This window comes from Alkalihalobacillus sp. BA299 (genome assembly GCF_017745675.1).
In the GTDB taxonomy this organism is placed as follows: Bacteria; Bacillota; Bacilli; order Bacillales; family Bacillaceae_F; genus Alkalihalobacterium.
The window spans coordinates 1-57,671 of record NZ_JAFLJM010000021.1 but is presented as its reverse complement, the minus strand read 5'-3'; the positions used below and the strand labels follow the sequence as shown (position 1 = coordinate 57,671).

Below are 57,671 nucleotides of genomic sequence, written 5' to 3'. Positions count from 1 at the left end.
GGCTAATTTTTCATCTACATCAAAGCATTTACTTCAATCTTATATTCGGTTATATAACGAAAAAGTTAATGATAAAGAAGAGAAATTGCCTTCAGTACACTTAAATATTGTAGCTATACCATTTGAGGGCGTTATTAAAGAGGAATTGAAGAAAGTTGCAAAAATTCAAAATGTAACTCTTAGATTTTACCCTTTAAATGGAGATATATCAAACAATGATACGTTCATTCATCTTACTGAAATATTGGATGATGTAGAAAGTGGTAGTGGTTCTGTTCAAATAAATACACCGGATAATAAGAATAAAGTTGCTGAAATATTAGATGATACTAAGGGTTTGGTTAAACCGTCAATAAGAGTAAAATATAAAGATGGATCAAGGAAAACTCTTAAAGATGACTCTTTTACTGAAGAAATGGATATATCTCTAGATGATGATGAATCATTTGATGAAAACATTGATAACATCGCTGGAAAGGTTATAAATAAACAAGAATTTAATGAAATTAGTGAAGGAAATAAAAGAATATATGATAAGTTTTTTGGAGCCATTGAAAAATTGTATTATAAATACCTAAGTAAATAGGTGATATAATGAGCACAGATAAAAGTGATAATTTTAGCAAAAATACTAGGAGTTTGCTAACAGACATAAACACATCCTCGTATAAATTATTTAAAAGGAGTCTAAGGTTAGTTCTACCTTCTCAGAAAAGAACAATATTTTTATTGATATTTGGAATTATAGCCTTTCTTTTTTTAAAGTTTTATTTTATGGAAAATATTAATGCAATAGAAAGTTATAGAGACTTCGTTAAAGAAGTAAATGAGATTGTTATACCTACATTTGCAGTAATAATTACAGGTTATGCGATATTTCAGGCTTTGGTCAACGGAGAGACATTGATTACACTTATTTCAATGGATTCAAAGGAAAGAAGTAGGTTTGCGGAATATAATTACTACTTTTTAGGTTTGAGTTTGTTATATTTAATATTGATTATCTTTAACTTATTAGCGCTATTAATTTTTAAAAATATGTCCAAGGAATGGCATCTACAATTTTTATCGAATAAATTAAATGAAGGTATAACATCATTTTTAATAGCAGTGTATGTTACTTTTGTAATACACTCTTTAATTGAACTAAAAAGTTTTATTTATAATCTCTTTCAATGTTTTAACATTAATGCAGCTCATACTGCTATTAATCATATAAAGGGACAGAAAAATAATAACTCTGAATAATTAGGAATTCTAATTTATTGTCCATTACATTCATCAAACTAAGGCCATTGAAGTTAACTTCAATGGCAATATTATTATTTCGCATAACGAATTAATACTTAAGTAAAGTATATGAGTATTTACTAAGAAAAAAGAAGGGGTTATCAATTTATTAAGAAAAGCATGTGAGGAAAAATATGTTATAAACAGTTTTTTGACTACCTTATTTACCAATGATTTAATATAGTTGAAGTTTAATTGATTACAGCCACAAGAATGTACCATCTCTGCCATGTTTTTTACCAGCACTTGCCACGAAATTTACCACTTGATGTCAACATGTTTACCAATAGAAGAACGTCAACGATTTTAAGTGAAAAAGCCTAATCCTCCTTATCTTTAGCGAGGAATTAGGCTTTGGTCTTCCTCGATCGCGCCAATTGTGGAATATCAATTTCTATTGAATAGTATCGTTGTACTGTGAAACAAAAGATTTTATTAGTTGATCTTCTTCAACATAAGCCCCCGTTTGTTCAATAACAGATTTCCTCACTATTCCAACTTATTTATGTGGCAAGAAGAAAAACTCCAAAAATAATTAACGATAAACCCATTAAAATTAAAATAACTTTCATTAACCAATATGGAATAAACTTGAGTATAAAAGATAGTAAAAATAGTACGATTGTTTCCACTATCCCAGCATTGTACACGGCAGTATTGTCTATATATTCTGCTTTTTTATGTTTCTCTTTAGTAAATTTAAACCCAAAAATTATTAGGAAAGCACCTAATATTAAAATGATTACTATTCCTACATACATCCATATCATTTTTCCACCTACCTCAAAATCCTATTTTTAATAGTTATTCTACTTCATCAAAAAATAAATTCTTGTTCAACTATGCCTTTGTTAAACAATCGCTTCCGATAGTTGAAGATGAAACTTATTTTGAACTTAATAATTCTCCACCCTTTGTTTCATAAAGTTTCAATGACTTACCCGTTTCGGTTCGCGGATAATATTCAACTTCACAATAGTAGCTGCCTTCCTCTGCCCCTTGATAATTTTCAGGAAACATAATGTTATGGTTTTCAAATTCCACAGAAGTATGTCCTCCCCTTGCACTTTCAAATACCCAAACTTCACAGTTCCCTTTATATTGTTCCGTTTTATTAGCCAACACGTTTGGCAAATCCAACAAAAAGTGAACGAATAGAGCCCCAGATAGAAGAATAAAAAAGACTAAGGCAAGAATATTCTTGATTTCTATCTTATATGAATCTCCACTTTTCTTTTTCAGTTTGTATAAATACCAAAGATAAGCTGACATCCCCACAAGCATTATGAATGACAAGATCAATAAAAAGAAATACTCCGTCAATGTTCCTCAATTCCTTTTTTAGAGTTTCTTTTTATACGTTTCCCGAACCAATGATGTTTCAATCGACGCCTTGCCAAATTAACCCATCAATAGGGTTTCAATCCTTGTTCAACTAACCTGCCTCGTTACTTTAAGTACAATATTTCACAAAGTCAATTACATTTTAACATAAATACCCAATTAAAAAATCATAGGTTATTCAAACCGCACTTTATTAGTTGCACAGTATTTAGTCAAATACGAAGAGACGATCACTTTGAATGTAATCGTCTCTTTGACACTTATTCAATTACCAGTATCGTTGTACTGTGTAGCAAATGATTTTGTTTTGTTAGTTGATCTTATTCAACATAAGCACCCATTTAAGAACAATAGAAACAGGAGCAACCCTAATATAGTTGCTCGGCTAATTCATTGCTTAATATTATTAAGATATTATTTACTGAATTGGGTAATGTATGGTAATTCATTATTGTCTTTTTCATATAGATTTTTCATGTCTGTAATTTCTTTCATAACTAATTGGGCAACTTTTGAGTAATTCATTAGAACCAACTCATCCACTTTCATTATCGGTCCAATCACAACTTTTATTGGATGTCGTAACCCTTTTTCTTTTTCTACTCCAACTAGTGCAATTGGTAAAATAGGCGATTCACTCTTATATGCAAAAAAACCTACTCCTCTTTTCGGCTTAGTTTTCTTACTATTTTTACACCTCGTACCTTCAGGAAAAATTCCTAATACTTTTTCTTCTTTTAGTACCGATAGCGAATGTCTGACAGCACGAATAACTATGCCCGTTTTCCGATTGACAGGAATGGCGTGAACCTTTTTAAAAAACCAATTGGTTATCGGAAATTTAAATAGCTCTTGTTTAGCTAAAAAGTGAACCTTTCTGTTTAACAAACACATTAAAATAATAGGATCATAATTGCTGACATGATTAGAAGCAATTATGAGCGAACCTTTCTTCGGAACGTTTTCTAATCCAATTACCTTAATATTAAATTTTACCCGTATATAAAGTTTTACAATCATCCTTAAAACCAGAAAAAGCATCGGCTATCTTCACCTTTATATTTATTTAACCTAAAACTTTTAATCAAAAAGTTAAAAGCCCCACAACCTTTTCGTATCTAATGGAATATAAATTTCATCTCCACTAATTTGACGATGAATGAGAGGATTTTTAAAAAGCTCTTCCATATTATATTTTTCTTGTTTACGTTTTACTTCGGTTGGTACAAAAACTGTATAATTCGTAACCATTATAACCTCCTTAAAAATGTTAATTTTTTTACTTGATATAATCCTAATTTTTTACAGTTATTATTCATTAATTTTAAAATTAATTGTGAATAAATATTCAAGCATTTACAAACAACATTAAAGTGCTTATTACATAAAAGGATCTTGTATAGCTGAGGTGAAGAATTTTGAGATTTCTTTATATACTATTTTTCACTTTTCTAATTAGTGCATTTATACTCCCTTCTTCTGGACATGCCATAGATGAAAGTATGCCATATATACATGTTGATTTATGGAAAAACGAACTTTATCTATTGAATGGACATAAGGTAGTAAAGTCGTTTTCTATTTCACCTGGAACGGATCATAAACAAACACCCATAGGACATTTTAAAGTCATTTATAAAGCTAAAAACTGGGGAGGTGGCTTTGGAACAAGGTGGTTAGGTCTAAATGTTCCTTGGGGCGATTTTGGAATACACGGAACAAATAAGCCTTGGTTAGTTGGTACAAAGGTTAGTAGTGGTTGCATACGAATGAAAAATTCGGATGTTGAAGAATTATATGAATTAGTACCAGTAGGAACACCCGTTCATATTAATGGACCCATCATGGGAAGCGGAGATGCAGAATATAAAAGATTAAGCAAAAATTCAAAAGGCGTTCTTGTCTATCTTGTTCAAATGAGATTAAAAGCTGCTGGATACTATGATGAGGATGTTAATGGAATATTTGATTCAAAAACAGAACGAGCAGTAAAAGAGTTTCAAAAAGATGAGGGAATACCAATTACAGGAGGGATTAGTAAAAGAGATTATATTCACTTAGGGTTATTAGAATAACTTCCCTTAACTATTTGGTTCGAATAAAAAAATGGATGAGATAACCTCGGATAATAACCCATAATTGAACGAAAATAGTTATAGTTAAATCGGTTTCTTTTGTTTTAACTTTTAACTAATTAAAAAAGGGGGCTTTATAGTGATAAATTGGTTAACGAATACTTTTCGTGTCGGCAGAAGAACTCAACAACTTGTAGATATCTTTGGCATGAGACGAAACAATAATCTTTTAAGGTGGGTTAGAACTTACACTTGACCGTAATCTAACCTAGAGCTAGAGGTGCTCATTGGGGCGATAAGTGGCTGTTACACTTTTTCTGATTGGTGGGGGCGTTCATGATTATAGAAGTCAATAAAATGATGAATCTCTCTTCTTGCTTCTCTTGGAGTTTCGTAGTCTTTTAAATAGATTTCTTCATACTTGATTGTTCGCCAGAATCGCTCAATCATGATGTTATCAAGTGCTCGACCTTTCCCATCCAAGCTTGATCGGTTGAGACCGAGTAATTCAGCCTGAGTGGTAATAGGCTACATGTAACTTTTGATTTTACAGAATGAGAAAACGTCCAAAAAGGAATATAAAACCCAGGGTTGAACTTTAAAGCATTAAAAAAACTATTTGAAGGTCTGGTGAAAGGATGTTAGAAGTTCAACATTCTATAAGTCAATTACAAAAACCAAAGGGAAAATCTCTCATTTATATTCGAGGGCAAAATTTTTTTTTCTGGGCAAGCTATTGCATTATTTTATCTTATCTTCCTTTGTATTTTCATGAGAGAGGATTAAATACAAAGAAAATAGGTTTTATATTGGCAGTTGGTCCATTTGTATCCATATTTGGACAACCTTTTTGGGGTATTGTCGCTGATCGTCTAAATTCTATTAGACGAACGATTCTATTGTTAGCGGTATGTAGTACGGCATTATGCATAGGGGTGTATATGGTAAATGGCTTCTATACAACCTTTATTTACTTAAAAATGTTAAATTTCTTTTGTTTTTAATATTCGTTCTCATTATCTCAATCCCACATCAATTAAATCTAAATTTACTAACGATTTATCTGCTACATTAGGTGCATCTAAGCAGATCATTGGACTCGCATGGATGACTGCAACGGCTTTGGAAGGACTTGTGTTTTTAACGTTTGGTAAAATATTAGATCGATATAAACCGTTACCATTATTGGTGGCTGCATCTTTTTTATATATGGTATATATTATTAAGGTAGGAAAGATGGGCTCTTAATATTATTGGTAAATATTGTTTATCAACTGGTGTTCTATGGGCGTTTGCAGCAGTATTCTTCTATGCTCTTACTTCAATCACAGGAAAGGGAATTCAAATGCTTAGTCCATTGTTAACAACTGTTATTCAAACAAGTCTAGGTGTTTTATTATTGATTCCATTAGTGGACTGGTCAAACTTTGTGAATCTTACCTTTGAAAATTGGTAATATATTTATTATAGGATTTATTCATACAGGATTTGTGTTTTACTTATTTTTCAGCAGTTTACGTGAATTAAAGGCTCAAATAATTACTATTTTAGTCTTTGTTGATCCGATTATCGTAATCTTACTGGATGTGACTATTTTGAACTACCGTCCTGATGCCTATCAGCTTCTTGGAACTTTTCTAGTGTTTGTGGGGATTAGTTATTCTCCAAAAAAAGTAAGAAGTTTAGAGAAGGCGTAAGTCTGTTTACTTAAACTAGTAATGCGCTTCAAGAAATAAAAATAATTTTCAATAAAAAGTATGAAAAATAATCAAACTTTTTTATAAAAATCATACGTGTGTTCTAAAAAAAGAAATCCATTTTGCTCAAACTTTATTTTAAATCTACAAGGTAACAAAAAATATGTATCCTAAACAAAAAAGTTGTATCTTAGACAAAAGAGATGTATCTTAATTAAATATAATTTACATTAAGGGTGAATAGCATTAATTTGTTATTTACCCTTTTTGCAAATATTAACTATGAATCGTTTTCATTATAAACTACCTGTTTTAATAAAGATCGTTATTTATAAAAAAGTCTGATCGTTTTTAATAAAGTTTAATCAAAAATCCTGTGTCAATATGCAGGATTTTTTTCTTGTTCAGTAATCAGGCGCTATTATTGAACGCTGTGCTGGACTTGATGTCCATCAAGAAACTGTTATAGCTTGTGTTATGTATGGTCCGTTAGAAAAAAAACCTAAACAAGAAATTCAAACTTTCGACGACGAAAAAGAGTTCAAAAATAACGAAAGGAACTAAGGGATTGAAGCCTGTACTTTGTCAAGCAGCGTGGGCTGCAAGTATGACAAAAGTAACTCGCCTTGCCTCTTTCTTTTATCGAGTTCAAAAGCGAAGAGGATAGAGAAAAGCAACCATGGCAACTGCTCCATCTTATCCTGCGAATTATTTATCATACGCTAAAAGAAAAGATTTTGTATGAGGAACTAGGAGATCAGTATTTACCTAAACAGCCTTATAAAAACTAAATTATTTAGTGGGAAAATAGAGACTCAAGGGTTTATAGTAACCCCTAAGCCAGCTGATAAAACAGCATAAAATTTAGTCTAGATTAAAAAAATTTTAAACAAAAATTTACATACGGGGGTCCTTTTTTGCTTTTTTGACGACATTTTCGTTATAAGGAATGCAGAGTAAAAGACAATTTCCAGGTTTTTAAGAACAAAACCCAATCTAAGTTGTGCTCAAACCGGTCAGGTAGATGTGGTGCCTGCCATCTAAAAGATTGGATGGCTGAGTGTAAGGCATTTGATAAGAGTATAATTCATTGTGTTCGTTAAGAAGGGGACGAGGGACCTGTCCCTTGTCTTACAAGAAAACAAAAGTTATTAAAAAAGTCTAACAAATTTAAAAGAAACCGTTTACAAGAAATATGTATTCGTGGTATTCTTTGTGTACGTTGTATACAAGTTAGTGGAGAGGTGAGAGCAATTAGTTTTCCAATCGATCGATTACCTTCCTCATCAAAGGGGGAAGAGATAGCTAGTCTTTTAAGATTTGAAATTATATCGGGTAAGTTAAAGCCTGGTGAGACCATCTCTGAAAATTCTGTAGCAAAGACATACGATTCTAGTAGATCGCCTGCAAGAGAAGCATTACGTATTCTGCAGAATGAGGGTCTTATTAGTTTAGAGAGAATGGGTGCTGTCATCATTGGTTTATCTGAAAAAGATATGGAAGAAATTAATGATGTTCGATTTTTTCTTGAAAGCTTTTGTATGAAAGAATGTGCGAAAAATGCCAATGACTCTTTATATGCTTTTTTGAAATATACATTGGAAAAAATGCATATTTCTGCTATTCAAAGTGATTTTATCGAGCTTTCTGTCCAGGATATTGCTTTTCACGAAGCAATTATTGAAGCAAGTAATCATAAACGATTTTTACACGTCTGGAAAGGGATAAAAAATCTAGTCATTACAGCACTCCTTATTGCAACAGAAAAAAGAATTGCAATGGAAAAAGATCAAATCGACTTTCTTGTTAAAGAACATCTAGACATTGTAGAAGCAATGAAAAATAATGATCATGAAAAAATCGAAGAAGCATTGAAAGTACACTTTGAGGATACAAGAAAAACAGTCATTGCTAGTATTTTCACTAATAAGTCAACAACAAATGTTTAGGAAGGAGGTTGGAAATGAAAGCAGGTCTATACCAAGGAGCTAAACAACTAGAAGTTGCTGAGGTTCCTTTACCATCTATTAAAAATAGGGAGGCATTAGTAAAGGTCTCTTATGCTGGAATTTGTGGTACCGACATGATGATTTATTCAGGGCTGCACCCTAGAGCAGCTGCTCCTTTAATCATGGGACATGAGTTTTCAGGGAGCATTACACAAATTGGTCCTGATGAGAAATTAAAAGTAGGTGATCGTGTAGCAATTAACCCATTAATTCATTGCGGGAAGTGTGTTACATGTCGATCGGGCCAACAACATATTTGTGATAATCTAAAATATTTGGGAATTGACACAAATGGTGGTTTTGCTAGTCTAGTAAGCGTCCCAATCGAAAATTTGTATCCGTTACCAGAGTCAACAAGTGACGAAGATGCCGCATTATTGGAGCCACTAGCCGTTGCGATTCACACGGTTCGACGTTCAAAGCTAAAGGTTGGCGATACAGTTGTCATTTTAGGTGCTGGTCCAATTGGACTTCTAATTGGAATTATCGCTCAAAAAGCCGGAGCAGCGAAAGTTATCATCTCAGATGTGAGTGAATATCGCTTGAACTTAGCGGAGAAATACGGGTTTCATGCAGTCAATGCTTTGAAAAATGACATCGTAGAAGTGGCGAAAGAATCTACCTTTGGTGTAGGGGCAGATGTAGTCTTTGAAGTAGCTGGAAATCAAATGACAGCTAACCAGATGATCGATGCAATTAGATCTCAAGGTGAAATTGTAGTTGTAAGCGTTTATAAAAAACCTCCAGAGATCAACTTAGCCAAAATGCATTTTAGAGAGATCTCGATGAATACTACGCGTTGTTTTACAACGGAAGATTTCCAAAAAGCGATCACGATGATGGGTGCCGGTGAGGTTGATGTTTCTGCTTTAATCTCACATAAACTCTCATTAGATGAATTTGAAAAAGGGTTTCAACTTATGGAGGATCTAACTTCAGACTCTATGAAAATATTATTTTATTCTTAAGAGGAGGACGAAATTTTGAGTTTATCATTTAATTTGAAAGATCAAGTAGCAGTGGTTACAGGTGGAACAAGAGGGATTGGGAAATCAATTGCGATTGGGCTTGCTGAGCAAGGAGCAAATATTGCACTTTTACAACGTTCGGATAACGAAGAAACGAAGCAAGAGATTGAGAAATTAGGCGTTAAGTGTGAAATTTTCGAATGTGATTTAAATGATTTAGACCGTGTAAGAAATGTCATCCCTGAAGTAAAAGCAAAGATGGGTTCAGTGGATATTCTTGTTAATAATGCAGGAATTCAGCGCAGACACCCAGCTGTTGAATTCCCCGAAAGCGATTGGGATGAAGTGCTCAACATAAATCTGAAAGTAGTATGGATCCTTTGCCAAGAAGCTGGAAAAATCATGACAGCTCAGAAGAGTGGAAAAATCATTAATATTGCTTCACTAGTATCTTTCCAAGGCGGAATTACTGTACCTGCTTATACAGCTGCTAAAGGGGCAGTTGGGCAATTGACAAAAGCTCTTGCGAATGAATGGTCCTCACAAGGGGTAAATGTAAACGCTATCGTTCCGGGTTATATTGCTACTGACATGAATACGGCTCTTATCAATGACCCGGTTAGAAGCAGACAAATCTTAGAAAGAATTCCTGCTGGTAGATGGGGAAGTCCAGATGACTTTAAAGGTGCGGCTGTTTTCTTAGCTTCATCCGCAGCGAATTATGTACACGGACACCTCCTTGCTGTTGATGGTGGTTGGCTAGGAAGATAAGTAGAAGTTCAATTTGTTCATAAAAGGAAGTGTAAGAATGAGAAACCTTAAAATTGAAGATGTTGAAGTATTTCTAACCTCTCCAAATAACATTGATTTAGTAGTCGTTAGAATTAAGACGAATAAAGAAGGTTTATATGGATTAGGTTGCGCAACCTTTACACAACGAATCTACGCGGTAAAACAGGCTATTGAGAATTACCTAAAACCATTTCTAATTGGAAAAGACCCTGCCAATATTGAAGATATTTGGCAAAGTGCGAATGTAAATGCTTACTGGCGAAATGGACCTGTGATGAATAATGCTCTCTCTGGAATAGATATGGCTCTATGGGATATCAAGGGGAAGGTTGCCGATCTACCAGTGTATGATTTACTGGGAGGAAAATCAAGAGATGGGATTGCCCTCTACCGTCATGCAGATGGAGCTACAGTAGAAGAAGTAGAAGAAAGTGTAAGAGCTATTATGAGTGAAGGCTTCCAGTATGCGAGATGCCAAATGGGCATGTATGGAGGAGCTGGAACAGAAGACATTGGGTTAATCTCAATGAAAATGAAAAAGGCTCAAGATATGGTCGGAAAAAGGTCTCCTGAGAATCGTAGACCTGGTCAATACTTTGATCCTGACGCGTATGCAAAAACGATTGAAAGTCTCTTTCAGCATTTACGTGAGTCACTTGGAAATAGTGTGGAGTTAATCCATGACATCCATGAGCGTGTAACTCCGATAGAAGCTATAAGACTTGCCAAAAAGCTTGAGAAGTATGATTTGTTCTTCTTAGAAGATCCATTTTCTCCTGAGAACACAGAATGGTTAAAAATGCTAAGAGAACAAGTTTCAACGCCGATCGCGATGGGAGAGTTATTTAGTCATCCGAATGACTGGAAGAGCCTGATAGCTAACCAGCAGATTGATTACATCCGAGCTCATGTTAGTGCAATTGGTGGGATCACACCAGCGAGAAAACTGGCTTCATTCGGTGAATTATACGGTGTAAGAACGGCTTGGCATGGACCGGGTGATCTTTCCCCAATCGGAACTGCAGCTAATATTCACTTAGATTTCACGGCAACAAACTTTGGGATTCAAGAATGGACTCCGATGAATGATGCATTGAAAGAGGTATTTCCAGGTGGACCATTCGTGAAGGATGGGTACGCAAATGTAACCGATCAGCCTGGGTTAGGAATTGATTTTATTGAAGAGGAAGCAATGAAGTATCCGCCTCATGGACGTTTGCCGGAATGGACTCTTGCCAGAACTCCAGATGGTACTTCAGTAAAGCCTTAATTACTAACAACTGAAAAGATATGTGCGGAATTCAGCTATTTACTTCTGGCTTAATCCCACAATATCAACTCGTTTTGTATGCGCTACCAAAACTGTTTGATCTCATGAAGATATATGACGAAGTTTAATAGGTTAGATAAAAGGGAGGAATTTTGAATGAATAATATTTTTAAAGTTAGTTGTCTCTTTTTCTTATTCTTAGCTCTTGTAGGTTGTAATAGCGCGACGAACCAAACGGAAGAGGGAAACTCAGGGGAAGAAGGAATCACGAATCAAGAAACGTATGAGATTTCAATAGGCCATGTTTTAGATGAAGGTCACTCTTTACACAAAACGTTTGAAGCGTTCAAGGAGTATGTAGAAACGGAAAGTAACGAGCAAATCACCGTTGATATTTTTCCAAACGGACAAATGGGAAGTGATAGAGAGTTAATTGAGGGTGTTCAAGTAGGAACAGTAACAATGGCTGGACCATCGACTGCGCCTGTAACTGCTTTCGTTCCTGAGCTTTCAATCTTTGACTTACCATTCTTGTTTGAAAGTAGAGAACAAGCATATGAAGTATTGGATAGTGAACTCGGAACAGAACTATTAAATTCAATCGATCAAGCTGATTTTAAAGGTCTTGGATGGTGGGAAAGTGGCTTCCGTAATTTAACGAACAGCCAAAAGCCGGTAGAAACACCAGAAGATTTAAAGGGATTAAAAATACGTACAATGGAAAATGAAATGCATGTAGCTGCTTGGAAACAAATGGGGGCTAATCCAACTCCAATGGCTTGGGGAGAAGTGTTCGTTTCTTTACAACAAGGGGCATTAGATGGTCAAGAAAATCCATTAGGAATTATTCATTCCCAAAAGGTCTATGAAGTTCAGGATTACTTAACTGTAACTGGCCATATCTACAGTCCAATTGCTGTATTAATGAATCAAGATTTTTATAATAGTCTCCCAGATGATCTGAAAGTTATTGTAGATGAAGGTATCAAACAAGCAACAGAGCTGAATCGTCAACTTGTAACAGAAGAAGATGAAACAAAGTTAAAGGAATTAAAAGAAGTAGGCATGGAAGTAACAGAGTTAACAAGTGAACAAAAAAGTGCATTTAAAGAAGCAGCACTTCCTATTTACGATCAATATAAAGAAAAGATTGGACCGGAGCTAGTAGAGTCCATATTAGAAGCAGTTAACTAATTTTAATGGGGAGAGAGATCTTTTTTAGAGATTCCTCTCTCTCTCAAACTAAATCTTTTTACTGAGGGGATTTTATGCATAAGTTGGGTAAAGTTTATCTAGGGATAACAGACAAGATGAATAAACTTATTTCAATACTATTGGCGCTTTTTCTTATCGTGATGGTTTTGGTGATTTTCAGTCAAGTATTTGCTCGATTTATTCTTGAAGATTCTATTACTTGGTCTGAAGAATTATCTAGGTTTTTAATGATTTGGGGTGTTTTCTTAGGTGTTGCCTATGCCTCAAAAAAAGGACAGCTAATTGCTGTAGAAGTATTACCGCACTACCTGCCCCAAAAAGCTAAATTAGTCGTTCATTATACTGTTCAAGTTTTGTCAATCATATTTTGTGGATTTTTCTTTGTTTATGGTTTAATGATGACCTTAGAAGTCACACACCAAACTTCACCAGCACTAGGCATTTCAATGGCTGTACCTTATTCTGCTATTCCAATAGGAATGGTGTTAATGTTATTAAATATTGTGGCAACTATGATTGACATTCCTGAAGATAGAGGAGGTGTCAACTAGTGGCTGTTGTTACAATTGTTCTATTATTAGTTTTTATGGTATTGAGTTTGCCAATTGCTCTTTCGATAGGGTTAGCTTCTATTATTGGGATTTTATATGATGGGAGTATCCCACTGTTTATCATTATTCAACGTGTATTTAATACGTTAGATTCTTTTCCTCTTATGGCGATACCGTTTTTTATTTTAGCTGGAAGTATTATGGAGCGTGGAGGTTTATCCAAACGCCTAATAGCTTTTGCTGATTCTCTTATTGGCCACAAAACGGGTGGGCTTGCCATGGTGTTGGTCATGACCTCGATGTTTTTTGCGGCCATTTCTGGGTCAAGTGCTGCCACTGTAGCTGCAATAGGGTCAATCATGATTCCGGCAATGGTAAGAAAGGGGTATGACCGTAGTTTTGCTGGGGCTACCGCAGCGGTTTCCGGAGAATTAGGGATGATTATTCCCCCAAGTGTTGCGATGATCATTTTTGGGATCGTGACGGGTGTTTCAATAGGAGATATGTTTATTGCGGGGATCCTTCCTGGAATCATGATTGGGTTCTCTTTAATGGTACTAGTTTACTTTATTAGTAAGAAAAAAGGGTATCAAGGTAGTGAAAAAAGTACATGGTCTCAGCGTTTCGCTGCATTCAAAAAAGCGATATGGGCATTAATTATGCCATTTATCATATTAGGTGGGATTTACAGTGGTATATTTACACCTACTGAAGCAGCCGTAATCGCAGTAGTTTATGCGTTTATTGTGGGGACATTAGTGTACCGAGAAATCACAATTGCCGACATCGTTCCATTATTAAGGGATTCGTTTATCACTTCTGCCATCGTTATGATCATCATTGGAGTATCGGGCATTTTTAACTGGATTCTAACAAAAGAAAAATTTGGTTTAATGGTATCAGATTATTTTCAATCACTTACGGATAACGTAATTATCTTTTTACTCGTAGTAAATCTGATTCTATTTGTTGTAGGGATGTTCTTTGAAAATGGTGCAGCGATTGTCATTCTTGCTCCAATCTTAACTCCTATCGCAATTCAGTTTGGTATGGAGCCCGTTCATTTCGGGATCATCATGATCGTAAACTTAGCAATGGGAATGGTTACACCTCCATTGGGTGTTAACTTGTTTGTGGCTTGTCAGATAGGTAAATTGAGGATTGACCAGATTATGCGCCCGCTCATCCCATTCTTAATAGTGTTAATTGTGAATGTATTTTTGCTTAGTTATATCCCAGATATATCATTATCGTTGTTGAAATTCTTTGAATAATAGGGTTAAAGAATGACGATAACATCCCCTTAGATTCATTTGAATTTTTATGGATATATGTAGAAAGAACCTCAGTAAATATGGATAAAAAAGTATTAAAGTGTAAAGGTTCACGTAAAGTTTACGTCGTTGAATCAACTATAAAGTGGCACAAGTTGTGAAATGTGGCAGTTGGGGGAGACAGGTGGAAATGCTGCCTGAACTTCCTACATTGCCTTGATTTAATTAAGACTTATTCTCCTTTATATTGTTATTAGACAGGGAATCCCCAACCTAATCTGTATAAAGGTTTTTGTATTTAAAGTTCAAATCAAATCAAATTCATTGCAAGGAGTGCAAAAAAATGGATGTAGTAACAATAGGAGAGACAATGGTTTTACTGACGCCTGAATCCTCTCCATTTATGAGATACGCGTCAAGTTATTCAAGAAAGTTTGGCGGTGCTGAAACAAATGTTGCAATCGGCTTAACACGTTTAGGTCATCAAACAGGGTGGATTAGTAAAGTTGGGAATGATGAATTGGGAAAGGCCATGTATTCCTTTATTCGAGGTGAAGGTGTGGATGTTAGCCAGGTTCAGTTTGATCCGGAAGCACCAACAGGGTTATATTTTAAAGAGATTAGAAGTGGAGATCGTGTTCAGGTTCAGTATTATCGTAAAGGCTCTGCAGCAAGTCGACTCACTGAAGATGATTTAAATGAAGAATATATCGCAACCGCAAAGTATTTACACCTTACTGGGATTACACCTGCGTTAAGTGAGTCGTGCTACAAAACAGTGATAAAAGCAATAGATCTAGCAAAACGAAATAACATCAAGGTTGTTTTTGACCCTAATCTTCGTCGTAAGCTTTGGTCAGAGGATAGAGCTAGAAAAGTGTTACTAGAAATTGCAGCACAAGCTGACATCATCCTGCCGGGTTTGGAAGAAGGGAAGTTTATGTTTAATGAGGAAGATCCAGATAAGCTTGGACAGTTATTTTTAAACCATGGTGCATCGCTTGTGATACTAAAGGTAGGAGCTCGAGGTGCTTATTATTTTACAAATGAAAAAAGTGAGCTAATTGAAGGTTTTTCAGTAGATCGTGTCGTTGATCCAGTTGGCGCAGGTGATGGATTTGCGGCTGGACTAATTGCAGGTCTTCTTGAACATTTACCAATTGATCAAGCTGTAAGAAAAGGGAATGCTGTTGGTGCATTGGCTACCATGACCCCTGGAGACTTTGAAGGATTACCAGATATTGAGGAATTAGATGCATTTATAAATAATTTGAGTCGCGAGGATATTCAACGATAAAGTAAAAATGGAGGTTAAAATGAATATACTAGAAGAATTAAAGGAAAGTGGAATTGTAGCAGTCATTCGGGGAGCAACTATTGATAATATAGTACCAATATCGAAAGCTCTATATGAGGGTGGCGTGAAAGGAATTGAAATTACCGTTGAGACGCCAAAGGTAATCACGTTAATAGAAAAAGTGGCATCTGAAATGGGAGATCAAGTGATTGTTGGAGCAGGAACGGTTCTTGACCCAGAAACGGCAAGAGCTGCGATCATGGCAGGTTCTAAGTTTATATTTTCCCCAACCGTGAATCCGGAAACGATTAAAATGACTAAACGATATGGAGTGATCAGTGTACCTGGTGCACTTACGCCGACGGAGATATTAACGGGTTATGAGCATGGTGCAGACATCATCAAAGTGTTCCCAGCTAGTGTAGTAGGTGCTAAATACTTAAAGGACATTCAAGGTCCACTTCCACATATTCCATTAATGCCAACAGGAGGAATTGATATACATAATGTCGGAGACTATATCAAAGCGGGTGCAGTTGCAGCTGGTGTTGGGAGCACTTTGGTGAATACAAAGGAAACGGTTAATGAAGAGTATTGTAGAAGGTTAACAGAAAAGGCAAAACAATTTGTACAAGCTGTAAGGGAAGCAAGAGAACAGTAAACGTCAAATAGTTGATGTAAAATCACCTCCTGATAACTTATCACAAACTGGATAGGACCTATAGAATTAACGTTCGAATATAGGCGGCAGGAAATTATCGCCGAAACCAATTTAACAATAATGTTTAGATAAAAAATGAATCATTACTTAAGGGTAAGCCTGTATAAACACTTATATTTATTTCACATTTGTGAAGCGATGCTTACTGCACTAACGAACCCTTAGTTCAAGTGGAAGAATTCTCAAGATATTAAGAAAACCCAATCTTCATTTTAAGAAAATTGGGTTTCTTTTATCTAAAATCAAAGGGTTTAATTATGTCCAACTATTGGATGTGGTATATATGGTTCTTCGAGAATCGCAATTTCTTCAGCTGTTAGCTTAACCGATAGACCACCGACGGCATCTTCGAGATGGGATATTTTCGTAGCACCGATAATAGGGGCTGTTACAGGTTCTTTCCGCAGTAACCAAGCAAGTGCGATATGGATACGGGGAACGCCATGTTTTTCTGCGATTGCTGCAACCCGTTCTACAACTAATCGGTCTGCATCAGCGGTCGCATCATATTTAGATTTTTGAATTTGATCCGTCTCGGAACGGTGCGTTGTTTCTGACCAATCACGAGTCAATCTCCCTGATGCAAGCGGGCTATATGGAGTCACACCGATTTTTTCTTCTTTACAAAGAGGAAGCATTTCCCTCTCTTCTTCACGGTAAATGAGGTTGTAATGATTCTGCATCGTTACAAAGCGAGTCCAACCATTTTTCTCTGCTACATGTAATGCCTTTTGGAATTGCCATGCATACATGGCAGAGGCACCAATATATCTTGCCTTCCCAGCTTTCACCACATCATGTAATGCTTCCATCGTCTCTTCAATAGGGGTATTGTAGTCCCAGCGGTGGATGATATAAAGGTCTACATAATCCGTTCCCAGCCTCTTAAGGCTCTTATCAATTTCACTCATGATGGCTTTTTTGGAAAGACCCGCACCATTAGGACCTTCATGCATACGACCGTGAACCTTCGTTGCAAGTACAACTTCATCTCGATTGGCATATTCCTTTAGAGCACGTCCAAGGAATTCTTCACTAGTTCCCATTGAATACACATTTGCCGTATCAAAAAAATTGATTCCAAGATCAAGTGCTTTTTTGATAATAGAGCGACTTTGCTCTTCATTAAGTACCCATTGATGAATCCATTTTTCTGCTTCACCAAAACTCATACAGCCAAGACAAAATCTAGATACATCCAATCCTGTATTACCTAGTTTTACATATTCCATTTATTTATCCCTCACTTTCATTGATTAGCACATTTCAATTTCAGTTTGGTTATTGCACTTTTAATTATGTCACAAATGTTAAACAAACCCTTAACACATTCGTATCAACTTTTTGCCTAATCCTATCAAAGTCCTTTCTCGCTCAAAGAATATCAAGTAAAATGAAACCATCTAAGATGAAGGAAAAAGGAGAATAAGATATGTCTGAGAAAATCGACAAGTAGCATGAATTGGGCAAACTTATTGAGCGTTATACAGGTCAGGATGGCGTTCATCCATCCTCAATTCCATCATAATTTCTCATCCGTGAATCCATTATCACCGAACCCATCTCTAGAGTTAACGAGCAATACTTTATTGGGTTTTACAAGGTCCGCACGGGGAAGCACTGGAGCAAATTGCGGTAGAAGGTAGCAATGCTATCCGAATTAAAAACGTAATCGAACATATCATTCATAACTATGAAAAGTCCTTTCGAATAGAGGATCTAGCGGAAATAGCGAATATGAGTGTCGCTTCGCTTCATCGGAATTTTAAAGAGGTAATTGCTATGAGCCGATTCAGTTTCAAAAACAATTGAGATTGCAGGAAGCTAGGCGTTTGTTATTAGCTGAGTCACACTTTAATTGCAATTCCTTTATTCATTTTCATGTCCATTTTATTAGAGAAATCAAATATTATTTCAGATCTTTATGATACTTTGTATAAATGGTCTGGTGGATTACGCGGGGGGTTAGCCATTGCAACTATAGTAGTAGGTGCAATTATTGGTGCGATTTCAGGAGTTGTCGCAGCAGGTGTTATCGGGCTCGGACTAATCGCATTACATCAATTGTTAAAATATAATTATCAGGAGAAATTAAGTTTAGGTTCAGTCATGGCAGGGGGAACATTAGGTCAACTCATACCTCTGAGCTTAAATATGGTAATATATGGAGTGATAACAGGGGTTTCTGTAATGAGTCTTTTTTCTGGTGGGTTGAGTGTATGTATTTTTCTATCTATCTTATTTCTCTTATATATATTAATTTGTACATTTCTTAATAAAGAGATCGCCCCTGCATTATCCAAAGATAAACGGGCAACATGGGCAGAAAAGTTTTATCTTTAAAATCTATAATTCTCCCATTACTATTAATTTTAATTGTGTTAGGTGCGATTTTCTCTGGGGTTGGAGGAAATCAATTTGTTTCAGAAATTGCTCACGCTGCACCTGGGGGGAAATGGGGTGTGCTGATTCTTTGCATTTTGTTTATTATCTTTTTAGGCAAAAGGGTGCACATATTTTACTGACAAGAGCTCAATTTCTTGATGTTTAATTCGATTTTATATTTATTAAAAAGGAAGTGAATCATTATAAAACCTGGATTAAATCTTAAAACAGTAAAAACGATAAGAGGTTTCGAAGATATTGTTATTCAAATTCAAGACTTAAAGAGGAGATCGAAGAATTAAGTGTAATTGTTGATCAATTTAAGCAAGAAGCAAGCAAAAACTCAACTACATGGTCAAGACTAGTTGATCTAGATATCGCTTTTCACGAAAAAATTGCTTATTCTACTCACAATCAAACTTGACTTTTTTAAATAAAACGGATAGATTACTAGGATTGAACATTGTCAAACAGGGAGAAGTCAAATGATTCAATTAAAAAGTACAATTTTTGGAGCAACACAGGTGAAAAATGATCAAATATTTTTAATTAAACGTTTGATTAAAGCATGCAGGATAAAATCGTAAGGGTGCTTTGGTTATTCAACTTTATTCCGTTAACGGGCGCGTTAATTCAATAAGACACCATTTCTTTATTAATCATTTCAAGCTGTTTTACGTACAATTAATCAAATTTGAGATGGAAGGTTCTATCGGTTAAGTTTGAAAGAGCGAACTCTTATATGGCGTTCGCTCTTTGTTTTGCGTTTAAGAGGTAGTTGCCGGAAAACATCGTTACTGGAAAGTCCCGATAATTTAAAAAAGTTAGAGAAACTTTTTGAAAAGTAATATAGATAAAATTCAAAAACTATCACTGGCATTCACTGATGTTCACTGAGCTTCACTGAATAAGCTCATATCGCTTAAAGGTGAATAATGCGCTTTGTGTCTATTTTCATTGTCATGTTACGATTTTCTTAAGTTAGTGAGGAAAGCTACAGGACCTCGTTGATTGAAATAAGGAGGAAGATAACATGGCAACAGAAAAACAATCAAAGCTGAATTTAATAGATACAGATATTCATGAGCGCGTTCTTTATGAAGATTTACTGAAGTATTTAGATAATCCGTGGAAAAAGTATATTACGGATTGCCGTTGGATCCAAGAAAAGCATATGCCTTATGTACAGCCTGCGATTGCTGGTGTGGACCGAGCAGATGCGAGAATTCCAGATGGGCGTCCAGCTGGATCCGATTTAGACTTTATGAGAGAACAATTATTAGATGCATGCGGTCATGAAATTGGGATCTTAACAGGGGCGCTTGATCCTTCACCATCATCAATGCATGGTTGGTTTGAGATGGCTGCGGCACTAGCTTCAGCTTATAATGATTGGCAAATTGAAAATTGGCTTGAAAGAGACGAGCGGCTTTATGGTTCTGTGCATATTGCAGCTGGGGATCCTCAAGTGGCCGTTCGTGAAATTGAACGAATAGGATCACATCCTAAGATGGTACAGGTACTTTTGCCTATTGATGACTTTATGTGGGGCGACCCGTACTATCATCCTATCTTTGAAGCTGCCGAGCGTAACCAATTAATGATAGGTATGCATCATAATGAGCCTCCGATCTACTTTGGGAAATGGCCGCGTTACTTTATTGAATGGCACACACTTATTCCAGCGGCACATATGATGCAAGTTACGAATATGGTTTTTAACGGTGTTTTTGAGAAATATCCACAGCTGAAGTTAATGATGATTGAAGGTGGATTTACACATGTTCCACATTTAATGCGAAAGATGGATCAGCAATATAAAGATTTACGTCATGAGGTACCTTGGATTAAACGAATGCCAAGTGACATTATTAAAGAGCATATTCGATTTACTACACAACCATTAGAAGAATTATCAAAGAAGGAATTTTTACAATTAATTGATCAGATGGGGACCGATGAGCTGATTTGCTTTTCGACAGACTATCCTCACTGGGATTATGATTCACCATTTGAAGCATTACCGCCTAATCTTGATGAAGGGTTAAAACGAAAGCTTTTCTCAGATAATGCAAGAGCTTTCTATCCTAAGCTGCCTCAGGCTAGAAAGGAGAGTGTATGATGAAAAAAGTCGTTTGTCATGTGCGTGATATAGAACCAGGAGAAATTAAGGAGACTAAGCTTGAGAAAAAGAGTATTATCGTTTGTCGTACGTTAGACGGGGAATTTTATGCATTTCTTAATCGATGTATCCATCAAGGGGCGCCACTCTCTAAAGGAATGTTATGTGGAACGTCTGCTGAGACAGATAGATTAGGAGATTATCAATATGTGAAAGAAGGAGAAGTTCTTCGTTGTCCATGGCATGGACGAGAGTTTGACGTTAAAAATAAAGGCTGTATGTTAGCTCATTCAAAGTTTAAACTGAAAAATTATAAGGTTGAAGTAGAAAATGAAGAAGTGGTTATTTATAAGTAGTCGTAATACAAGGAGCTGTGTCAAATGAAAAAAATGTACATTAATGGAAAATGGGTTTCTTCCGCTACTGGTCAAACAAGAGAAATCATTAATCCGTTTAATCAAGAAGTGATCGCTGTTGTAACAGAAGGAAACAAAGACGACGCACATCGAGCGATTGAGGCTGCAAGAAAGGCATTTGATGAAGGGGAATGGCGGTCCGTTTCCGCAACGCAAAGAGGTTATATGCTCTATCAAGTAGCTGAAAAAGTAAAAAAATGCAAGACAGAGCTTGCGGAGCTAGAGACGCTTGATACAGGAAAAACCCTAGAGGAAAGTAAAGCGGATATGGATGAAATCGCTGCTGTTTTTCAATACTATGCTGGCTTAGCAGATAAAGATGGCGGTCATGTCATCGATTCGCCGATTCCAGATACAACGAGCCGCATTGTTCGGGAACCAGTAGGTGTGTGCGGACAAATTACACCTTGGAACTATCCGTTATTACAGGCGTCATGGAAATTAGCTCCAGCACTTGCTGCTGGAAATACTGTTGTTCTCAAACCAAGTGAAATCACACCGCTAACGACAATCAAAATCGCTGAAATCTTTGATGAGATTGGTTTTCCTCAAGGGGTTATAAATATTGTTTTAGGATCAGGGCAGTCAGTTGGTGCTGAATTAGCAAACAGTCACGATGTTGATCTCATTTCCTTCACTGGTGGAGGGACTACGGGACGAAAGATTATGCAAGCAGCCTCAGGTAATTTTAAAAAAATCTCTTTGGAATTAGGAGGAAAGAACCCAAATATTGTGTTTGATGATGCAGATTTTGATACGGCAATTGACTACGCCATGAACGCGGTGTTCTTTCATGCAGGGCAAGTTTGCTCAGCGGGAGCAAGATTGATTGTACACGAATATATTCATGATCAATTCGTTGAAAAGCTAGTAGAAAAGGTAAAGCGCATATATATGGGGAGCGGTTTCGATAAAGAGACAGAAATGGGTCCAGTCATTTCAAAAGAGCATTTAGATAAGATCTTACAGTATGTTGAAATAGGGATTGAAGAAGGTGCTGCGTTATTGGTTGGCGGCAAGCGGAGTCTAAATCCTGATTTAAAAAATGGTTTTTTCATGGAGCCCACAATTTTCGCCAATTGTCACACAAACATGAGAATTGTTCAGGAAGAAGTGTTCGGACCGGTAGCAACAGTTGAAAAATTCAAAACAGAAGAAGAAGCGGTCAAGATTGCCAACAGCAGTGTCTATGGATTGGCAGGTGCCGTTTGGACTCAAGATATGAATCGGGCAGAACGTATCGTTAAAGAGTTGCGCATGGGAACCACATGGATCAATGATTACCATCCATATATTCCACAAGCTCCGTGGGGCGGATATAAGCAATCTGGGATTGGTCGGGAGTTAGGTGTAACAGGTTTAGAAGAATATACAGAAGTAAAACATATTTTTCAGAATATTAATCCGAAACCATTGCGCTGGTTTGATTGAAGACTATTATTAAGGTCAATCTATTTTGGCCTTATTTTTTACATAAAAATAATAGTTATTCAATATCACCTTAGGGGTTATCTTGTTAGGGATTTGGGGTTAGATCTATTGGTTTGTTAACTTTTGTGTAATCCCCTCAAAGTATGAGTGTAGCTCAATTTCTTCGAGATTAAGCTTTCAACACTGTCTACTGAAAGGGGATCCGTTCACTATTTTGTAGAACCTGTATTGCTCTATAGTTTAAATTTATTCGTTTCGTCTAACAGCTTTGTTACTTCGTTATTAATCTCAGCTATTTCAGCTACTAATGCATTGAGGTGATCACCAACTTCATTAATCGTTGCTGTCACTTCTTCGGTGGATGCGGATGTCTCTTCAGATGCAGTGGATACATTAAAGACATCTTCTTTGATTTTCTCTTGATGAATTTCCATGCTTTCAAGATTCATAATAACTTTAGATAGAACTTGCTCCAATTGATCTGTCACTTGTTGCAAATTTGACACATTACTAGCGACTGTATCAATTTCAATAGAGTCTTTATTATATTTTTGTATCGTGCCCTCTAATTCATTCTTCATGCTCTCTATTTCAGATTGAATATCACGCATAATGTCTTGAATATTTTGGGTAGAATTAGACGTTTGCTCAGCTAGCTTTCTCACCTCATTGGCTACGACAGCAAACCCTTTTCCAGCTTCTCCAGCTCTCGCACTCTCTATGGAAGCATTAAGAGCCAGTAGGTTGGTTTGGCTTGCAATAGCCTCGATTTCATTGACGACATTTTCTGTGTCAATCGATTTGGTGACCAGAATATCCATAGTTGATTTCATACTATTTAATTTCGTTTTCGTTTCTTCGCTATGATTTAAGAAATTTTTCAAAGATCCGTAGCTTTCCTGTCCTGTTTGTGTCACTGTTTTTGAAATCGTGTCTAGTTCATTTACTGAATTTCTAACACCTTCCATTTTCGATGTTAAATCATGCACGGCTTGTGATGTATTTTCCATTGAATGGGCAATTTGTTCATTACCTTGGGCAATTTCATTACTCGCAATACTAACCGCATGATTTTGCTCCTGCATATCAGTCGCATTCACTTTAATCTGGTGGGCCATTTGATCAACCTTATCTGTAGTCGATTTTACGCCCTCAATAATCGTGCGTAATTGATCGACCATATAAGTAAATGATTTAAAAATATGCCCAATTTCATCCGGCTTATTGTAATTTTGCTTTTTCTGAGTTAAATCCCCTTTAGCAACCGACTCTGCAGATTGAGCAAGCTGTTGTAATGGACTAAATGTCCTAGTTATAAATACAAATAATAAGGAAAAGGAAACGGTAATAATGATTACATTTGTAATAAGAGTAGTAGGTAAAGTTTCTTTAATAATTGCCCCTTTAATATTTCCCACGGTTTGGGCATCAATTTCAACTCCTAGTACACCAAGTACATTTCCGTTTGAATCCTTAATTGGAGCAAAAGCGGATAGATAATCTCCCCAGACATCATCCTGAACAATTCCTGTACTATTGGTTCCGCCTGATAAAACTGGAGCAATGTCCTCAAACGATGTCACAGACGTCGGATCTCCAATTGGTGCTGCAGAGTCAGATCCTTCGGGGAAACCATCGACCATGACCATAACGTTTTCATTTTCATCAACAGCCAACGTATACACATATAGAGCACCCATTTTTTCGCGATAATCATTTAACTGCTCACGGAGCTGCCAATATACGTCTGTTTCTTCTGGATTATCTAAAAATTGAGCGTACAAATCACCATCAACATTTTCTCCAATTAAGCTAGCACTATGGATACTATAATTTCCGATTGTGTGCTCAACGGATTGGTTCATACTTACATACCAAATGAATCCATTGGCTACTAATAACAAAATAATGAGAGTTGAAATGCTTAAAATAATTTTTCTTCGGATGCTTTGTTTTTTGGTTGCCATTCAATCGCCTTCCTTGTAATATTATTGAAGTTTTAACGTAGATTTTTAAACCGCTTCTGATATATATCGACATGTTCAGAAAATTCTTTAGTAAAAAATACTTGGGTTTAAAGTCGGGATTAATTTAACTATGTAGTCAAGCAATCTATGGTATGATACGAAGTTTTAAGAATGATGATCAATGATTTCTTCTCTACAAGCATAGATTAAAAGAGAGAACGTATTATTTTTAGTATCATATGTCATACTGCCATATAGCACTTGCATTGTAGGTTGATGATTAGGTTTATCAAGGAAAGGAATGGGGCTATGAAGCAGGAGGATTTTTTATCGGATGCAGAGAGACAGAAAATCGATAAGATTAAAGAAAAAATAAGTAAGAGCAAGTCAGAAGAGGAGATGAAAAAGTTATTAACAGAAATGACAATCGTGTTTGAAAAAGCAAGGCTTCGATCATTTAGAAAACAATTCAATCGAAATTAGGAACGAAGAGAAGAAATGCTTAGAAGTGTAAGATAAGACTGAATCCGAGTAAAGTATTGCCTCAAATTTCAAGTTATTGATAGACCAAAAATTACCATGTTTAGAAATTTAACTTATGAAGATAATATTGTTAAATCTAATAAAGGAGTTGATTTCTAGTGGCAAATAACAATTCTTCAAACCAACTAGTAACACCAAATGCACAACAAGCAATTGATCAAATGAAAATGGAAATTGCACAAGAATTCGGTGTACAACTCGGACCAGATACAACCTCTCGATCTAACGGATCTGTAGGAGGAGAAATTACGAAACGCTTAGTACAAATGGCTGAGCAACAGCTCGGTGGATTTCAACGATAATATGAAAACAAGGAAGGGACATTCCCTTCCTTGTTTTTTTACTTTGTCTTTTTTAATAGATACTTTTTTGTTGTGAAGTGAATTCCTTCATGAAAGGATAGAAAGTTAAGTACGTCTGAAACATTATCGAATGTTGATCCAAATATTTCAAAAGGATTAGTAAAAATAGTATCTCCGTGATCACGTGATAATTTTTGAACCGCTTCCAATTGTTTTTGTGACATTTCTACGATTTCAGTAGCAGAAGGTGGTTCTTCTACCCATTCTGAAGGACGTGTTCCTTTGTTAAATAGTTTTTTATAAAGACTAGGTAAAACAGGTTCGTAATGCTCTGAGTGACTCAACACATTTTCAGCAACAACTAGGACGTGTCCAGCATTCCAACGAATCGAGTTGTTGAATCCATCTGGGACGGCGTCTAATTGGTGTTCTTTTGCAGCATTGAGTACTTGAAGATTTGCAGAACGAGCAAATGTAAAAGCGGTTATAGCCATATCGTAAACCTCCTAATAGTTTTGACTATTTTGATAATATTGTAAAAGATTTTTATAAAAAAGGAAAATCTTATGCTTTGAATGTGTTAAAAATTTATAATTATGCTATATTTATCCTGTAATTATAAAACTTTGAGAGGAGAATAACTGATGATCGTAACGACGACACATGTTTTACAAGGAAGAGAAATTGAATCCTATCACGGTATTGTAAGTGGTGAAGCGATAATGGGGGCAAATGTTGTCCGTGATTTTTTGGCTGGAATAACTGATATTATTGGTGGAAGAAGTGGAGCATATGAAAGCAAGCTTGCTGAAGGACGTGAGATGGCCATTAACGAGATGGTAGAAAAGGCACGTCGAATGGGTGCTGATGCTGTTGTTGGTGTCGATCTGGACTTTGAAACGTTAAGAGACGGGATGATGATGTGTATTGCGACTGGAACAGCTGTTAAAATTAAATAAGGGAAGTGTTAGGCTACATTAAAAGCATACTTGATCCTAGTATAAACATAAAATATAGTTGCTGCTATTTCTGGAGAGCAACTATATTTTATGTGAGCTAGTTTTTTATTTGTTCAGTCATCCTCTTGATTCGTTTACAAGACAAATGTGATCTATCGAATGACCTGGAGTTTTTACAATTTGAAATTGGTGATTTTCTGTTGAGACCGAGTGTTCTACTATTTCTCCATAAGCAGCATGTAATTCTTTACCCCAAATTAACCGTCGATAAAAGGGAAGCGTAGGGGATGTCTTTAAGAGATCTGCTTACATTGAAAATAAATGAAAAATCCTATTGTGTAAAACTTTATACATGATAGGATTTTTGTATAGAAAAAACTGGAGGTTAGTAAAATGAAAAAAGTGATAAATTGGGGTATTTTAGGTGATGCGGGTATTGCTAAAAAAGCGGTTATTCCTGCGATCCAAAGAGCTACAAATGCAACGGTTATGGCCATAGCAAGTCAAAAAGGGGCACCACAGCAAACGGCTGATCAATTTCATATTTCTAAAGCCTATCCATCATATCATCAATTATTAACGGATCCAGATATTGATGCTGTTTATATCCCGTTGCCTAATGCACTACATAAAGAATGGGTGATTGAAGCTGCAAGAAATAACAAGCATATTCTTTGTGAAAAACCAGCTGCATTAACGAGTGCAGAAGTAGAAGAGATGTTAGCCATTTGTCAAAAACAAAATGTTCAATTTATGGAAGCCTTTATGTACCAATTTCATCCTCAACATGAAAGGGTAAGACAAGTTATTGAAGAAGGAGAAATTGGAGTCGTTCAACAGATGAATTCTAGATTCACTTATTTACTTAATTTAAGTGAAGATAATATTCGCTTAAATCAAAAACTAGGTGGCGGAAGTTTATATGATGTCGGATGTTATTGTATTCATGCTAGTCGTTCAATCTTACAGGAAGAACCGGTCTCTGTGTATTGCGATGGGCGTATAGATACTAGACATAATGTAGACCTGACTGCTCATGGGGTAATGTCCTTTCCTCAAAATGTAGTAGCGACATTTACATGTAGCTTTGAGCAGTTTCCGGTGAATGACTATGAAATCATCGGTACGAAGGGGAAAATTATTGTACCTCATGCGTTTCGACCAGATAAACAAAGTGGAATAGGGGAAATTAAGATTATAAATGAAACAGGATCGCGATCAGAGAAAGTCGAAGGAGATCAATATCGAGCTCAAATTGAACATTTCTCAAAGGCAATTTTAGAACAATTTGAACCTACATATAATGGGGAACAAACGATTTGGAATATGCGGGTCATGGATGCGTGTTTTCAATCGATTGCACAAAAAAGCAGTATTGAAGTATCTCAGTAATTAAAATTTAAATTGTATGTGATGAAAACTTTCATTATACTATGAGGATAGCAGCAATGACAGGAAGGAAGCTAACCTATGAGTAAACAAGACGTATTACCAAGAAAAACGTTCGCCATTATTTCCCACCCTGATGCCGGTAAAACGACATTAACAGAAAAAGTTTTATTACTCGGTGGAGGAATTAGAAAAGCTGGAACAGTAAAAGGGAAGAAATCTGGTGTTTATGCGACATCAGACTGGATGGAAATTGAAAAACAACGCGGTATTTCTGTTACATCGAGTGTGATGCAACTTGAGTATGAAGGCGTTCAAATTAACATTTTAGATACACCAGGTCACCAAGACTTTAGTGAGGATACGTATCGAACATTAACTGCAGTCGATACCGCAGTCATGGTCATAGATGGCACGAAAGGAATTGAAGCGCAAACGTTAAAGCTATTTAAAGTATGTAAGATGCGCGGGATTCCGATCTTAACATTTATAAATAAGCTCGATCGAGAAGGAAAAGAGCCGTTAGATTTGTTAGCCGAAATTGAAGAAGTGTTAGAAATGGAAACGTATGCGATGAATTGGCCGATTGGTATGGGAAAAACATTAAAAGGGATTTATAACCGTATGGAACAATCGGTTGAAGTATTTTTTGATGGATTGGAGCACCAAATCGTTAGTTTAGAAGAAGCAAATCTTCGTGATTATGAAACTGAAAAATTAGATGAGGATATCATGCTCCTTGATGAAGCGGGAAATTCTTTTTCGATGGAAAAAGTAAGAGAAGGAAAAATGACTCCTGTTTTCTTTGGGAGTGCATTAAGTAATTTCGGAGTTCAAGGTTTTCTTGATCAGTTTGTTCAATTGGCATCACCACCTCAACCAAGGCAATCTTCAAAAGGGGAGATTCAGCCAGACGCGTCTCAGTTTTCTGGGTTTATCTTTAAAATTCAAGCAAATATGAATCCGAAACACCGAGATCGAATCGCTTTTTTACGTATTTGTTCTGGAGCTTTCGAACGGGGAATGGATGTAACACTTGCAAGAACAGGAAAAAGAATAAAACTAGCTCAATCTCATCAATTTTTTGCTTCTGAACGAGAAACGGTGGATACGGCGTATGCTGGAGATATTATTGGAATTTATGATTCGGGTGTTTATCAAGTCGGAGATACGTTATTAACGGGTAATGAAGTTTTCCAATATGAAGAATTACCACAGTTTCCACCCGAGCGATTTGCGAAAGTCATGGCAAAGAATGCTTTAAAACATAAGCATTTCCATAAGGGGCTTCATCAGCTTGTTCAAGAAGGAACGATTCAGTTGTACCGTACGCCTTATTTCGATGATTATATTTTAGGAGCCGTTGGTGAGTTGCAATATCAAGTGTTTGAATACCGAATGAAAAATGAGTATAACGTTGATGTTGAGTTAACGTACCTTCCGCATTCCCTTGCAAGGTGGGTTGTCGAAGGCGAAGTAACAGACCGAATGACGGACAGTCGAAAACTTTTAGTAAAAGATTTGCATGAGCGAACAGTTATTTTGTTTGAAAATGACTTTACGTATAACTGGTTTAAAGATAAGTATCCTGAAATTAAGCTTTCATCAGGCTGGGATATGTTGTTTTAAAAAGAAAGCTGTTTTCGTAAACTTTGTTGCTATTGGACCGTTTTTTGAACATAAATCAGCCCTAATGGACAAATTCATTTGTCCATCTGGCTGATTTATGTTCAAAGGCTTCACGCCAAAGCGTGAAGAACCAAGCTTTCGCTTGGTTAACGGTTCAATAGCTAAAAGCAACAATCTTTTAGAAAAGAGCCAAAAAGAAAAAGCTGAACGGGGAGCTAGATACCTGTTCAGCTTTTTACGTTAAATGATTTGAGTAATGTTTTCTATGCTTTGATCCATCATCCACTGATACGTCTGATTAAACAACTGTTGTTCAAAAGTATAACTAGAAAAAGTATGGTCAGCCTTCTCGATAAAGGAATACTGAATAGAAGAATTTCTCTTTTTCAACGTTTGATAATAATCAACCGCATTCGCTTTTGGGACATCTTCATCTAACTCTGCATGAATAATATGTGCAGGTCCTTTATAGTTATGAAGTGCTTTTAGTGGATGATGAAGCTTTAAATCTTCAAAAAATGCATCGCTTAAATAAAAACCATGATAATCATAAATACCATCTCTTTTGGCTTGAAGAACTGCTTCGTTACTAGTAATTCGTACGATATCGGTAAATGGTCTTGCAACAGGAGACCATAACATAAGCTGCTTAATTCGTTCATCTCTACTTGCAGTTATTGAAGCGACTGCACCTCCTAAGCTATGACCGACAACGGTTAATAGGTTAGGATCAACCTTATCTATGGATAATACATAATCGATTGCTGCTTGGAGTTCCTTAATTTGTTTAGTCAAGGTAACATGACTGTAGTCCCCTTCACTTTCACCACATCCTCCAAAGTCAAACCGAAAAACAAGATATCCACGTTCTGAAAAATAGTTAGCAGCCTTTACGAACATCCGGTGTTCGCCAACCTTACTACCGACAAAACCGTGAACCAAAATAATCGCGGGTACTTTATTTATAAATGATTTTTTTGGATAATGAGTCATACTCGATAACAATAAAGGACCAGCTGAAAAATGAACAGGTTTAATCAATAGTACCGCCTCCAAATACGATAAAACATATTAGTTTACTTGGGATTAGTATAAGAGGAAAACAAACAAATTTCAATAGAAATCTTTTAAAAGTTGAAACTGTGTTAAAGTACACTGTTAATATTTGGTTAAATTTGAGCTGAAAAAGAAAAAAATCGAGATTAGAGCTTAATAGCTCTAGTCTCAATTTTTTTTTCATCAATTAAGTTATCCCACTTTTGCAAAGTTGTGATCGCTTCTTCATACAATTGCTTGCTTACATGTTTTGTACCGTTTTGGTCATAATGAATATAGTAAGCTAAACCTTCTCCCGTCGTGTGAATGCTGACGCCACGAATTTTGTCTTTTTTCATGAATATCGACTCCTATAAAAAACTTTTATATAAATAATTTCATTAAGAAAAGATGAAGTAATAAACCATACAATTGTATATGATACATGATTCTCTATTAGAAATAAATATTGAGTTATTAATAAGCAGGACAATTTGTTTGTTTATTCAGTGAAACTTTCTCGGGAATTTATAGCGAAGGATCAGAAAAATAATGATAAGCAGCAATAATGCGAATAAAATTAAACTGACCTTTAATAAATATTTTTCAACAATAAACCACTTGTTCCCAAGTTCATGTCCTAATGTAATAAAAATGAACACCCAAGTAAACGCCCCTGTATATGCAAAAAAGGAAAACTTTAAGAACTTATAATTGGATATTCCAGATAAATAACCGGTAATATGTCGGATTCCTGGAATAAAGTATCCGATAAAAAGAAGAAGAGGCCCAAATTTATAAAATAGTTGTTGGGTATATGATATTTTCTTATGAGAAATATGGAATCGCGGCCCGTGCTTCATCAAGAAAGGCAATCCAAGTTTTGCGCCTAATAAATAACTAAAAGAAATACCGATGGTAGCTCCGATAAAAGCAGCTAATAACGCTAATACATAAGACATTTTACCGATGTAAGTATAGTAGCCTATCAATGTTAGTAATACTTCATCTGGTATAGGAAGACCAACAATTCCTCCCATTAATATTAATACGATGGCAATATAGCCATACTTCATGATTAAAAACTCAAATAACTCCATAATGTCCCTCAATTAATTCGGTTTTAGCCATACAATGTTAATTCATTATAAACTGAATATTTTATGTACGTAAATGAGAATTTCACTAGAGGATGACGATCTAAAGCTAGTTTCTTCATTCAATACACAAGTGGTCATCAAGAATTCAAAGACCACCAAGTGATTATGGGGTATAATTTTCCTAGTATCATCCTAATTTAGGCTTTCCATGTAGAAATAAATCCATGCACTTAACTTTTCTAAAGGAGGTTGTATCGTGTTTAAACGAATATTACTACCAGCTGATGGATCGGAGCATTCGATAAGAGCTGCTGAAAAAGCGATTGCGATTGCTAAAGCAGATGTTCAATCAAGCGTTACAGTATTGTATGTAGTTGATGGAAGTACATCAAAAGCAGATGTATTAAAGAACTGGGATTCTTTAGGGATAGCTTCACAAAGAAAAGCAAAGCTAAGTGCAATTGAACAGCAAGCATTAAATGAAAAGATCAACTTTGAAATAAAGATTGTTCGTGGAGAACCTGGACCAGCCATTGTGAAATATGCCAATGACCATAAATATGATTTAATTGTGATCGGTAGTAGAGGCTTAAATGCCCTTCAAGAAATGGTGTTAGGAAGTGTAAGTCATAAAGTAGCAAAACGTGCATTATGCCCTGTTATGATTGTAAAATAATAGCTAATTAACGCGAAGGGTAATATAAAAGTCGTGCTTTGAACCGATGTTCAGAGTTTTTAATATAATTGTAATGTTAGAAGCCTTGACAAATTTTCGTTATTTTTTTAAAATTCAGACATATACATTATAAGCAAATAAAAACAACCCTAAGAATGAGGTTGTTTTTTTACAACTTTAAATGAAAGCGTTTACAAAAAATATGGAATGAGGGATGAGTGTTGAAGCGATCTAGCTACTCAAAAGAGTTTAAGGTAAAGGTGGTGAAAGAAGCAATTGAAACTGGCAATAAATCTCTAATTGCACGGCGGTATGTGTTAAGTGTTGGCTTAGTTCATCGCTGGGTTGTTGAATATGAAGCAGGCAAATTTCATAAAAGACGATTAAGACGAAATATTGCTTTAGAAGAATCTCATTGAATATTCAATAACTATATAGTTATTTATTTAAGCTTCTTTCCATCCTTCTAAACGACCTTGGAAACTAACTGCAAAATAGAGCAACTTTTATAAATGTTTTTTTCTGTATGAGCGCTTAATCAGTTTTCGTCCATTAAGCATTCATTCTTTTAGTCCACTTCCTATGCTATAATCAAAAGATAATTAGTAGGGTGGTGGACGCATTTGAAATTATCCAATAAAGCACTTTTTCTTTTAATTGCAGGAATTGCGTTACTTTACGGCTTTTTATATTGGATCATTGGTAGTAGAATTGTCGAATAAATTATGTTGTTATTTTTCAAACTTTCACATATTCTTATCTTCAAGGAGATAAACAATAGATGTGTAGTGAGCTCATAAAGGATTCTTCCTTTTGGGCTTTTTTGTTGCTTTTTATGTTGTAACTTTACAACACCACTTATCGTCTTAATTAAGGGGAGATGTTCCTTATTGGAGCGTGCATTTGAGCGTTTATATGAATCGTATCATCAGTCATTATCCCAATGGAGTTGCCTACCGGTAATAATAGGAGGAAATAGGGCTGATTTATGATCAACCCTATTTTTATGTTTAAGAATAAGAAAGTTTACATTTCGAGGATGTCTAGCTGCAGCGCCCAGCGTCTAGTGGACTTCGCTCCCCCTCCTTACGATAAGTCAACATCGGCTCGAGGTCGCTTCGGTCCATCAAACGAGTCCAAAAGTCAGGACACTAATTGCTGGCCCTCCAGCGCTTGTCGCCGATAAGCAGACACCTTTCACTTTTCTTATTATGGCGGAAATTGCAGTCGAAATTTGTTTTCCCGGGAAATGCCGTGTCGAAAAGTTAAAATGATGGATGAATGCTACCGTGGGTGTCTAATGTAATTAGCATAGTAGAAAAACCTGTAGCAGTGACAGCAATAACAGATAGTAGAATTTCGGTAGGAGTTATGACAAATATCCCGCCAATTACAACGAGAAAATCAATAATAAAAATCATAACGCCAATATTTACTTTCGTATAATCAGCTATCATTTGTGCGAGCAAGTCAAGACCTCCTGTACTTATGTCCTCTCTAAACATGATCCCTACACCAGCTCCTAGAATTAGGCCACCTAAAATAGCACTTAGAAGTGGATCTATTACAAGGGGAAGGACGAAAAAGCTAAACCAATCAATAAATAACGAAGAGACAACAAAACCTGGAATACTGTAGATGAAAAAAGCGCGGTAATATTTCCACGCCAAGATGTAAATCGGTATGCTCATAATTAGGATTGTCAACCCTACTTCTAGGTCCCAAATATAATGAATGATTAAACCTAAACCAATCATTCCGCCATCAAGAATATGGTAGGGGATGAAAAATTGATTAATGCCATAGCTAATTAAAAGACTTCCCAATAAGATAACCCATATCGTTTTGATCATTGGTTGCACCCTTCGCTTAACGAGTTTAGAGTTTGTCTCTCTAATAAGTAAGGTATATGCATATCTTGGTTTCTTAGAACACTTGCGCTTTTTTTAATAAATATTATCTTGCTTACCTCGAAACATCTCATAGCACTACAAGAAAAATTATACTGATTTGTCACAATTAGCGGAACCTCAGTTCGTTGACTAGTCCATCATATTAAATAGGCGAGTAGTGCACTTGCAATTCCAAAATAAATCATTAGTGAAAAAATATCATTTAATGTTGTAATTAATGGTCCAGATGCGACTGCTGGGTCTATACCAAACCGATAGAGGATCAGAGGGATGACCGTCCCCGCCATCGTTCCAACGATGAGGGTAATCAATAAAGAAATCCCAACTACAACCCCGAGAATGAGGTTGCCCTGCCATATATAGGCAATAAGAAGGATGAGAACTCCACAGACAAGTCCAATGGTGAGGCCTACTCTTAATTCTCGGAAGATTAATTTTATGACCGTTTTTTTGTCGACAGTCGTCGTAACAATTCCTCTTACAACAACAGCAAGGGATTGGGTTCCTGTATTACCAGTCATTCCGGCAATCATCGGCATGAAGAAGATAAGGGCTAGTACTTGATTTAAAGTCTCTTCAAAGCTATTTAAAATTTGTCCGGAGACGAGGCCAATAAATAATAACAAAATGAGCCAAGGAAGTCTCCTTGCTGAAGCAGTTAAAGCTTTTGTATTAAAATCAATGGCTTTACCGGATGCAGATAGTTTTTCTATATCTTCGTTTGCTTCTTGAATGAAGACGTCAATCGCATCATCAACTGTTATAATCCCTAGTAATGTCTGTTCATTATCGACGACAGGAATAGCAATAAAGTCGTAACGTTCTATCATTTGTGCAACATCTTCTTGGTCAGCATCTACTGGGACAGAAATGACCCGGCTGAACATAATATCAGAAATTTGATCATCAATGTGAGCAATTAGGAGGTCCCGATAAGAAACTACACCAACAAGCTTTTTATCTTCATTTATTACATATACGTAATAGATATTCTCTGATATTCCAGCGTATACTTTAAGTTTGTCGACAGCTTCTCGAACAGTAGAATGTTCTTTAATCCAAATGAACTGGTTGGTCATTAGCCCCCCAGCGGTATCGGGAGGGTAATTCATTAAATCTCGGACTGTATCGGATTCTTCTTGTCTCATGGCATCAAGGAATTCTTGAATTTTATCCCCAGAAAGATCAGTTAGTAAGTCAACAACGTCGTCGTTATCCATTAAATCCATCACTTTTGACGAACGTTCAATACCGAGTTTGTGTAGAATGTCAATTTGAAGGTCACGTTCAAGCTCAGCAATTAAAGCTGCGACCTGGTTAGGGGTTAAAAAAGTAAGAAATCGATGCTGATGCTTTTCAGGTAAACCTCGGTATAATTGAGCAAAGTCATACGGATGTAGCTCATCTAACAATTGTTGAAAAGCTATACGTTTCGACTCTTTTAAATATTTAATGACCAATACGAGCATTTGGTCTTCTGACATGTTTACGATCATTTTAATCACCCACTCTAGTTCGTTCTATATTTTATGTAGTATTTCAAGATTGGACTAGACAAAACACTATTAAAATGTACAAGAAATGAAGGCAATAGTAAACCTTTAATAATGATTAAAAAGGAAGCATTTCTATATAGATTAACCTTGTATGAGGTGTTATACAAATTGGAATGGTGTATAATGATAAAAATGATGTGACATGGGGGCGTATGAGATGGGCATGAAATACGATGATAAAGTAAAAAATAGATTAAAACGTATTGAAGGTCAAGTCCGGGGCATCCTTAAAATGATGGAAGAAGAAAAAGAATGCCAAGATATTGTCGGACAAATGGCTGCAGTTCGTAATGCACTTGATCGTGCCATTGGAGTAGTCGTTAGTACGAATTTAGAAGCTTGTATTCGAGAACAAATAGAAAATGGGGAAAACACGGAAGAAACCATTAAAGAAGCAGTAAATTTATTAGTAAAAAGTAGATAAATCTAAATAAAAGACTGAAAAAAGGCTGACTAAAAAACAATGTCAAGTACGACCATACGTTTCAACGCTGTGATTATGTATGGGAAAAACGTGCTTGTACTAATTAGTCAGCCTTTTTGCTGTGACTGTTCTTTTTTAGAGGAAAAAAATTCAAAAAACATTATTGACAATGATTATCAGTTGCACTATACTACAAATTGTGGTTGGAGATGATAATGAATTTCATTCTAACTATAAAGAGTAATACATATTCTAGGGGGAAACATGTGCTATGAAAAAATCACTAAAGCTGTTGGTATTTGCTATGATGTCAATGCTGTTAGTATTTGTTGCTGCAGCTTGCGGACAACAAGATACTGAAACAGGTGGAGAAGAGCCACAAGAAGAACAGCAAAAAGAGCAGAATGAAGAACAACAAGAAGAAGCTGCTGCAGAAGAAGGTTCTGGGGTAGTCAACCTATATACGACTAGACATTATGATACAGATGAAGAGCTTTATAAAAAGTTCACAGAGCAAACAGGTATTGAAGTAAACGTTATTTCTGGTAAGGATGAATTAGTTCAACGCCTTAAAGATGAAGGTGAAGCAACTGAAGCGGATGTGTTTATAACAGCTGATGCAGGAAACTTAGCACGTCTTAAAGCAGATGGCTTAACACAGTCAGTTGAAAGTGAAGTTTTAACAAACAATATTCCTGAAAAATTACGTGATGTAGATAACCAGTGGTTTGGTTTAACAAAGAGAGCTCGTGTTATTGTATATTCAAAAGATCGTGTAGATCCATCTGAACTATCAACGTACGAAGCGTTAACGGAAGATGCTTGGAAAGGTCGTGTTTTAATCCGTTCATCTGAAAATATTTACAATCAATCTTTATTGGCTTCTTTTATTGAATTAAATGGTGAAGAAGCGGCAAAAGAGTGGGCACAAGGCATTAAAGATAATATGGCAAGAGATCCTGAAGGTGGAGATACTGACCAAGTGAAAGCGGTTGTTGCTGGTCTTGGTGATGTTGCTATTGCAAACACTTATTATGTTGGGAGACTTATCAATTCAACAGATTCAGAAGATTCGAAAGTAGGAGAGCAAGTAGGCGTTTTCTTCCCGAACCAAGAGACAAATGGTACGCACATTAACATTAGTGGAGCAGCGGTTGTAAAGCATGCTAAAAATGTTGACAATGCAATCAAATTTATTGAATTCTTATCTGATGTAGAAGCACAAGAATTATTCGCAAAAGGTAACAATGAATATCCAGTTAACCCTGATGCTGCGATTTCTGAAACACTTAAATCTTGGGGAGAGTTTAAAGAACAAGATATTAACTTAACAATTCTTGGTGATAACAACGCAAGAGCGATTCAAATTTATAACGAAGTTGGATGGAAATAATTCCAGTTCATGAAAGCCGTATTGCATTTTTGTAATACGGTTTTCATGTTTTTATTGATAATGATATTCACTAACACTATTTTTTTATGTATACTTAGTTTAGTGATAATTGGTCTCATCGAAGTCGTGCTTTTTATTAATAAGGATGTGGCAACATTGAAGCTTATTCAACAGGCAAGAACACAATTAAATATGTGGGCAGTTCTAAGTTTTATTTTTATTACCATCATCTTATTGCCCAACATAGTGATTGGAATACACTTTTTTGCGGAAGCCAATGATAACTGGTATCACATTAAAGAGTATTTACTATTTGATATTATCTATAACACAATCATTCTCTTAGTATTTACAGGTATAGCAACTACGATCATCGGAACAAGCTTAGCATGGATTGTTACGGTGTATAAGTTTCCGTTAAGAAACTTCTTTAAATGGGGACTCATCTTACCTTTAGCTATACCACCATTCATTGGTGCATACACCTATCATGGAATCATCAATTATACGGGAATTATCCAATCAACATTACGTAATACATTTGATATTCAGGTCAATCAAAAGTATTTTAGCATTATGAATATCGAAGGAACCGTCTTCATCTTTACAATTTTCCTTTTTCCTTACGTCTATGTCATCACTAAGAGCTTCTTTGAAAATCAATCTTCTTCCATTATAGAAAATGCACGTTTATTAGGAGCGAATGCATTTGACGTGTTTTTTAGAGTGGTTTTACCGATCTCAAGAGCCGCTATTATTGGCGGGGTGACGATCGTTATGTTAGAGGTCATCAATGACTACGGTGTGGTTAAGTATTTCGGCATTCAAACCTTTATTACAGCAATCTTTCAGACGTGGTTTGCTATGAGAGATATTGCATCTGCCTTTAAGTTGGCTGGGACATTGATGGTCGTTGTTATTTTAATTTTAGTAATTGAAAAGCTTATAAGAGGGAGAAAGCGTTTTAGCTATACAACCTCAAAAGTAAGGCCGATTCAACCGAAACAGCTAAAAGGTGGTAAAGCTTGGGTTGCGTTCGGATATTGTTTTACAATCTTCGGTTTTGCCTTCCTTATTCCTTTTGTTCAATTAGTTCATTGGATGTTCATGACCTATGAAAGAATTTTATCGAAGGAATTTTATATTTTAATTAAAAATTCATTTTATGTTGCAACAGTTGCAGCCATTTGCATTGTCGTTATTGCATTGATCATCGCCAATTATACCCGTCTTCAACACGGACTGGTTTCTAAACTGCTCTCTAAAGTTACAATTCTCGGATATTCTGTACCAGGTGCTATTATAGCTATTGGTATAATTACGATTTTTTTAGCTTTAGATAGCTATTTATATGCTCTTTTAACTTCTTTTTCTGTGGATACGGTCTTTGTTTTAAGAACTAGTATTGTCATGTTAATTTCAGCATATTGTATTCGCTTTTTAGCAGTAGGCTACAATTCTATAGAGGCAGGGTTTGAAAAAGTTGGTAATTCCTTTACGGAGGCTTCAAGAACACTTGGTTCATCAACAGTTAAAACGTTCTTTAGAGTCGATATCCCGATGATAAAAGGTGCTATTTTTGGAGGATTTATTCTTGTGTTTGTCGATATTTTAAAGGAGTTGCCGCTAACGATGCTCCTTCAGCCGTTTAATTTTCAAACCTTGGCAACTAGAGCTTTTCGATATGCTAATGATGAGATGATAAGTGAGGCAGCTTCAGCTTCATTGTTAATTATATTAATCAGTGGTATCTGTATCTTTTTCTTTCACAAAATCCTAGATAAAGGGGAGTCTCATTAAATGTTTGTAAAACTAAGAAATTTACAATATCAATATAAGAATACCTCTGAACCAACGATCAAAGACTTTTCATTGGATATCGAACAAGGAGAAATTATTTCGATTCTTGGTGAGAGCGGAAGTGGTAAGAGTACGATTTTAAGGTTAATTGCAGGCTTAGAGATCCCTAAGGCAGGTATGATTTCTATAAACGGTAGGGTGATCCTTGATGATTCAAATTTTATCCCTCCTGAAAAAAGAGGGGTAGGAATGGTATTTCAGGATTATGCACTTTTTCCACATATGACGGTTGAAAGTAATATTAAGTTTGGGTTAAGAAAAATGAATCGCAGACAGAAGCAACAGCGAATCGAAGAAATGTTATCTTTAGTGAACTTAACAAATTATAAAAATCGTTATCCGTATGAATTAAGTGGAGGACAGCAACAAAGAGTTGCACTTGCTAGAGCTTTAGCTCCTGCTCCATCTTTACTAATATTTGATGAACCATTTAGTAATCTAGATGCAAGTCTTCAAGTTAGAATTAGAGATGAACTTCGTGCAATCTTAAAGAAAACAGGAATTACATCGATATTTGTAACCCATGACCAAGAAGACGCAAGAGTTCTTGCTGATCGTATTGTTTATATTGAAAATGGAGTAATAAATCGTGTAGGTCCCCCAGAAAAAGTACTTAATTTTAACGGTAAGCAGATGTTTACAGTATACTAAATCGGATTTAATTAAACGTTTGATTAAACCGAATTAAAGAAGTAAAAGGAAAAAAGAACGTCAAAACCAGTGATAAAGAGCTCACTGGTTTTTTTGGGCTAGATAAAAATGTATAAATTTTTAAAGAAATAAATAAGATTGCGAAGAAATGTTGACACCGATAATCATTATCAATTAAAATGGTGATAATGAAAATTATTATCATTTAAAAATGAAGGAGGAGTTTATTGTGTCTGCTCTATTAATTGTCGGTGCCGATCATTTAGGTAAAATTCCAAATAAATTAGCAACAGTAGGCTTTAAAGAAGTAATTCATGTGAGTGGGAGAAAGGTGCAGCAAGTGAAAAGAGAAATTCCAGCTCATATAGACTTAGTGCTAGTTCTTACAGATTACATAAATCATAATTTATCTTCCGTTTTAAAAAAGAAAGCAAATGAACAAGGTATTCCGATTTGTTATGCCAAACGTTCATGGTGTTCCATTTATCAGGCAATTGGTAGTTGCCAATATGAAGGCTGTCCAAATAAAGTTAATTGCCGTATTTAGAAACTAAACAGAAACAAGAAGGGGGATTTGGATGTCTAGCGTTTCCAATAATATAAATAGAAGTACTTCTAATGATAAAGTAAATTGTAATAACTTAGTACAGACAATGGTTAATCATGTAATAAGTAGCTATTACAATTTACCTGTATCAGAGCGAACCGTATTTCAGCTATTAACTCTAATTGCTGATCATTGGAAGAAGATTAATGAAAAGTGTTTTTCTTCAACGACAGAATATTACACTACTTTAGCTAAATCAACGGACTTTTTATTAAAAGGGTTAACCTATAATGAAGAAGCAAGTTTAGAAGCTTACAATGGACAGCCAGTTATCATTAATAAATTAAAAAGTAATAATGGAATTCATGCTACGGTATATTTAGTTGAAGTGGACCAAGAGGTAGCTATGAAGCTGTGTAATCAGGTTAGAAATAATTTAATGAAAAAGATAAGTAATGGAGAGCTATCGGTTCGTATATGTTCATTAGTTAATGGAAGTAGCTATAAGTTATATGAAAGAAGATAAAAATGAGGTCACTAGTGCCCATTTTTATTTTTTTTGTTATAAATATCTAGACAAAAAAATTAAAATATGAAAAAATAAATGTTGTATAAAGTCAACTTTATTGTAAAGGGTAAAAGGTCAATGTTTTTTTTGTGCTTTTTTTGCGCGAGAGAAACAATTTTATATGAATGAAAAAATTGTACGAACGTAAAGTATAATTTGAAGGAGGGAAATCTAGTGAAAAAGCTTTTATTTATGTTAATGTCAGCAATGGTTATGTCAGTATTTTTAGTTGCATGTGGTGGAGAAGGAAGTGAACAAGAAAGTGGTTCTGAAGAAGGGTTAAACATCACTACAAGTTTCTCAATTTTAGGAGATGTTGTTGGAAATGTTATTGGTGATCGTGGGACGGTAGAATACATTGTTCCAATCGGAGAGGAGCCACATGAATATGAGCCGATACCGAGTGATTTCCAAAAGGTAAATGATTCAAATGTCTTTTATGTAACTGGAATGGGGCTAGAAGGTTGGTTAGAAAAATTAGTACAAAATACTGGGGATGCTCCAGTCGTAACACTTTCAGAAGGTGTTACCGCAATTCCATTAGTGAACGAAGATGGTGAGGATCCACATATTTGGCTTGATGCTCAAAATGTGATCTTGTGGGTAAATAACCTAGTAGAAGACTTAGTTGAACGTGATCCTGAGGGAGAAGAAACGTATCGAGCAAATGCAGAAGCGTATATAAAAGAATTAGAGGAACTGGATGCTTGGATTAAAGCAGAGGTAAATACCATTCCTGAAGAAGTTCGCACGATAACGATTAGTGAGGATGCTTTCCGGTACTTTGGGCAAGCATACGGAATAGAAACTGCAGGTATTTGGGAACTGAATTCTCATGAAGAAGGAACACCTAGTCAAATTTCTAGATTGGTTGATATTATTAAAGAAAAAGATCTTCCTGCTGTATTCGTTGAAACAACAGTTGATAAAAGGTATATGGAAACAGTAGCAAATGATGCTGGAGTAGACATTGCTGGTGAAGTGTATACCGATGCTGTTGGACCAGAGGGTTCAGGAGCAGAAACATATATAAAAATGATGAAACATAACGTAAAAGTCTTTGTAGAAGGTTTAAAAAATTAATGCTCCACATTAAGTAGGAAACAATTAGATGAATAACAAAATCGCATTGGATTTCAACGTCCAATGCGATTTTGTTATTATTGTCTTTCTTGACACATACATCTTATAGAATAAGACATGCACATAAATTTATGCGGTCTTGCTAAGTCAAGTGTTCTTAGTAACTCTCTATTAAAAGAGCCGCATTAATATACCGATGACAACTAGAATTCCAAACCCAATCCAAAGGATCTTTTGAACTACCTTATTATTTAGGCGTCGACGTCGCCAACGATTTGGGTTGAATGTCACTTTCTCAGGATCATGGATGTGTGTATAAGTGTAAAAAGGTCGTGCCTTTACAAGGAAAATAGGTGCTAATGCGGCGCCCCCAATCAGACCAAATAAATGGGCAAGAATATTAATATTACTATTAATGAACGTCATGATAAGTCCAATAATTAATATCGTCATCACGATTTGTGAGTTTGCTTGGTCAATTAAATCTTTTCTGTTTAAAACCATATAGAGATATACGCCAAATAAACCAAAAATAGCACCAGATGCACCCAAATGTGGCGGGTAGGATAGACCTCCTAAATAAAAAGTAGCGATGTTAGCGATGATCCCCGCCGATAAATAAATCGTAATAAATTTAATTTTTCCGAGCATTTTTTCAAGAGCAGGTCCAAACAAAACGAGTGAAAATGAATTAAATAAAACATGCCCTACTCCTATATGCATAAAAATAGGAGTGATTAAGCGCCAGTATTCACCTTGAGCAACTGCTGGATTAAAACCAATTCCGATGTTTCGAATGAGATAGCCAAAGGGTAAAAAGTTCATCCAAACAAAAAGAAGTAGGTGAATGGCAACAATAACTGTAATTACAGGGTAGTTACGTCGGAAAGAGTAAAAGCTTTCATTACGTATAAACATAGAAAACCCACCTTTTTACTTCATTTCTCTTCCATACTATCATGAAATGAATAGGTTATGATAAGTTTATGATTACAAGGTGAGAATATCCCAACTGAAATTAAGAAAAGTTGGGAGGGGAGTTTTTTTTGAAATTGTCAATAATGAACGTAGAAACGTCAAAAGGGGTAAGGTTTTTATGATTATAGGAACAGGAATTGATATTGTTGAGATAAAAAGAATTCAGAAGGCGATCGAACGTACGGATAAATTTGTAATGCGGATTTTAACTCATAATGAAAGAAAAAAGTATAACGACTTGTCAAGTAAACGACAGATCGAATATTTAGCGGGACGGTTTGCAGCAAAGGAGGCTTTTGTAAAAGCGTTAGGTACCGGGATCTCCAAACAGGTTGGATGGCAAGATATTGAAGTATTGAATGATAAGTTTTCTGGAAAACCGATCATCTATTGGAATGGAGATGAAGTCGTACATATTTCCATTTCACACTCTAAAGAATATGCTGTAGCACAAGTAATTATTGAAAGCTCGTCAAGCTAGTCTGCATATTGTGGAAGTTTGTCTCATATAGTTGTAGTGCGGTTAGGAGAAAGCTTCGTTACAAAATGAGTAATGGACTAATAGACAGGGAGTAGAAAGGACGTGCGCTATTAATGATGAATGTCTTTACACGGGGTTTGTGATAAGCGATAGAAAGTGATAAAACTCTAGCTTCCTCTCACTCGGCATCATTGATATACTTCTTAGTTGGAAGCATTAGAGTTAAAAGCGTATACCTTCTGTCGGCTATTGCTTAGACTCAAGTCCGTGACATTACAAACTAAATGATAGGCACGTACTTCTTTCTCTTTGCTCACATAGCGATTGCTCCCGAATGGTAACGAACGTCTTTCTCTTTTGTCGTTAATTATGAGACAAAGGGGTGAACTAAAAGTGAGAAGGAAAGGACTAGTTGCATTGTTTGTCAGCGTCATTCTCACTCTTGTATTAGCGGGTTGCGGTGAAAAAACGCAAGAGGACATTATTGAAGGGTTAGACCAAAAGCTTAGCGAAATGACAGGTTATAAGACAGATGCTATGATGATTTTACAAACGGGTAAAGAGCCGCAGCAGTATGACGTGGAAGTTTGGCATCAAGTGGAAAATCATTATCGAGTCGCTTTAAAGAATGACGAAAAAAATCAAAGTCAAATCATTTTACGTAACGATGAAGGAGTGTTCGTATTAACACCAGCCCTCAATAAAAGCTTCCGTTTTCAAAGTGATTGGCCGAAAAACAACAGTCAAGTCTATTTATATGAATCTTTAATCTCTGATATTTTGAATGATCCAGAAAGAACGTTCCAAGCTACAGAGGATCATTATGTGTTCCAAACGAAAACGAACTACCAAAACAAAAATTTAAACAGCCAAGAAATCATGCTGAATAAAAAAGACTTAACGCCAGCATCGGTAAAGATCATGAATTCTGACTTACAGGTGCTCGTTCAAGTAAACTTTAGTTCGTTTTCCATGAACCCAAGCTTTAACGAAGATGATTTTGATATGGAACGAAATATGACAGCAGCACAAATGGGGAAAGAAGTTCCGACATTAGCTGATGTGTCAGAACCGTTAACTGTACTTTATCCATTATATGAGCCACAAGGTACAGCACTAACGAACTCAGAAACCGTTAGAACAGAGGATGGAGAAAAAGTAGTACTAACGTATACGGGAGACAATAACTTTACGTTAATTCAAGAAAAGAGTAGAGTCGTTTCAGCAAGTACACCAATGAATGTTAGTACCGGTGATCCTGTTGATTTAGGGTTTACTGTTGGTGTTATGTCAAACGGTTCATTAATGTGGACATATGAAGGTGTTGATTTTTATCTCGCATCAAATGATTTAGACGCTGAAGAAATGACGGCAATTGCTCGCTCGGTTTACGGTACACTAGAAAAATAATTAAAAGTTTGGTTCGGAGGCTGACTTCAAAGCGAAATGGTCTAGAGCTCGTATATAATATATTTGTGCAACAGTTAGTAATGCACAATATATGTTTAGACGTAGGCGCCTAGACACTTCATAGTCGGTCTCTTCTTTTTTTTAGGCTGTTTTCGTAAATCTGTTGGTTTTAGATCGTCTGCACGAAGTAAAGAAGATTGAAACTAAGACTCATGGAATGTTGACAGTAAGTCCAAAGAACAAGATAATCACAATAAAGAGAAGATGCTGTATGTATTTTTGGAAGGTGGAGAACGCATTGCAACGTTGGAATGACTCTTTTTATCGTGATACATGGGTCGAGGTCAACCTTGACCATATAAAGGAAAATGTAAGAAACATTAAAGCAAGCTTTAAACATACTATGGAAATTATGGCTGTTGTTAAGGCAGACGGATACGGACACGGGGCAATACCTGTTGCAGAAACAGCGCTTGAAGCAGGAGCTACTTATTTAGCGGTCGCCATATTAGATGAAGCTATTCAATTACGAATGGCTGGTATTAAAGCCCCTATACTTGTGTTAGGTGCGATTCGACCAGAAGATTTAGAAATAGCTGCAAGTCAGGATATAACTGTAACTGTTTTTTCAGTAGAGTGGTTGCAACGTGCTCAGTCGCTGTATCAAGGACAAAAGAAAATTAATATGCATATGAAATTCGATACAGGCATGGGGAGAATTGGTATAAGAGATCAGGAAGAAGGAAAGGCTGTAATAGAGGTTATCCAAGAAGATAACCGTTTTCGATTAGAAGGGTTGTATACTCATTTTGCAACTGCAGATGAACTATGTGATGACTACTTCAATATGCAGTATGAGCGTTTTACACATATTGTAAACTTGATGAAAGAGTGGAAAGTAGACGTTTCTATTATTCATTGCGGAAATAGTGCAACAGGACTAATGCATCCTAATCAGGCATTTAATATGTTTCGCCTCGGGATATCGATGTACGGACTCACTCCTTCTATTGACATAAAAGATAAATTGCCGGTACAACTTAAAGAAGCTTTTTCTCTTCACTCCAAGCTGATACAAGTCAAAAGAGTTCCACCAGGAGAAGGAATTAGTTATGGAATCACCTATAAAACAGAAGGGTGGGAATGGATTGGGACGATCCCGATTGGATATGCAGATGGGTGGTATCGATATCATTCTTTAAAACGCGGTTCTGTCTTAGTGAACGGAGAAAAGGTGCCTTTTGTCGGCAGAATATGTATGGATCAATGTATGGTAAAATTACTACATGAAGAACCTGCTAGAACACAAGTCACATTGATTGGTTCTCAAGGAGATCAAACGATTTCGATTGATGATGTCGCAGAACGTTTATCAACGATAAACTATGAAATACCTTGTATGATTGGTACTAGAATACCGAGAGTTTACCTCAAGAACAATCGAGTTTATGACGTAAAAAATAAAATAGTACCATAACGAAAAAATAATTTGCTATAAAATAATAAAGAACAACTTTGCAATTCAGTCTATAGAGTGCTATTATTAATACGGAATGTAAATAGGTCGTACCGTACGTTGATGGGGGTGTATGTTTGTGTCTGAACAAGCCACAAAGCGAATTATGATTAGTTTGCCGCAGAACCTTTTAAACGAAGTAGATGGGGTAGTTAAGCAAGAAAAAGTTAACCGGAGTGAATTTATCTCCCAGGCTACAAAAATGTATCTTCGAGAGCGAAAAAGACGTCAAATTCGTGAGTCGATGCAGCAGGGTTATATGGAAATGGCAAAGATCAACTTAAACATTGCATCAGAAGCCTTTCTTGCTGAGGAGGAAGCAGAGCACACCCTAGATCGCTTAGTTAGTGGGGTGTAGCTGTTGATTGTAAAACGTGGCGATGTTTACTTTGCTGATCTATCTCCTGTTGTTGGTTCAGAGCAAGGTGGAGTTAGGCCTGTTCTCATCATTCAAAACGATATCGGGAATCGGTTTAGTCCAACTGTCATCGTCGCGGCGATAACAGCCCAAATTCAAAAAGCTAAGTTACCGACTCATGTAGAGATAAATGCCAAGCGATATGGGTTTGATCGGGATTCAGTGATCTTGTTAGAGCAAATTCGGACGATTGATAAACAACGACTAACTGACAAAATCACACATTTGGACGATGATATGATGAGTCGAGTGGATGATGCGCTTCAAATTAGTTTAGGTCTTATTAATTTTTAATTTTAAATGTTTAAGCGTATGTAGAAAAGTTACTTCTCCTACTAAGATGAAGTAGCTTTTTTTATTTGTAGTGAAACTAAACCGTCAAACAGGCTGGATCTATGGAGCTGTTTGGCTTTTTTGTGTTTACTCGCTAGAAGTTCAAAGGATGTGTCGAAGGCTCCATTCCGTACGTCGCTAAACGGGCGCTTCCGCTTTTCATGTCTAGCTACAGGTGTCATTGGCTCGAGGTCGCTTCGGTCCATCAAACGTGTCAAAAAATCAGGACACTAATTGCTGGCCCTCCAGCGCTTGTCGCTAATAAGCAGACACCTTCCGCTTTTCTTTTATCAAGTGCATCTTTTGCAACTTTTTTGTTGGCATGAAATAATAGTGGGAAATGGAGGTGTCCTGGTTGCAGCCTGATATTATTGAAATCATTTTGCGAAACAAAGCTGATTTAAAAGTAAGGTGGTTACAAGAAGTTGAAGCAGTTCGTAAAGAAACGTATATGGAAAATGTTACTGAACACGTCTTTGAAAGTACAAATCAGGAATTTGTAGAATTGATCTTAGATACACTTCATTGGAGTCAAGCGGAGGCGACAGAACGAATTGGACAATATTCGAAACGTCTAGTTCAAGCAGGATTACAGTTGGAGTATATTACGCAAGGTTTACAAGCGTTTCGTCGTGTCATTCTCGAAATGTTAACAGAGCGAGAAAGTGATGGAAAAAGAATTGTTTTATTATTTTACGAAATCGAGACGTGGATTGATGGGATTCTTAATAAAGTTATCCATAATTATACAGGTTCATGGGAAAACACCTTTGAGTTACAAAAGCTGTCCTTATTAGAGCTTTCGGCACCGCTGATCCCTATTTTCGAAAATATTTCAATTATGCCTCTCATTGGAACGATCGATACAGCTAGAGCAAAATTAATAATGGAAAACTTATTAAATGGTGTCATTAAGCACCGGGCTCAAGTCGTTTTAATTGATATAACAGGAGTCCCCGTCGTTGATACAATGGTTGCCCACCATATTATTCAAGCGGCTGAAGCGGTACGACTTGTAGGTTCAAAGTGTATTTTAGTAGGTATTAGACCGGAAATTGCACAAACGATCGTTAACTTAGGTATTGACCTAAGTCAATTTCCAACCAAGAGTACGCTCCGAATAGGAGTCCAAACTGCACTTGAACTCACAAATAGACAAATCATAGATAGATAGATTTTTAGGAAGTTGAACATACATTAAAAGAGTAGGTGACCTGAGAATGAGTATGAGAATCCCGATTTTAAAATTGAAAGAATATTTACTCGTCAGTGTCCAAGTTGAGCTTGATGATCAAACCGCACTTCAATTTCAAGAAGATTTACTCAATAAAATTCATCGAGAAGGTTCAATGGGGGTCGTAATTGACTTAACCTCTGTGGAAATGATTGATTCATTTATTGCTAAAGTTCTCGGTGATGTTGTTGATATGTCTAATTTAATGGGAGCAAAAGTGGTGCTTACCGGAATACAGCCTGCTGTAGCCATCACATTAGTAGATATGGGAATTAGGTTAGGTGGTGTCCAAACGGCGCTCGACTTAGAGCAAGGGTTGGAAAAGTTGCAGCAAGTATTGGAGGGGTAAGGATGGCGGTCCAATCCTGTGTAGAGGTTAAGAGTGAATGGGAAATTGTCGGAGCTAGACAAGTTGGTAGAAATTTAGCTAAAGAAATTGGCTTTGGAACAGTAGACCAGGCAAGGATTGCAACGGCTATTTCTGAACTGGCACGAAACATTTATTTATATGCAAAAAAAGGAACGATTTGTATTGAACGAGTCGTTGGTACAGAAACAAATGCATTTCAACCGGGAATAAAAATTACAGCTTCAGATCATGGGCCAGGAATAGAAGATATCCGACAAGTGATGGAAGATGGATATACGACTTCTGGAGGGCTAGGAGCTGGATTACCTGGTGTTAAGCGGTTAATGGATGACTTTCAAATCGAAACGAGCGTAGGAGAAGGAACAGTAATATCGGTAACAAAATGGCTTAAATAAGGAGGAAAACCTGTGATTGAAGCCGAGAATCGAGATTTATCTTTACAATCCGATTATAAAGATTTACTACGTGCTTTTTTGGAAAATAAAAGTGAACAGGGCTTATATGACGCGCAGCAATATAGTAAACGATTGCTTGAAAATCAAATTTCTCCCGAAGAGATGGTAAGCCTTCACTGTGCAGTTTTAGAAGAGGTGTTTGAGGAGCTTTCGGTGGATATAAAAGCTTCGTTTTCATTTTTACTTGAAGTAATGATCGGTTATGGGTTAGCTTACCGAGAACACCAAAGTTTAAGGGATAAACAAATAGAATTAGAAATGCAAATCGATGTAGCTGCAAATATGCAACAAACCCTTTTACCTAAAAAAATGCCACAAATGCAAGAACTTGATATCGGAGTGATAAGTGTACCGGCAGGAAAAATGAGTGGGGATTATTATTATGGTGTTAAAAGTGAGTGTGGACAGCTTGGAGTCGCAATTGCAGATATAATTGGAAAAGGTATCCCTGCAGCGATGTGTATGTCGATGATTAAATATGCTATTGATAGTTTGCTTGCTTATTCGATGCAACCAAGTGCATTACTTGAAAATTTAAATCGTGTTGTTGAACAAAATGTTGATTCAAGTATGTTTATTACGATGATGTATGGAGCATATGACCCGAATGATCATATATTTGTATACTCAGGTGCAGGGCATGAGCCAGGTTTTTACTTCAAGGTTAGCGAAAATAAATTTACAGATTTATACGCAAAAGGGCTTGTACTAGGAGTGTCTAATAAGACGCAGTATCGGGAATACAAGCAAGAAGTGCATGTAGGTGATGTTATCGTTTTATTATCAGATGGTGTAACGGAATGCAGAGTAGGAGAGCGCTTTATTGAACGTCAGGAAATAACAGACCTTCTCAGGCGTTATATGAGTCTACCTGCGCAAGATATTGTTGAGAAAGTGTATGATGAACTTGTGCAGTTGCAAGATTTTGAACTGAATGATGATTTTACGTTAATGTTTTTACGAAGACAGGTTTAAGTCATTTCATAATGTGGTAAATACATGGGTAATTACTATATTCAGGAGGTTTATTATGAATTTAGAAATACGCCAGAAAACAAAAGGGAATGTCCACTTATTATATTTATCAGGCGAAGTAGACGCGTTTACAGCACCTAAATTAAGAGAAGTACTCATTCCTCTGACAGAAGAAAGTAGTATGAAAGTGATTGTCGACTTAACGGACGTAGATTACATTGATAGTACGGGTTTGGGTATTTTTATCGGAGCCTTAAAATCAACCCATAATTATAATAGCCACATCCAACTTCAAGGGTTGTCTAATCGATTACAACGGTTGTTTAAAATAACAGGATTAGATGAAGTTATTGATATAGAGGACCAAGAAAAGGAGGAAATGCAATGACCCGCAATAGTGATCGCATCGAGATGAAAGTTCCTGCAAAACCGGAGTATGTAGGGGTCATCCGTTTGACTGTTTCTGGAATTGCAAATCGAATTGGGTATACGTACGATGACATAGAAGATATAAAAATTGCTGTTGCAGAAGCATGTACGAACGTAGTAGAGCACGCATACGAGGGAGAGGGAACCATTTCAGTTACCTTTCACGTATTTGCGGATCGATTAGAAGTGTTAGTGGCAGATAATGGTGAAAGCTTTGATATAGAGGGAATTAGGAATAAGTTAGGGCCGATTGATAGCAGTCAACCAGTCAATGAATTAAAAGAAGGAGGGCTGGGGCTCTTTCTTATTAATACGTTAATGGATAAGGTAGAAATTTGTGATGAGGATGGCGTTATCCTAATGATGACAAAGTACTTAGGAAGAGATGGGGTGGAACGTTATGTCGACGAAACCTCAGCAACTACCCAACAGTAAAGATGACGTAATTCTTTGGATTAAGCAATATCAAGAAAATGAATTAGAAGAAGCTCAAATCAAGTTAGTTGAACATTATAAGCCGCTTGTGCAAACGCTATCTCGTAAGTTTTCGAGAGGGCCAGAGCATGCTGAGGATCTTTTTCAAGTAGGGATGCTAGGTTTACTAGGTGCCATTCGGCGTTTTGATGTATCGGTTGGAAAAAGCTTCGAATCATTTGCTATTCCGACAGTCATTGGTGAAATTAAGCGGTATATTCGAGATAAGACGTGGAGTGTCCATGTTCCAAGAAGAATTAAAGAGCTAGGACCGAAAATAAAAAAAGCAGTGGATCAATTAACAAACGAACTGCAGCGCTCGCCAAAGGTCGAGGAGATAGCAGAACTCCTTAATGTTTCTGTTGAAGAAGTGTTAGAAGCAATGGAAATGGGGAGAAGTTATCAAGCTTTATCTGTTGATCGACCACTAGAAGCCGATCAAGAAGGTGGAGAATCAACCTTATTAGATCTTGTTGGTCGAAAAGAAAAGGGATATGAACAGACGGACCAGCGAATGCTTCTAGAAAAAGTCTTTAGTGTATTGAGTGAACGGGAAAGGAACATTTTGCAGTTGACTTATTATGAAAATTTAAGTCAGAAAGAGACGGGGGAGCGGTTAGGTATTTCACAAATGCATGTATCGAGGCTACTACGAAGGGCGTTACAAAAATTACGTGAGGCCATTCATGTGAAATCTACGGAGTGTCTTAAATGATTGATTTTCACCAAAAACAACACGTTTATGTATCGACCTATCAACAACCGAAAAAAGGAAATACATTATGTGGGGACTCTTATCTTGTTGTTGAATCGGACGATTATGTCATATGTGCTGTTTCTGATGGATTAGGTAGTGGTGAACCTGCGCACGCTGCTTCAGTTACTGTAATGAACGTTATTAAAGAAAATCATCGTAAAAGTGTGCAAATGATGGTTGAGTTATGTAATGAAAAGCTGGTAGCAAAACGAGGTGTCGTTTTAACGATCGTCAAGTTTGATTGTCGAGAAAGAACCGCCTACTATAGCAGTATTGGAAATGTCGGATTTTTGTTTTATTCACCCAAAGGACAAATGTTACGCCCTATTCCGAATCGAGGGTTTTTATGTGGGCGAAAAGTTGGTGTGAAAACGGAGTGTTTCCCGTATGAACCAGGCAGTGTTTTTGTCATGTATTCGGATGGAGTCAAGCTTAGTGGTTTAAAACGAGAAAACTTAATTGATTTGAACTCTAGAGAAAAAGCGAGTCATTTTATTGAAAAACATGTAAACACTACTGATGATGATCTAGCGATACTTATTGGACAACTACTTTAACACCCATATCATAAATCGCATTGGGTTACTATTCCCAATGTGATTTTTAATGATTGTGGCTTATTTCATTCAAGCACATGATAGCAAATATGAAATTTGATTTGTTGCAAATACGGAACCCGTTAATTTAAAGCCAGTCTCTTTTCTTTTTTTGGTCAAAGGATTGAAGGGGAAGGTGTCGAAGGATTAGTAAGGCTAGTTCACTTTTTGGCATAATTCACTATAATAGAAGAAATGCTAACTGTGGCAAGATGTATAGAGGAGAGATGAATTTGAGTAGTAATGAAGTCCGTCAACAAATGATGATGAAAATTAGTAAAGAATTAAACTTACCAACGAAAACGATTAAACAAGTCATCGAACTGATTGAAGAAGGGAATACCGTCCCATTTATTGCACGTTATCGAAAGGAATTAACAGGCGGAATAGATGAGGTGCAAATCCGCTCAATAACGGAAACATGGCAATATGCTGTAAACTTAAGTGAAAGAAAAGGCGAAGTCATTCGGCTAATTGAGGAGCAAGGAAAACTTACAAGTGAATTAAAAACGGCGATTGAGAAAGCAGAAAAGCTCCAAGAGGTAGAAGACTTGTATCGTCCATATAAACAAAAGCGCAGGACAAAAGCGACGATTGCAAAAGAAAAAGGGCTCGAGCCTTTGGCTGCTTGGTTGTTCTCTTTACCAAAGTCAGTAAATGTAGAAGAAGAGGCAAGTAAATATATTTCAGAAGAGCATGAGGTTAATACATTGGAGGAGGCACTCCAAGGTGCAAAAGATATTATTGCAGAGTGGGTTTCAGATGATGCAGAGGTACGAAAGCATATAAGAGAGTTAACGTTTAAAGATGGGATCATCGTAACTAAAGGAAAGGATACGGATAAGGACGAAAAAGGTATTTATGAAATGTATTATGAGTATGAGGAACCGGTCAAACGAGTCGTTCCCCATCGTATACTTGCGATGAACCGGGGTGAAAAAGAGGATGTCTTACGTGTGGGAATTAAGTTCCCTATTCAAAAAATTGAAGCCTATATGCAAAGAAACTACATAGGAAATAAAAGTTCGAGTGCAGTACCGTTTGTAACTGAGGCAATTGAAGACGGTTATAAACGTTTAATAGAGCCTTCAATAGAGCGTGAAATTCGCAATGAACTTACGACTAAAGCAGAGGAGCAAGCGATACATATTTTTTCAGAAAACTTACGAAACCTCTTGCTTCAGCCACCGATAAAAGATCATACGGTGCTCGGTGTTGACCCAGCGTATCGAACCGGTTGTAAATTGGGAGTCGTAGATGATACAGGTAAGGTTTTAGATATAACGGTGATTTACCCAACCCCGCCACATAATAAAGTGGAAGAAGCGAAGAAAGTAGTTAACCGATTGATTGAGCAGCATAAGATAGATGTGATTGCGATTGGTAACGGGACAGCTTCAAGAGAAACGGAACAGTTTATTGCTGATTTAATACAGGAAAATAACTTATCAGTATCTTATTTAATCGTAAACGAAGCAGGTGCGAGTGTGTATTCTGCTTCTGAACTTGGACGAGAAGAGTTTCCGGATTTGCAAGTTGAGGAACGAAGTGCGGTCTCCATCGCTCGTCGCTTACAAGATCCACTAGCTGAGCTAGTAAAAATTGACCCTAAATCTGTTGGGGTCGGTCAATATCAGCACGACGTTTCACAAAAAAGATTAGCTGAGTCTTTAGGCTTTGTTGTAGAAACCGCTGTAAACCGCGTAGGAGTAAATGTGAATACAGCATCGCCATCACTGCTTCAATATGTTGCAGGGCTATCAAAGGTAGTTGCAAATAATGTTGTTAAAAAACGTAATGAAGAAGGAAAGTTTACCTCTCGTCAACAATTGAAAAAGGTGCCTCGCCTTGGTGAGAAGACATACGAACAGTGTATAGGCTTTTTAAGAATTTCTGAAGGAGACAACCCTTTAGATAATACAGCGATCCATCCAGAGTCATACCCTGAAACGAAACGATTGCTTGAGGCAGTTGGTGCCAGTATGGAGGACCTGGGAACGGAGTCGTTAAAAGAAAAACTCCAGCAGATTTCATTGTCAGAAACAGCTCAAGAGCTTGAAATTGGAGAACCGACATTAAAGGATATTATTGATGCCCTTATTAGACCTGGACGAGACCCTCGTGATGATTTAGCAAAACCTTTATTGAAAAAAGGGGTGTTAGCTCTCGAAGATTTACAGAAGGGAATGGAATTACAAGGGACGGTTCGAAATGTCGTTGATTTTGGAGCATTTATAGATATTGGTGTTAAGCAAGATGGCCTTGTTCATATTTCTAAATTAAGCAACCGGTTTGTGAAGCACCCGCTTGAAGTTGTAGCAGTGGGTGAAGTTGTTACTGTATGGGTTGACGACGTAGATATGAAAAAGCAGAGAGTCGCTTTAACGATGGTAAAACCAGAAAAACAATTGAATTAAAAAAAGAGGCTAACTGCAAATCGCGGTTAGCCTCTTTTCTCAATTGCTGTATTTTTTTTGAATTGTGTTTTTTGATAATAGAACCAACATTGGTTGAGAAGCTTGATTTGGTAACGGTTTTTTTGAAAGAAAGCAGTTTTTAGTTGCTTTCTTAGCCAGTAGGGCATAGGCTAGCAGCTCCTTATTCATTTATGTTACTATGATTAATATATGTATTACAGTTTGTCAAAGTTGATTGAAATCTTAAAGTAATTATTTAAGGAGCTAAAGATCGTGACGCAAGAAGAGCTGCAATTCATTGTTGAAGAAGTTTCATTATCTTATTTTAAGCGGCCTTTTCTGCATGAAGCTAGGTTTAACCCTCGTCTTCGAACAACAGGTGGTCGATATTTATTGCACACACATGATATTGAAATTAATCCGAAACAATATGAAGCATTTGGGAAAGAAGAATTAATTTCAATTATTAAACACGAATTATGCCATTATCATTTGCACATTCAAAAAAGGGGATATAAACATAGAGATAAAGATTTCAAAGATTTATTAAGTCAAGTTGGAGGAGCAAGGTATTGTAAATCGCTGTCTAATGAAAGAATATCCTCAAAGAGACGATATACTATCGAATGTACAAGTTGTTCAATAAAGTATATAAGGAAGAGAAAGTTGAACCTTTCGCGATACGCTTGTGGAAGGTGTGGAGGAAAATTAAGGATGATAAAAATGGATATTGACCACTAGTTTCGTCTGTGCTATATTATAGAAGTCGCTGAGAGACAGCTTGCTTTTCTACTAATTATTTTTAGAAAAGTGTTGACGCAGCGAATTTTTTCTTGTATTATATTTTAAGTCTGATATTATTCCACAGTAGCTCAGTTGGTAGAGCAATCGGCTGTTAACCGATCGGTCGCAGGTTCGAGTCCTGCCTGTGGAGCCAGTGGAGAAGTACTCAAGTGGCTGAAGAGGTGCCCCTGCTAAGGGTATAGGTCGGGTAACCGGCGCGAGGGTTCAAATCCCTCCTTCTCCGCCATTATTTTATGGCCCGTTGGTCAAGCGGTTAAGACACCGCCCTTTCACGGCGGTAACACGGGTTCGAATCCCGTACGGGTCACCATACTAGAAGTTAAAGGATGGAAATCCGAAGTTAGAGCATAGGTTGCATCCGTAAGGTTAACTTACGCTTCACTATTAGATTTTTTACATTTAAAATCCAGACTGGAGGATTAGCTCAGCTGGGAGAGCACCTGCCTTACAAGCAGGGGGTCGGCGGTTCGAGCCCGTCATCCTCCACCATTATTATTCAATTGTAACATTTTATAGATAGTGTGCATCTATTATTCTGTAGCGGTTTTGTGGTCCCGTGGTGTAGCGGTTAACATGCCTGCCTGTCACGCAGGAGATCGCGGGTTCGATTCCCGTCGGGACCGCCATTTTTTATTTTAAATTAAATTTATATTATGCGGGTGTGGCGGAATTGGCAGACGCGCTAGACTTAGGATCTAGTGTCTTTGACGTGGGGGTTCGAGTCCCTTCACCCGCACCAGTAGTGGAATTTATAGAGCGGTCGTGGCGGAATGGCAGACGCGCTAGCTTGAGGGGCTAGTGGGGGCAACCCCGTGGAGGTTCGAGTCCTCTCGACCGCACCAAGAAGTTTAATGAAAATAGGGGCGCCCTTAGCTCAGCTGGATAGAGTGTTTGACTACGAATCAAAAGGTCGGGAGTTCGAATCTCTCAGGGCGCACCATTATTTAGAAGCGAGAAGTTGGAAATAAGAAGTTAGAAGTCGTTTATAGATGTAATTGCAGTGCTCTAATTTCTATTGTCCTACATCTAGCCTCTATAGTTTACGGGAAGTGGCTCAGCTTGGTAGAGCACCTGGTTTGGGACCAGGGGGTCGCAGGTTCAAATCCTGTCTTCCCGACCATCATATGCGGGTGTAGTTTAATGGTAAAACTCTAGCCTTCCAAGCTAATGTCGTGGGTTCGATTCCCATCACCCGCTCCAATTATTTATTGGGGGCCTATAGCTCAGCTGGTTAGAGCGCACGCCTGATAAGCGTGAGGTCGGTGGTTCGAGTCCACTTAGGCCCACCAGAAAAAAAGTGTTGACAGTGATTTGATGAATGTGATAACATAGAGAAGTCGCTTTTGACACACTAAAAAGTTCTTTGAAAACTGAACAAAAAGCCAAGCGAAATAAAGAGATACATGATATCTCGTCAATGTTTTAAAACGTCACGTTTGTGACAGTGAGCTTAATCAAACACTTTTATGGAGAGTTTGATCCTGGCTCAGGACGAACGCTGGCGGCGTGCCTAATACATGCAAGTCGAGCGGACCAATTAAGAGCTTGCTCTTAATTGGTTAGCGGCGGACG

61 protein-coding genes, 11 tRNA genes, 1 rRNA gene and 2 pseudogenes (1 of these 75 running past the window's edge) are annotated in these 57,671 nt (G+C 36.6%); 61 read left to right on the top strand and 14 right to left on the bottom strand.

The window, feature by feature from the left end; translation table 11 throughout:
* Positions 1-586 carry the 3' portion of a hypothetical protein gene (locus J0N78_RS21450; RefSeq protein ID WP_209125162.1) on the top strand. Its footprint begins 365 nt before the window's first position, so only the last 586 of its 951 coding nucleotides appear in the window; its start codon lies off the left edge, out of view; the stop codon is at positions 584-586.
* Between the two features lie 188 nt (positions 587-774).
* Complete coding sequence (locus tag J0N78_RS21445; protein WP_209125161.1) at positions 775-1,248, top strand: hypothetical protein; 474 nt, start codon at positions 775-777, stop codon at positions 1,246-1,248.
* A 927-nt stretch (positions 1,249-2,175) separates the two neighbouring features.
* Here J0N78_RS21445 and J0N78_RS21440 read toward each other — a convergent pair.
* From J0N78_RS21440 to J0N78_RS21430, 3 genes are all read right to left on the bottom strand, one after another.
* The gene (locus J0N78_RS21440) at positions 2,176-2,562 is read right to left on the bottom strand and encodes a hypothetical protein (protein ID WP_209125160.1); all 387 of its coding nucleotides are present in this window, start codon (positions 2,560-2,562) and stop codon (positions 2,176-2,178) included.
* 486 nt (positions 2,563-3,048) lie between these two features.
* Entirely contained in the window at positions 3,049-3,675 is a 627-nt protein-coding gene (locus J0N78_RS21435; protein WP_209125159.1) for a lysophospholipid acyltransferase family protein, read from the bottom strand.
* 51 nt (positions 3,676-3,726) lie between these two features.
* A complete protein-coding gene (locus tag J0N78_RS21430; protein ID WP_209125158.1) occupies positions 3,727-3,885 on the bottom strand; it encodes a hypothetical protein in 159 nt (52 codons plus the stop codon).
* 167 nt (positions 3,886-4,052) lie between these two features.
* On the opposite strand from J0N78_RS21430, the gene J0N78_RS21425 reads away from it, so the two are divergent.
* Positions 4,053-4,709: a L,D-transpeptidase family protein gene (locus J0N78_RS21425; protein WP_209125157.1), complete on the top strand. Its 657-nt coding sequence runs from the start codon at positions 4,053-4,055 to the stop codon at positions 4,707-4,709.
* A 306-nt stretch (positions 4,710-5,015) separates the two neighbouring features.
* On the opposite strand, the pseudogene J0N78_RS21420 reads toward J0N78_RS21425, so the two are convergent.
* Positions 5,016-5,201, bottom strand: a pseudogene (locus tag J0N78_RS21420) (integrase core domain-containing protein); the annotation flags it as partial.
* 146 nt (positions 5,202-5,347) lie between these two features.
* Here J0N78_RS21420 and J0N78_RS21415 point away from each other — a divergent pair.
* The 12 genes from J0N78_RS21415 to J0N78_RS21360 all read left to right on the top strand — a co-directional run bounded on the left by J0N78_RS21415 (position 5,348) and on the right by J0N78_RS21360 (position 16,443).
* Positions 5,348-5,713, top strand: coding sequence for an MFS transporter (locus tag J0N78_RS21415; RefSeq protein ID WP_209125155.1), 366 nt, complete (start codon positions 5,348-5,350; stop codon positions 5,711-5,713).
* A gap of 103 nt (positions 5,714-5,816) precedes the next feature.
* Positions 5,817-5,957 (top strand): hypothetical protein, encoded by a 141-nt coding sequence (locus J0N78_RS21410; protein ID WP_209125154.1) that lies wholly within the window; start codon positions 5,817-5,819, stop codon positions 5,955-5,957.
* A gap of 194 nt (positions 5,958-6,151) precedes the next feature.
* Positions 6,152-6,406: a DMT family transporter gene (locus J0N78_RS25985; RefSeq protein ID WP_247747472.1), complete on the top strand. Its 255-nt coding sequence runs from the start codon at positions 6,152-6,154 to the stop codon at positions 6,404-6,406.
* 1,244 nt (positions 6,407-7,650) lie between these two features.
* The gene (locus J0N78_RS26430; RefSeq protein ID WP_209125153.1) at positions 7,651-8,355 is read left to right on the top strand and encodes a GntR family transcriptional regulator; all 705 of its coding nucleotides are present in this window, start codon (positions 7,651-7,653) and stop codon (positions 8,353-8,355) included.
* A 14-nt stretch (positions 8,356-8,369) separates the two neighbouring features.
* The gene (locus J0N78_RS21395; protein WP_209125152.1) at positions 8,370-9,383 is read left to right on the top strand and encodes a zinc-dependent alcohol dehydrogenase; all 1,014 of its coding nucleotides are present in this window, start codon (positions 8,370-8,372) and stop codon (positions 9,381-9,383) included.
* 15 nt (positions 9,384-9,398) lie between these two features.
* A complete protein-coding gene (locus tag J0N78_RS21390; protein WP_209125151.1) occupies positions 9,399-10,154 on the top strand; it encodes an SDR family oxidoreductase in 756 nt (251 codons plus the stop codon).
* Between the two features lie 37 nt (positions 10,155-10,191).
* Complete coding sequence (locus J0N78_RS21385; RefSeq protein WP_209125150.1) at positions 10,192-11,445, top strand: enolase C-terminal domain-like protein; 1,254 nt, start codon at positions 10,192-10,194, stop codon at positions 11,443-11,445.
* Between the two features lie 156 nt (positions 11,446-11,601).
* Positions 11,602-12,639: a TRAP transporter substrate-binding protein gene (locus tag J0N78_RS21380; RefSeq protein WP_209125149.1), complete on the top strand. Its 1,038-nt coding sequence runs from the start codon at positions 11,602-11,604 to the stop codon at positions 12,637-12,639.
* A gap of 74 nt (positions 12,640-12,713) precedes the next feature.
* On the top strand, positions 12,714-13,211 hold the full coding sequence (locus J0N78_RS21375) for a TRAP transporter small permease (RefSeq protein WP_209125148.1): 498 nt from the start codon (positions 12,714-12,716) through the stop codon (positions 13,209-13,211).
* The gene (locus J0N78_RS21370; RefSeq protein WP_209125147.1) at positions 13,211-14,485 is read left to right on the top strand and encodes a TRAP transporter large permease; all 1,275 of its coding nucleotides are present in this window, start codon (positions 13,211-13,213) and stop codon (positions 14,483-14,485) included. Before J0N78_RS21375 ends, J0N78_RS21370 begins: the two co-directional genes overlap by 1 nt.
* Positions 14,486-14,828: 343 nt before the next feature.
* On the top strand, positions 14,829-15,782 hold the full coding sequence (locus tag J0N78_RS21365; RefSeq protein ID WP_209125146.1) for a sugar kinase: 954 nt from the start codon (positions 14,829-14,831) through the stop codon (positions 15,780-15,782).
* A 19-nt stretch (positions 15,783-15,801) separates the two neighbouring features.
* Complete coding sequence (locus J0N78_RS21360; RefSeq protein WP_209125145.1) at positions 15,802-16,443, top strand: bifunctional 4-hydroxy-2-oxoglutarate aldolase/2-dehydro-3-deoxy-phosphogluconate aldolase; 642 nt, start codon at positions 15,802-15,804, stop codon at positions 16,441-16,443.
* A gap of 311 nt (positions 16,444-16,754) precedes the next feature.
* Here the strand turns inward: J0N78_RS21360 and J0N78_RS21355 are convergent, their stop codons facing one another.
* Entirely contained in the window at positions 16,755-17,735 is a 981-nt protein-coding gene (locus J0N78_RS21355) for an aldo/keto reductase (RefSeq protein WP_209125144.1), read from the bottom strand.
* Between the two features lie 343 nt (positions 17,736-18,078).
* Between J0N78_RS21355 and J0N78_RS25970 the strand changes: the two are divergent.
* The 5 genes and pseudogenes from J0N78_RS25970 to betB all read left to right on the top strand — a co-directional run.
* A pseudogene (locus tag J0N78_RS25970) lies at positions 18,079-18,353 on the top strand (helix-turn-helix domain-containing protein); the annotation flags it as partial.
* A 31-nt stretch (positions 18,354-18,384) separates the two neighbouring features.
* The gene (locus tag J0N78_RS21350) at positions 18,385-18,846 is read left to right on the top strand and encodes a TRAP transporter large permease subunit (protein WP_209125143.1); all 462 of its coding nucleotides are present in this window, start codon (positions 18,385-18,387) and stop codon (positions 18,844-18,846) included.
* A gap of 1,075 nt (positions 18,847-19,921) precedes the next feature.
* Positions 19,922-21,010, top strand: coding sequence for an amidohydrolase family protein (locus J0N78_RS21345; RefSeq protein WP_209125142.1), 1,089 nt, complete (start codon positions 19,922-19,924; stop codon positions 21,008-21,010).
* Positions 21,010-21,366 carry a Rieske (2Fe-2S) protein gene (locus tag J0N78_RS21340; protein ID WP_247747471.1) on the top strand — a complete coding sequence of 119 codons (357 nt, stop codon included), beginning with the start codon at positions 21,010-21,012 and terminating at the stop codon, positions 21,364-21,366. Before J0N78_RS21345 ends, J0N78_RS21340 begins: the two co-directional genes overlap by 1 nt.
* Before the next feature lie 24 nt (positions 21,367-21,390).
* A complete protein-coding gene (gene betB / locus J0N78_RS21335; protein ID WP_209125140.1) occupies positions 21,391-22,857 on the top strand; it encodes a betaine-aldehyde dehydrogenase in 1,467 nt (488 codons plus the stop codon).
* 233 nt (positions 22,858-23,090) lie between these two features.
* Here betB and J0N78_RS21330 read toward each other — a convergent pair whose 3' ends face one another.
* Positions 23,091-24,824, bottom strand: a complete 1,734-nt coding sequence (locus J0N78_RS21330) for a methyl-accepting chemotaxis protein (RefSeq protein WP_209125139.1) — start codon at positions 24,822-24,824, stop codon at positions 23,091-23,093.
* A gap of 309 nt (positions 24,825-25,133) precedes the next feature.
* Here J0N78_RS21330 and J0N78_RS21325 point away from each other — a divergent pair, with 309 nt between their 5' ends.
* A complete protein-coding gene (locus J0N78_RS21325) occupies positions 25,134-25,307 on the top strand; it encodes a hypothetical protein (protein ID WP_209125138.1) in 174 nt (57 codons plus the stop codon).
* Between the two features lie 158 nt (positions 25,308-25,465).
* Complete coding sequence (locus tag J0N78_RS21320; protein ID WP_209125137.1) at positions 25,466-25,669, top strand: alpha/beta-type small acid-soluble spore protein; 204 nt, start codon at positions 25,466-25,468, stop codon at positions 25,667-25,669.
* Between the two features lie 38 nt (positions 25,670-25,707).
* Here J0N78_RS21320 and J0N78_RS21315 read toward each other — a convergent pair whose 3' ends face one another.
* A complete protein-coding gene (locus J0N78_RS21315; protein WP_209125136.1) occupies positions 25,708-26,163 on the bottom strand; it encodes a DinB family protein in 456 nt (151 codons plus the stop codon).
* A gap of 150 nt (positions 26,164-26,313) precedes the next feature.
* Here J0N78_RS21315 and J0N78_RS21310 point away from each other — a divergent pair, with 150 nt between their 5' ends.
* The 3 genes from J0N78_RS21310 (at position 26,314) to J0N78_RS21300 (ending at position 29,646) form a co-directional block, all read left to right on the top strand.
* Complete coding sequence (locus J0N78_RS21310; RefSeq protein WP_209125135.1) at positions 26,314-26,628, top strand: YbjQ family protein; 315 nt, start codon at positions 26,314-26,316, stop codon at positions 26,626-26,628.
* A gap of 393 nt (positions 26,629-27,021) precedes the next feature.
* Positions 27,022-28,020: a Gfo/Idh/MocA family protein gene (locus tag J0N78_RS21305; RefSeq protein WP_209125134.1), complete on the top strand. Its 999-nt coding sequence runs from the start codon at positions 27,022-27,024 to the stop codon at positions 28,018-28,020.
* Positions 28,021-28,098: 78 nt separating this feature from the next.
* Positions 28,099-29,646: a peptide chain release factor 3 gene (locus J0N78_RS21300; RefSeq protein ID WP_209125133.1), complete on the top strand. Its 1,548-nt coding sequence runs from the start codon at positions 28,099-28,101 to the stop codon at positions 29,644-29,646.
* A 240-nt stretch (positions 29,647-29,886) separates the two neighbouring features.
* Here J0N78_RS21300 and J0N78_RS21295 read toward each other — a convergent pair whose 3' ends face one another.
* From J0N78_RS21295 to J0N78_RS21285, 3 genes are all read right to left on the bottom strand, one after another.
* Positions 29,887-30,687 (bottom strand): alpha/beta hydrolase family protein, encoded by an 801-nt coding sequence (locus tag J0N78_RS21295; protein WP_209125132.1) that lies wholly within the window; start codon positions 30,685-30,687, stop codon positions 29,887-29,889.
* A gap of 161 nt (positions 30,688-30,848) precedes the next feature.
* The gene (locus tag J0N78_RS21290; protein WP_209125131.1) at positions 30,849-31,040 is read right to left on the bottom strand and encodes a hypothetical protein; all 192 of its coding nucleotides are present in this window, start codon (positions 31,038-31,040) and stop codon (positions 30,849-30,851) included.
* 147 nt (positions 31,041-31,187) lie between these two features.
* Positions 31,188-31,781: a DedA family protein gene (locus J0N78_RS21285; protein ID WP_209125130.1), complete on the bottom strand. Its 594-nt coding sequence runs from the start codon at positions 31,779-31,781 to the stop codon at positions 31,188-31,190.
* 256 nt (positions 31,782-32,037) lie between these two features.
* Between J0N78_RS21285 and J0N78_RS21280 the strand changes: the two genes are divergently transcribed.
* Together J0N78_RS21280 and J0N78_RS21275 are read left to right on the top strand one after the other, a co-directional pair.
* Positions 32,038-32,457, top strand: a complete 420-nt coding sequence (locus tag J0N78_RS21280) for a universal stress protein (RefSeq protein WP_209125129.1) — start codon at positions 32,038-32,040, stop codon at positions 32,455-32,457.
* A 221-nt stretch (positions 32,458-32,678) separates the two neighbouring features.
* Complete coding sequence (locus J0N78_RS21275; protein WP_209125128.1) at positions 32,679-32,876, top strand: transposase; 198 nt, start codon at positions 32,679-32,681, stop codon at positions 32,874-32,876.
* Between the two features lie 846 nt (positions 32,877-33,722).
* Here the strand turns inward: J0N78_RS21275 and J0N78_RS21270 are convergent.
* Positions 33,723-34,310 carry a YitT family protein gene (locus J0N78_RS21270; protein WP_209125127.1) on the bottom strand — a complete coding sequence of 196 codons (588 nt, stop codon included), beginning with the start codon at positions 34,308-34,310 and terminating at the stop codon, positions 33,723-33,725.
* Positions 34,311-34,507: 197 nt separating this feature from the next.
* On the bottom strand, positions 34,508-35,866 hold the full coding sequence (mgtE, locus tag J0N78_RS21265; protein WP_209125126.1) for a magnesium transporter: 1,359 nt from the start codon (positions 35,864-35,866) through the stop codon (positions 34,508-34,510).
* Positions 35,867-36,089: 223 nt separating this feature from the next.
* On the opposite strand from mgtE, the gene J0N78_RS21260 reads away from it, so the two are divergent.
* The 7 genes from J0N78_RS21260 to J0N78_RS21230 all read left to right on the top strand — a co-directional run bounded on the left by J0N78_RS21260 (position 36,090) and on the right by J0N78_RS21230 (position 42,452).
* The gene (locus J0N78_RS21260) at positions 36,090-36,350 is read left to right on the top strand and encodes a metal-sensitive transcriptional regulator (protein WP_209125174.1); all 261 of its coding nucleotides are present in this window, start codon (positions 36,090-36,092) and stop codon (positions 36,348-36,350) included.
* A 271-nt stretch (positions 36,351-36,621) separates the two neighbouring features.
* The gene (locus J0N78_RS21255; RefSeq protein WP_209125125.1) at positions 36,622-37,743 is read left to right on the top strand and encodes a Fe(3+) ABC transporter substrate-binding protein; all 1,122 of its coding nucleotides are present in this window, start codon (positions 36,622-36,624) and stop codon (positions 37,741-37,743) included.
* Positions 37,744-37,935: 192 nt separating this feature from the next.
* Positions 37,936-39,543, top strand: a complete 1,608-nt coding sequence (locus J0N78_RS21250; protein WP_209125173.1) for an ABC transporter permease — start codon at positions 37,936-37,938, stop codon at positions 39,541-39,543.
* Entirely contained in the window at positions 39,544-40,254 is a 711-nt protein-coding gene (locus tag J0N78_RS21245) for an ABC transporter ATP-binding protein (RefSeq protein ID WP_209125124.1), read from the top strand. It abuts the gene before it with no gap.
* A gap of 229 nt (positions 40,255-40,483) precedes the next feature.
* Positions 40,484-40,801, top strand: coding sequence for a DUF2325 domain-containing protein (locus J0N78_RS21240; protein ID WP_209125123.1), 318 nt, complete (start codon positions 40,484-40,486; stop codon positions 40,799-40,801).
* 31 nt (positions 40,802-40,832) lie between these two features.
* Positions 40,833-41,327, top strand: a complete 495-nt coding sequence (locus J0N78_RS21235; protein ID WP_209125122.1) for a hypothetical protein — start codon at positions 40,833-40,835, stop codon at positions 41,325-41,327.
* Between the two features lie 216 nt (positions 41,328-41,543).
* The gene (locus tag J0N78_RS21230; protein WP_307794987.1) at positions 41,544-42,452 is read left to right on the top strand and encodes a metal ABC transporter substrate-binding protein; all 909 of its coding nucleotides are present in this window, start codon (positions 41,544-41,546) and stop codon (positions 42,450-42,452) included.
* Positions 42,453-42,623: 171 nt separating this feature from the next.
* On the opposite strand, the gene J0N78_RS21225 is transcribed toward J0N78_RS21230, so the two are convergent.
* Positions 42,624-43,370 carry a rhomboid family intramembrane serine protease gene (locus J0N78_RS21225; RefSeq protein ID WP_209125121.1) on the bottom strand — a complete coding sequence of 249 codons (747 nt, stop codon included), beginning with the start codon at positions 43,368-43,370 and terminating at the stop codon, positions 42,624-42,626.
* Positions 43,371-43,548: 178 nt separating this feature from the next.
* On the opposite strand from J0N78_RS21225, the gene acpS reads away from it, so the two are divergent.
* The 14 genes from acpS (at position 43,549) to J0N78_RS21155 (ending at position 55,295) form a co-directional block, all read left to right on the top strand.
* Entirely contained in the window at positions 43,549-43,911 is a 363-nt protein-coding gene (gene acpS / locus J0N78_RS21220) for a holo-ACP synthase (protein WP_209125120.1), read from the top strand.
* A 369-nt stretch (positions 43,912-44,280) separates the two neighbouring features.
* Positions 44,281-45,321 (top strand): LolA family protein, encoded by a 1,041-nt coding sequence (locus J0N78_RS21215; RefSeq protein ID WP_209125119.1) that lies wholly within the window; start codon positions 44,281-44,283, stop codon positions 45,319-45,321.
* Between the two features lie 298 nt (positions 45,322-45,619).
* Positions 45,620-46,798 (top strand): alanine racemase, encoded by a 1,179-nt coding sequence (gene alr, locus J0N78_RS21210; protein ID WP_247747470.1) that lies wholly within the window; start codon positions 45,620-45,622, stop codon positions 46,796-46,798.
* Positions 46,799-46,910: 112 nt separating this feature from the next.
* Complete coding sequence (locus tag J0N78_RS21205) at positions 46,911-47,195, top strand: CopG family ribbon-helix-helix protein (protein ID WP_247747469.1); 285 nt, start codon at positions 46,911-46,913, stop codon at positions 47,193-47,195.
* Positions 47,196-47,198: 3 nt separating this feature from the next.
* Positions 47,199-47,549: a type II toxin-antitoxin system PemK/MazF family toxin gene (locus tag J0N78_RS21200; protein ID WP_075387512.1), complete on the top strand. Its 351-nt coding sequence runs from the start codon at positions 47,199-47,201 to the stop codon at positions 47,547-47,549.
* Between the two features lie 394 nt (positions 47,550-47,943).
* Positions 47,944-48,762, top strand: a complete 819-nt coding sequence (locus J0N78_RS21195) for an STAS domain-containing protein (protein WP_209125116.1) — start codon at positions 47,944-47,946, stop codon at positions 48,760-48,762.
* Between the two features lie 52 nt (positions 48,763-48,814).
* Positions 48,815-49,171, top strand: a complete 357-nt coding sequence (locus J0N78_RS21190; RefSeq protein WP_209125171.1) for an STAS domain-containing protein — start codon at positions 48,815-48,817, stop codon at positions 49,169-49,171.
* A 2-nt stretch (positions 49,172-49,173) separates the two neighbouring features.
* Positions 49,174-49,587, top strand: coding sequence for an anti-sigma regulatory factor (locus J0N78_RS21185; protein WP_209125115.1), 414 nt, complete (start codon positions 49,174-49,176; stop codon positions 49,585-49,587).
* 12 nt (positions 49,588-49,599) lie between these two features.
* Positions 49,600-50,622, top strand: a complete 1,023-nt coding sequence (locus tag J0N78_RS21180; RefSeq protein ID WP_307794986.1) for a PP2C family protein-serine/threonine phosphatase — start codon at positions 49,600-49,602, stop codon at positions 50,620-50,622.
* A 55-nt stretch (positions 50,623-50,677) separates the two neighbouring features.
* Complete coding sequence (locus J0N78_RS21175; protein ID WP_209125114.1) at positions 50,678-51,010, top strand: STAS domain-containing protein; 333 nt, start codon at positions 50,678-50,680, stop codon at positions 51,008-51,010.
* A complete protein-coding gene (rsbW, locus tag J0N78_RS21170; protein ID WP_209125113.1) occupies positions 51,007-51,486 on the top strand; it encodes an anti-sigma B factor RsbW in 480 nt (159 codons plus the stop codon). Before J0N78_RS21175 ends, rsbW begins: the two co-directional genes overlap by 4 nt.
* Positions 51,452-52,240: an RNA polymerase sigma factor SigB gene (sigB, locus tag J0N78_RS21165; RefSeq protein WP_209125112.1), complete on the top strand. Its 789-nt coding sequence runs from the start codon at positions 51,452-51,454 to the stop codon at positions 52,238-52,240. Before rsbW ends, sigB begins: the two co-directional genes overlap by 35 nt.
* Entirely contained in the window at positions 52,237-52,839 is a 603-nt protein-coding gene (locus J0N78_RS21160) for a PP2C family serine/threonine-protein phosphatase (RefSeq protein ID WP_209125111.1), read from the top strand. Before sigB ends, J0N78_RS21160 begins: the two co-directional genes overlap by 4 nt.
* Positions 52,840-53,141: 302 nt before the next feature.
* The gene (locus J0N78_RS21155; protein ID WP_374193951.1) at positions 53,142-55,295 is read left to right on the top strand and encodes a Tex family protein; all 2,154 of its coding nucleotides are present in this window, start codon (positions 53,142-53,144) and stop codon (positions 55,293-55,295) included.
* 26 nt (positions 55,296-55,321) lie between these two features.
* Here J0N78_RS21155 and cmpA read toward each other — a convergent pair whose 3' ends face one another.
* Positions 55,322-55,462: a cortex morphogenetic protein CmpA gene (gene cmpA / locus J0N78_RS21150; protein WP_209125110.1), complete on the bottom strand. Its 141-nt coding sequence runs from the start codon at positions 55,460-55,462 to the stop codon at positions 55,322-55,324.
* Positions 55,463-55,568: 106 nt separating this feature from the next.
* On the opposite strand from cmpA, the gene J0N78_RS21145 reads away from it, so the two are divergent.
* The 13 genes from J0N78_RS21145 to J0N78_RS21085 all read left to right on the top strand — a co-directional run.
* A complete protein-coding gene (locus J0N78_RS21145) occupies positions 55,569-56,036 on the top strand; it encodes a SprT family protein (protein ID WP_209125109.1) in 468 nt (155 codons plus the stop codon).
* A 120-nt stretch (positions 56,037-56,156) separates the two neighbouring features.
* Positions 56,157-56,232 (top strand) — tRNA-Asn (locus J0N78_RS21140).
* A gap of 2 nt (positions 56,233-56,234) precedes the next feature.
* A tRNA-Ser gene (locus J0N78_RS21135) sits at positions 56,235-56,325 on the top strand.
* 9 nt (positions 56,326-56,334) lie between these two features.
* A tRNA-Glu gene (locus J0N78_RS21130) sits at positions 56,335-56,409 on the top strand.
* Positions 56,410-56,512: 103 nt separating this feature from the next.
* Positions 56,513-56,588 (top strand) — tRNA-Val (locus J0N78_RS21125).
* Positions 56,589-56,649: 61 nt separating this feature from the next.
* Positions 56,650-56,725 (top strand) — tRNA-Asp (locus J0N78_RS21120).
* A 29-nt stretch (positions 56,726-56,754) separates the two neighbouring features.
* Positions 56,755-56,838, top strand: a tRNA-Leu gene (locus J0N78_RS21115).
* A gap of 17 nt (positions 56,839-56,855) precedes the next feature.
* Positions 56,856-56,941 (top strand) — tRNA-Leu (locus J0N78_RS21110).
* 21 nt (positions 56,942-56,962) lie between these two features.
* Positions 56,963-57,039 (top strand) — tRNA-Arg (locus J0N78_RS21105).
* A 103-nt stretch (positions 57,040-57,142) separates the two neighbouring features.
* Positions 57,143-57,219, top strand: a tRNA-Pro gene (locus J0N78_RS21100).
* A gap of 6 nt (positions 57,220-57,225) precedes the next feature.
* Positions 57,226-57,299, top strand: a tRNA-Gly gene (locus tag J0N78_RS21095).
* A gap of 12 nt (positions 57,300-57,311) precedes the next feature.
* Positions 57,312-57,388 (top strand) — tRNA-Ile (locus J0N78_RS21090).
* A gap of 174 nt (positions 57,389-57,562) precedes the next feature.
* Positions 57,563-57,671: ribosomal RNA gene (locus J0N78_RS21085) — 16S ribosomal RNA — on the top strand; the annotation flags it as partial.

Bases quoted from the DNA above. Each gene is read 5' to 3' on its own strand.
- J0N78_RS21445 (WP_209125161.1), top strand. From the start codon at position 775: ATGGAAAATATTAATGCAATAGAAAGTTATAGAGACTTCGTTAAAGAA.
- J0N78_RS21440 (WP_209125160.1), bottom strand. From the start codon at position 2,562: ATGTCAGCTTATCTTTGGTATTTATACAAACTGAAAAAGAAAAGTGGA.
- J0N78_RS21435 (WP_209125159.1), bottom strand. From the start codon at position 3,675: ATGCTTTTTCTGGTTTTAAGGATGATTGTAAAACTTTATATACGGGTA.
- J0N78_RS21430 (WP_209125158.1), bottom strand. From the start codon at position 3,885: ATGGTTACGAATTATACAGTTTTTGTACCAACCGAAGTAAAACGTAAA.
- J0N78_RS21415 (WP_209125155.1), top strand. From the start codon at position 5,348: ATGTTAGAAGTTCAACATTCTATAAGTCAATTACAAAAACCAAAGGGA.
- J0N78_RS21410 (WP_209125154.1), top strand. From the start codon at position 5,817: ATGACTGCAACGGCTTTGGAAGGACTTGTGTTTTTAACGTTTGGTAAA.
- J0N78_RS21395 (WP_209125152.1), top strand. From the start codon at position 8,370: ATGAAAGCAGGTCTATACCAAGGAGCTAAACAACTAGAAGTTGCTGAG.
- J0N78_RS21385 (WP_209125150.1), top strand. From the start codon at position 10,192: ATGAGAAACCTTAAAATTGAAGATGTTGAAGTATTTCTAACCTCTCCA.
- J0N78_RS21380 (WP_209125149.1), top strand. From the start codon at position 11,602: ATGAATAATATTTTTAAAGTTAGTTGTCTCTTTTTCTTATTCTTAGCT.
- J0N78_RS21375 (WP_209125148.1), top strand. From the start codon at position 12,714: ATGCATAAGTTGGGTAAAGTTTATCTAGGGATAACAGACAAGATGAAT.
- J0N78_RS21365 (WP_209125146.1), top strand. From the start codon at position 14,829: ATGGATGTAGTAACAATAGGAGAGACAATGGTTTTACTGACGCCTGAA.
- J0N78_RS21360 (WP_209125145.1), top strand. From the start codon at position 15,802: ATGAATATACTAGAAGAATTAAAGGAAAGTGGAATTGTAGCAGTCATT.
- J0N78_RS21355 (WP_209125144.1), bottom strand. From the start codon at position 17,735: ATGGAATATGTAAAACTAGGTAATACAGGATTGGATGTATCTAGATTT.
- J0N78_RS21350 (WP_209125143.1), top strand. From the start codon at position 18,385: ATGTCCATTTTATTAGAGAAATCAAATATTATTTCAGATCTTTATGAT.
- J0N78_RS21345 (WP_209125142.1), top strand. From the start codon at position 19,922: ATGGCAACAGAAAAACAATCAAAGCTGAATTTAATAGATACAGATATT.
- J0N78_RS21340 (WP_247747471.1), top strand. From the start codon at position 21,010: ATGAAAAAAGTCGTTTGTCATGTGCGTGATATAGAACCAGGAGAAATT.
- betB (WP_209125140.1), top strand. From the start codon at position 21,391: ATGAAAAAAATGTACATTAATGGAAAATGGGTTTCTTCCGCTACTGGT.
- J0N78_RS21330 (WP_209125139.1), bottom strand. From the start codon at position 24,824: ATGGCAACCAAAAAACAAAGCATCCGAAGAAAAATTATTTTAAGCATT.
- J0N78_RS21325 (WP_209125138.1), top strand. From the start codon at position 25,134: ATGAAGCAGGAGGATTTTTTATCGGATGCAGAGAGACAGAAAATCGAT.
- J0N78_RS21315 (WP_209125136.1), bottom strand. From the start codon at position 26,163: ATGGCTATAACCGCTTTTACATTTGCTCGTTCTGCAAATCTTCAAGTA.
- J0N78_RS21310 (WP_209125135.1), top strand. From the start codon at position 26,314: ATGATCGTAACGACGACACATGTTTTACAAGGAAGAGAAATTGAATCC.
- J0N78_RS21305 (WP_209125134.1), top strand. From the start codon at position 27,022: ATGAAAAAAGTGATAAATTGGGGTATTTTAGGTGATGCGGGTATTGCT.
- J0N78_RS21300 (WP_209125133.1), top strand. From the start codon at position 28,099: ATGAGTAAACAAGACGTATTACCAAGAAAAACGTTCGCCATTATTTCC.
- J0N78_RS21290 (WP_209125131.1), bottom strand. From the start codon at position 31,040: ATGAAAAAAGACAAAATTCGTGGCGTCAGCATTCACACGACGGGAGAA.
- J0N78_RS21285 (WP_209125130.1), bottom strand. From the start codon at position 31,781: ATGGAGTTATTTGAGTTTTTAATCATGAAGTATGGCTATATTGCCATC.
- J0N78_RS21270 (WP_209125127.1), bottom strand. From the start codon at position 34,310: ATGATCAAAACGATATGGGTTATCTTATTGGGAAGTCTTTTAATTAGC.
- mgtE (WP_209125126.1), bottom strand. From the start codon at position 35,866: ATGATCGTAAACATGTCAGAAGACCAAATGCTCGTATTGGTCATTAAA.
- J0N78_RS21260 (WP_209125174.1), top strand. From the start codon at position 36,090: ATGAAATACGATGATAAAGTAAAAAATAGATTAAAACGTATTGAAGGT.
- J0N78_RS21255 (WP_209125125.1), top strand. From the start codon at position 36,622: ATGAAAAAATCACTAAAGCTGTTGGTATTTGCTATGATGTCAATGCTG.
- J0N78_RS21250 (WP_209125173.1), top strand. From the start codon at position 37,936: ATGTGGGCAGTTCTAAGTTTTATTTTTATTACCATCATCTTATTGCCC.
- J0N78_RS21245 (WP_209125124.1), top strand. From the start codon at position 39,544: ATGTTTGTAAAACTAAGAAATTTACAATATCAATATAAGAATACCTCT.
- J0N78_RS21235 (WP_209125122.1), top strand. From the start codon at position 40,833: ATGTCTAGCGTTTCCAATAATATAAATAGAAGTACTTCTAATGATAAA.
- J0N78_RS21225 (WP_209125121.1), bottom strand. From the start codon at position 43,370: ATGTTTATACGTAATGAAAGCTTTTACTCTTTCCGACGTAACTACCCT.
- acpS (WP_209125120.1), top strand. From the start codon at position 43,549: ATGATTATAGGAACAGGAATTGATATTGTTGAGATAAAAAGAATTCAG.
- J0N78_RS21215 (WP_209125119.1), top strand. From the start codon at position 44,281: ATGAGACAAAGGGGTGAACTAAAAGTGAGAAGGAAAGGACTAGTTGCA.
- J0N78_RS21205 (WP_247747469.1), top strand. From the start codon at position 46,911: ATGTTTGTGTCTGAACAAGCCACAAAGCGAATTATGATTAGTTTGCCG.
- J0N78_RS21190 (WP_209125171.1), top strand. From the start codon at position 48,815: ATGAGAATCCCGATTTTAAAATTGAAAGAATATTTACTCGTCAGTGTC.
- J0N78_RS21185 (WP_209125115.1), top strand. From the start codon at position 49,174: ATGGCGGTCCAATCCTGTGTAGAGGTTAAGAGTGAATGGGAAATTGTC.
- J0N78_RS21175 (WP_209125114.1), top strand. From the start codon at position 50,678: ATGAATTTAGAAATACGCCAGAAAACAAAAGGGAATGTCCACTTATTA.
- rsbW (WP_209125113.1), top strand. From the start codon at position 51,007: ATGACCCGCAATAGTGATCGCATCGAGATGAAAGTTCCTGCAAAACCG.
- sigB (WP_209125112.1), top strand. From the start codon at position 51,452: ATGTCGACGAAACCTCAGCAACTACCCAACAGTAAAGATGACGTAATT.
- J0N78_RS21160 (WP_209125111.1), top strand. From the start codon at position 52,237: ATGATTGATTTTCACCAAAAACAACACGTTTATGTATCGACCTATCAA.
- J0N78_RS21155 (WP_374193951.1), top strand. From the start codon at position 53,142: ATGATGAAAATTAGTAAAGAATTAAACTTACCAACGAAAACGATTAAA.
- cmpA (WP_209125110.1), bottom strand. From the start codon at position 55,462: ATGCCCTACTGGCTAAGAAAGCAACTAAAAACTGCTTTCTTTCAAAAA.